The sequence below is a fragment of the Kribbella sp. NBC_01484 genome (genome assembly GCF_036227145.1).
Classification (GTDB): domain Bacteria; phylum Actinomycetota; class Actinomycetes; order Propionibacteriales; family Kribbellaceae; genus Kribbella.
This window is the reverse complement of the sequence record NZ_CP109437.1, coordinates 5998950-6054287: the sequence shown is the minus strand read 5'-3', so window position 1 is coordinate 6054287 and position 55338 is coordinate 5998950. Positions and strand designations below refer to the sequence as shown.

The following is a 55338-nucleotide window of genomic DNA, read 5'->3' as shown; positions in this document are numbered from 1 at the left end:
CGCCATCAGGCCAGTGATGATCTGGTACATGCCGACGAGCGTGATCACCTCGGCCCGCGACCAGCCGTGCATCTCCTGGGTGAAGCCGAACAGCAACAGGATCGGCACGATGCCGAGCCCGAGCTGGACGAGACCCACCAGCAAGGTGGTGACGAAGTGCGCGCGATAGTGCGTCTCGCGAACCACTGCCTGCGCGAGGAACCGCCGCCACAGCCGAAGGTGGCGCAGCTGCTTGTGCAGCCAGTTGCGGTCGAGCGGCGGCCGGTCGTCGACGTACGTGCTCATGCGCCCACCGCCGAGTACGCGCGGATCCCGGCCGCCCAGACGAGGCGCGCGACTGTCGCGAACCCGAGCACGTATGCGAACTGAACGCCCAAGCCCACCAGGAGATCCTGGCCGGACAGGTCGCCGGCGACGATCTCGACCGGGAACGACACCGTGTACCTGAACGGCTGGTTGTCGATGAAGCCGCGCGACCAGTCCGGCATCAGCGCGAGCGGTACGACGGACCCGGACAGCACACTCGCGATGATCAACCGTGCCTGGGCCAGCGCGGACACGTCGTCCATCCAGAACGCGAGCGCCGCGATCAGGATGTCGATCGTGAACACCAGGATCGCCCCGAGCACGATGCTGACCGCGAACAGCGCCCAGCGGTCCGGACCGGCCGGGATGTTCATCGAGTCGCGGAAGATCCACCACAGCACGCCGATCATCGGCACCAGCGCGAACAGCTTCAGGAACTTCTCCGACAAGTTGTTGGCGATGAAGCCCAGCAGCAACGACGCCGGACGCACCATCCAACGGGAGAGTTTGCCGAGCCTGATGTCGTTGGCCAGGAAGCCCGTCATCCACGACGACGTCGCCATCGTGACGAAGCTGAGCAGCACGAAGTACGTCGTCACGTACCGCTCGTCGATCGGAAGTTGCGCCCCGTTCGCGATCGCCGTGCGCCAGATGAGCAGCGAGATGATCGGCACGCAGACGTTGGCCGCCATGAAGATGATCCACGCGCCGCGGTAGATGGACTGCTGGGCGATCTCCGCCGCGGTCATCCGGCGCAGGACCCGGAGGTTTCGCAGGAGCGTGGCCGTCACGCGTCCCCCAGCGTGCTGCGGCGCAGAAAGAGGTCGCGCATGATGTCCTCGACGTCGGCGTCCGCGACATCGAGGTCGACCAGTGGACCGATCCGCGTCAGCTGCTCGAGTACGTCGCCGGCCCGCTCGCGATCCACCTCGAGTTTGATCAGCTGGCCGGAGCTGTCGACCGCGGTCACGCCCTCGAGACCGGCGAGGCGGTCGCCGTCGACGGTCGTCGCGTACGTCGCCTGCACGAGCTTGCGCGGGCGCGCCGTGTGCACGAGTTCGTCGAGGCCCCCGTCGTACTGCAGGCCGCCGTGGTCGATGATCATCACCCGCGAGCAGAGTGCCTCGATGTCGTCCATGTCGTGGCTGGTGACGAGGATCGTGGTGCCGCGGACCTGGTTGACCTCGGCAAGGAACGTCCGCACCCGCGCCTTCGCGACCACGTCGAGGCCGATCGTCGGCTCGTCCAGGAACAGGATCTCCGGCCCGTGCACGAGGGCCGCCATCAGCTCGAGCTTCATCCGCTCGCCGAGGGAGACCTTGCGAACCTGGACGTTCAGCAGGTCCTCGACATCGAGCAGCTCGGCCAGCTCGGCGACGTTGCGGTCGAACTCCTTCGTCGTGAGGCCGTACATGTCCTTGTGCAGCAGGAGACTCTCCATCGCGGGGACGTCCCACCAGAGCATGGTCTTCTGCCCCATCACGAGCGCGATCCGGCGCAGGTAGTCGTGCTTGCGGTCCGACGGGGCGAAGCCGAGGACCTCGAGCTCGCCGGAGGTGACGTACAGGAGGCCGGAGAGCATTTTCAGTGTGGTGGTCTTGCCGGCGCCGTTCGGGCCGAGCAGCCCGACGACCTCGCCGCGATCGATGCTGAACGTGATCTTGTCGACGGCGAGCCGGGTCTCGTACGTCCGCCGGACGAGGCTCTTGATCGCCCCGCCGAGACCGGCCTGCTGCTTGTGGAACGTGTAGGTCTTGGTGAGGGAGGTCGCCGCGATCACCGGTGGCTGCGGCGAGGGGACCTGATGGGATGCGTGCGTCACGGATGAGCACCGCTTTCGAGAGTCGGTTGGTGCGTCGGACCGGGCAACGTCAGCGCAGAGCGCGCGAAGCCCTCTGGTCCTTCCGACATACGGCTGCCAGGAGAAACGCTAAGGTAGGCCGGAAAGCGATGTCCACCGCATTTCGCGGGGTCAGGAGGCGGTGCGGCCGACGACGTACAGGCGCCGGGTCGTCTCCTCCCGGGCGGCGATCGGACCGCGGAGGTACCACTCGACATCGACGAGACCGGCGGACTCGACGACGTCGACCACGAACGCCGGGTCGTGCAGGACGACGTCGAGGTCGACCTCGTGGCCGAACCACTGGTCGACGTGGCGGACCTCGGCTCCGGCGTGCAGGGCGAGGACGAGCAGGCCGCCGGGATCGAGCGGGCGCGCGAGGGCCGCGATCGCGTCGGGGAGTTCGGCGGCCGCCAGGTGGATCAGGGAGTACCAGCCGAGGACGGCCGCCCATCCGGAGCTGGTCGGTGGGCGACCTAGCCGCCGCAGGTCGCCTTCCTGAAAGTTCCGGTCCGGGAAGCGTCGGCGGGCCTCGGCCACCATCGCCGGGGAGAAGTCGACGCCCGTGGCATCGGCGCCATGCTCGGCCAGGTACGCGGTGATGTGTCCGGGGCCTGAGCCGACCTCCACCACCGGGCGTCCGCCGGCGTCGGCGATCACCCGGTTGAGCAGCCAGGTCTCGAACGACAGCCCGGCCAGCTCGTCGGCCAGGCGGTCGGCGTACGTCTCGGCGACGGCGTCGTACGACGAACGCACCCGAGCGTCCCGCGCCTCGGCTCCTTCGGCGATCACCACGTCCCGGTCGACCGTCTCCGCGACGACCGGCTCGGCCTGCCCCGGCACCGGCCCGAGGAGATGGATCCAGCGGCGGTCGTGCTGGCCGGGGCGCAGGTCGAGCTCGCGGACCAAGGGCTCGGGGCGTTCCGCCATCCGGCGCAGGCAGACCTCGACCTCGGAGCGGTCGGCGAACCCGTGGAGTCGCTCGGTGCGGGTACGCAGCTCACCGGGCGTCTGTGCGCCGCGAAGGAGCAACACCGTGAGCAGCGCTCGCTCGTCGGTCTCGAGCCCGAGCCGCTCGTCGAGGATCTGGTGGTACTTCAGCGTCCGCCGGCCGGTGTCGACCCAGACGATCCGCACCAGCTCCCGGTCCCTGAGCGACCGCGCGGTCCGCTCTACCGTCGCCTGGTCGTAGTCGACGACAGGCTCCCGATTACTCGTCTGATTGCAGGCCGTCCGCAGGGCGTTCGCGGTGAGAGGGTACGACGCCGGCACCGTCGTCTGCTTCTCCAGCAGACTCCCGAGCACACGCTGATCTTCGGCCTCGAGAACAGGAAGTTCACTCACGCCCAAGACCCTAAAGCCTCCCCCATCCCATTCCCCCCACCGCAGCCTCCGGCCGCGTGAGTTGGAGGGGTTGGTCAGCCGGGTTGGGGGGTGTCTGCGGCTCGGAGGGTCACCCTCCATTCCACCCACCGCAGCCTCCGGGCTGTTAGCCGGGTTGGGGAGTGTCTGGGGCTGGGAGGGTTATTGGTTCGAAGGCGGTGCCGTTGCAGTGAGGGCAGGGGGCGCCGGCTTGGATGCCGGCGCCGGCGCAGTGGGTGCAGAGGCCGTCGTGCCAGGACTCTCCGGTCAGGGAGTGGTGGGGGCGCGGGTAGTGCGTGTCGGGCAGGTAGCACTCGATGCCGGTGATGGCGTGCACTCGGCCGCACAGGTCTACGCCCATGCCTCGGTCCAGACGGCTGCGTCGTTCGATCACGTTCGGGGTCTCCTGCGTCGCCGGCTGGTCAGCTGGCTTGCATCCAGGGTTGGGTGAGGACGGACTGGGGATCGGTGGTCGCCGTCAGGGCGGGGGTCGTGGAGAGGCGGAGGCTGGCTTCCACCTGGGTGTAGAAGGTGTCCACGGCACGCACCAGGTCGTCGGCCTCGCGAATGCTGACGGCGCGCTCGAGACCCGCCTCGGCGGCGGCACGCTGGGCAGCGCCCGCGGCGAAGAACGTGGCCCACTCGCCGAACTCCGGAGCGACCTCGGCCAGCAGCACCCAGGCGTTCCGCTGGACCCGGCGACGAGGGCCTGAACGGACCGGACGGGCGCGGACGGCGAGGACCGCGGCCGCGACCCGGAGCGCCGCGACGTGGGCGCTCGAGTAGCGGATCAGGTGGTCGCTCGTCTCCACTGCCTCGGCCAGCGCGGCTCGCGCGCGAGACAACTCCCGGCTCGCCGCCCCTGCGGCCGCAGGGGAAACCGGTGAAACAGTCATCGGTCCGTCACCCTCTCCAGTTGCCAGCGGCCGGAGTCCGGGTCGTGCGCGAGATCGAACAGCTCCCGCCGACCGTGCCGGCCGCACCCCGCCTCCACCCGGTACACCGCCCGCCGCGGGCCCCAGTCCGCATCCAGTACGCCGACTGCCGCCGGACTCCCGGACAGTCCGCGAGCCGGCTCCCCGCCGGCCGTATCCGCACCGCTTTTCCCCGTGGCGCTCCCGGCGGCAGCGAATGCGCCATCGCTACCGGCGGGAGCGAGCGCGGCCAGGCAGTCGGCGAGAGAACGGGGACTCGCCGACGCCACCGCGCCGCTCATGTGGTGGCGCGTCGCTGCGCTACCCGCGTGGGTGCGCTCGGCGTGAGCCCAGTGGTCGGCGCGCCCGTCGTACGTCAGGCCGGTGCCGATGATGCCGCGCTCCCACCATGCGGCGGTCTCGGTCCAGTGGGACTGGACGGAGCAGACTCGCCAGAGGCGGCCACGCCAGAGGAACTGGTCCGGGGTCTCGGTGTCGTCCACAACCACCGAGTGCACCTCGACGGCCTCGTCGAACTCCCACATGCTCCATCGCCTCCTGTGAACGAACCGCTGCCCCTGATCGGGCCCTGGGCCCCTGGTCGGAGGCCCGGCGGGCCGGCACGGGGTGGGGGTCGAGGTCCACCCCGGTGCCCGGCCCGCCGGGACCACCGGTTTCCGATGCGGCCGCAACTCCGCACCGGAGCCGTCCAGCTGTCCGGCTCACCCCCGCCCGGCCTCCCGACGAAACCGGGTCAGAGGTAATCGAACATCTGTTCGAACACTGGAAGCGTAGCGTCGTCCGCCGACAATCGTCAACGGCCCGTAAGCCCGGCGCGCCACCGCACGCCCGCTCCGGCCGCCAGACTGGGAGCGAGCCGACGAAGGGGACGACAGTGCGGAAACGGGCAGCAGGAATCACCGCGGCGGCCGTTGCCGTCGTGGCAGCGGCGGTCGCGTTGCCGCTCTTCCAGCCGTGGAAGCTCGTCACCGACAAGGTCGTCGACGAGGCGCTCCCCGGCACTGCTCCGATCTCCACGCACTCATCGTCGACGACGCCACCGACAGTTTCGGCGCGACGGCCGTCGACCAGGCCCGGACCGGTCACACTGCTGACCGGAAAGCTGATCACGCACGAACACGAGACGTCCGGCACAGTCGCCGTACTCGAGCTGCCCGACGGGTCTCGCGTGCTCCGGCTGGAGAACCTCAGCACCTCCGACGGCCCCGACCTCAAGGTTTGGCTCAGTGACGCCACAGTGGCCAAGGGCGGCTGGCACGTGTTCGACGACGGCCGCTATCGCAGCCTGGGCAGCCTGAAGGGCAACCACGGCAACCAGAACTACCCCATCCCCACCGACCTGAGGCTCGAGGACTTCCGCAGCGTCGCGATCTGGTGTGATCGGTTCAACGTGTCGTTCGGTGCCGCAGAGCTCGCATAGAGTTCCGGAGGTGAGCAGTCATCCCAACGTGCAGAAGGTGGCCGACGCCCTGCGGGCGGCCGGCGCCACCGGTGAGATCGTGATCCTCGACGAGGCGGTGCCGACGGCGGCGGCCGCGGCGGCCGAGCTCGGGTGTGAGGTCGGCGCGATCGCCAACAGCCTGATCTTCGACGGCGACGGCACCCCGGTACTGATCCTGACGTCCGGCGCGCACCGGGTCGACACGGCGAAGGTCGCCGCCGAGTTCGGGATCGGCAAGCTACGCCGCGCGACCCCGGAGTTCGTCAAGGAGCACACCGGTCAGTCGATCGGCGGCGTCGCCCCGGTCGGCCACCCCGGCCGGGTCCCGACGTACGTCGACACCGCCCTCGAGCAGTACGACGTGGTCTGGGCAGCCGCCGGGATCCCCCACTCGGTCTTCCCCACCACGTACGCCGAACTCCTCACCCTCACCAACGGCACCCCGATCACCGTCAACTGATCACCTGCGGGATCGTCGTACTCACGAACCGCCGGGTCAGCACCGCCCGGCGGTGCCGCCACCACGGGGCCAGGCGGCGCGATGGGCCGTAGCGTCGGCGAGTGATATCGGAGACCACAGCGGCGGGGGCGTGCAGAGACGGCAGCACGTCGAGGGCGGTGCGCTTGGTGATCAGCTCCCCCGTCGTCAGTGTGACGTGGGCGCGGGCGATCGTCAGCAGGCTGAGGTCGACCCAGATGTCGGCGTACCACGGGGTCCGCTTGCTGGTCACCGGGAACCAGAAGTCCCGCAGATCGCGCCGGATGAAGGCGGCGAGCTCCGCGTCGCTGGTTGCCGGTAGCAACGACGATGGCAGTGGGCCGAACAGCGAGAGGTTGCTCAGGGCAAGTTCCCGGCGGGTCACCGGCGTCACCGGGCGGTCGAAGTAGCGGCCCTGGGCGAACGTGGCGTGCCGGACGGCGGGGTCGGCCAGCTCCGCCGCGACCAGGTAGGAGCAATGCAGCTTGGCGGCCAGTGGTGCGGCACGGATCAGCCGTCGGTGCATGTCCTCGATCGCGGCCGGCGGTGGCGACGCGACGACGGCGACGACATCGAGGTCGCTACGGCCGAGCTGGAAGTCGCCGAGGGCCAGCGAGCCGTGGAGCCAGACAGCCTCGACGGCCGCGACTTCGCGGATCGACGTGACGAAGCCGTCCAGCAGACGCTGGACGGCTTCGTCGATCACAGGACCCAATCTAGACGGCTGGGCGGATGTCCACGTCGGCGGCGCGGACGTAAGCCATCCGGTGCCCGAACCAGATCTGGTAGTACCGGTCCGTGCCGAGCACCTGCACGTGGTCGGTCGGCGGCTGACCCGCGAACGTCACGGCCCGGTAGTAGTCCGTCTCGATGTTCGCATCACCCACCGGGTAGGCCTGGCCGGCGCCGATCGTGTACTGCAGCGGCGTGACCGTCTGGTACGGAATGCCCGCCGGGTACGCCGCCTGCTCCGGGTACGCACGTCCGTACACCGGCACCGAGGCCATGCCATCCTTCGGCTTCACCACGAGACCCGGCTTCGCGAACGCATCCGGAGCTGACGCCGGGCTCTTGAACCATCCCAGCGCCCCGAGGTACCAGACCGCGACCCAGTCGCCCTGCCGTTGCGCCACGACGTACTGCGAGCCGGCGGCGGCCCGTGAGCCCATGTCGGAGACGTCAGTGGTCCCGTCGATGCCGCTCGGGTGCAGACCGATGTCCTTGACCAGCGGAGCGTTGTCGTCCGGCGACTGACGCAGGTAGACGAAGTTCGTGGCCTGCGGCGTGCACGGGGTGCCCGGAGCGTCGCAGTTGCTGACGACCTGGACGTTGCCCTCGAAGCCCGGCTTGATGGTGACGATCGAGCCGGCCTTCACCGGGAACACGGAGTGCCCGTAGATCGGAGCGCCCAGCAGATCGAAGTAGTGCTCCCAGTCCCAGTACGGTCCCGGGTCCCAGTGCATGCCGGCGACCGTCGACGGGACCGTGCCCGGCACCTGGTCGTGGCCGATGATGTGGGCCCGGTCGAGCGGGATGTTGTTCTTCGCGGCCAGGTAGCTCACCAGCTTGGCCGAGTTGCGGTACAGCGCCTCGGTGAACCAGGTCGCACCTTGCGGCGCGAAGCCCTCGTGCTCGATGCCGATGCTGTGCATGTTCACGTACCAGTTGCCGGCGTGCCAGGCGACGTCGTTCGCCTTCACGTGCTGCCACGTGTGGCCGTCGGACGAGCGCATCGTGTACTGCCAGCTCACGTACGTCGGGTCCTGCACCAGGTTGAGCACACCCTGCCAGGTGCCTTCGGTGTCGTGGATGACGATGTAGTCGATCTTGCCGGTCTTCGGCCGGTTCGCCAGGTCATGGTTGCCGTAGTCCCCAGCAGTTCCGAACTCCGAGTACGGGGCCGGCAGCCACTCGCACCCGAGCGACGGCGGGCACTCCACTCCGGAGTTCGCCGGCTTCGTGCCCGCGGGCAGTGTCAGCTTGTTGACCTGTGCCTTGTCCGGCGTGACAGCGACGGCAGGCATCACGACCTGCTGCCCGGTGTTCGTCGTCCGGGCGGCACCGTGGGCCATGATCGAGTAGACGTCGTCGGCGAAGCCGGACGCAGCCACCCGGTCCCCGGTCTCCGCGTACGACGCCACTGCGCCGTACCACTCGGCCGGAGAGGTGTTAGCGCCGACAGGCACACCGAGGGATCGCTGGTACGACGCCAGCAGTGCGGCACCACCGTTGATGTTGGCGGTGGCGTCGGTGCGCAGCGCGGCCGGGTCCAGACCAGTCAGGTCGGAGGCCTTGTAGAGCGTCCGCAACGACGAGGCCTTGGCGACCTTCTGCTTGCCGGACAGGTCCGCGACCACGCTGGGGTCGAGAGCGGTGAGGTGCATCGGGCCGTAGCCACCCGACGTGCTCGGTGCGCCCCGGTGGTCGTCCCACCGCGACTCCGAGTACGACACCGCCAGCAGGACGGACTCCGGTACGCCGTATTTCGCAGCGGCCGCGCTGTACGCCGAGGCCTCGACGGCGGCGGATGCCGGCGGCGGCGCAGCGGCCGCGGGTGGACCTCCGGACGACACGCCGGTCAAGGTGATGGGCAGCGCTACCGCAGCCAGTGCGGCGAGAATCTTCGGACGACGCAGCATGTTGTTCTCCTGAACCCAAGGGCGGGTGCCGGTCACACAGACTGGCAGCCTAGTCACTGTGGGTCGAGGCGAGCCGGATGTCAACGGTTAACCAAAACTCACCTCGAAGGGTTCGATACTGACGAAAACATGCCGCCGGCGAAACGGCGACTGAGGGTTACGGAGCACGACGATGGAAGCGTTGCCGTTGGCGTTCACGACGGGCTGGGCCAGTGGCATCAATGCCTATGCCTGCGTGCTGATTCTCGGCCTGCTCGGCCGGTTCGCCGGTGCCGACGACGTCCCGGAGGCACTGACCAGCAACGCCGTTCTGATCGCAGCGGGTGTTCTCTTCGCGTTCGAGTTCGTCGCCGACAAAATTCCGTACGTCGACTCCGCCTGGGACGCGATCTCGACGGTGATCCGGCCGACCATCGGCGCGATCCTGGCCGCCCTGCTCGCCGGCGAGGCGACCACGCTGCACCAGGCCGTCATCGCAACCACCGGCGGACTGGTCGCCCTGCTCTCGCACTCGGTGAAGTCGAGTCTGCGGCTGGCGATCAACACCTCCCCCGAGCCGGCGACCAACATCGCCGCGTCGTCCGCCGAGGACATCACCGTCGTCGGCGTGGTGTCGCTGGCCGCGTTCCATCCGGAGGCCGCGCTGATCATCGCCGGCATCCTGCTGTTCCTCGGCCTGATGGGGGTGTACTTCGCATTCCGCTTCATCCGGCGCGGGTACCTCCGGTTCAAGGCGTGGCGGGAGAAACGGCGCGAACTGGCGACGGGGAGCAGTGCCGTCTGATGGGGACCGTGATCGTCATCGGGTCCGGTCTGGCCGGTCTCGCCAGTGCAGTCCGGTTGGCCAAGCTCGGCCACCAGGTCACCGTCTGCGAACGGGACGAACACCTCGGCGGGGCGCTGGGCCGGGTCGAAGCGGATGGCTTCACCTGGGACGCCGGAGCAGCCAGTACGACGCTCCCGGCCGCACTCCGGGACCTGTTCCGCAAGAGCGGCCGCCCGATCGAGAGTCTGCTCCAACTGGAGCCGGTGACCGAGCCACGGCGGCACATGTTCGCCGACGGCTCGGTGCTGGACCTGCCGATCAACGACCGCGGCTCGCAGCAGGAGGCCTGGACGGGCCTGGCCGGCGAGCAGGTGGCCGAGCAATGGACCGCACTGGTCGACGGCTATGGCGAGACGTGGCAGATCCTCCGGAAGACCTCGCTCGAGCCACCCCTGCAGGACAAGCTGCCGCTGAAGAGCATCCGGGCCCTCAAACCCTGGCAGTCGCTGGAGAAGGTCGCGCAGCACGAGCTGAGTGACGACAGAGCCCGTGCGGTGCTGCGCCACTTCGCAGCGCAAGGTGGATCGGACGCGAAGCTCACGCCGGGGTACGTCGGCGTCTGGTCGTACCTGGAACGCACCTTCGGCCGCTGGACGATCGAGGGCGGTTTCGGCGCGTTGGCGGACGGACTGGTGCAGCGGGCGAGCGAGCGGAAGATCACCGTGCGCACCAGCGCCGAGGTGGTCGCCGTCATCACGGCCGGCGGCACTGTGTCCGGCGTACGGCTGGCTGATGGGACGGAGCTGCCGGCGGACATCGTGGTCAGCGACATCGACCCGCGTGAGCTCTACGGACAACTGGTCGACGACCCGGCGGCCAAGAAGGTGCGCAAGAGGATCCTGTCGACGCACCAGGCGCAGGCGGCGTACGTCGTCCACCTGGGACTGAAGGATCCGGTGCCGACCCTGCCGTTCGAGACCGTCCTGCACGGTACGCCGACAGTCGTCGTACGGACTGGTGGTCAGGCGCCGGTCGGGCACCAGGCGTGGTCCGTCCTGGTCCACGGCTACCCGACGGACGACGTACTAGACCTGCTGATCGCGCGTGGGCTGCACATCCGGGAGAACGTCGTGTCGCGGCAGACGTCGCCGTCATGGTGGGCCGGTGTGGCCTGGGAGGGGTACAAGACGGCCCGCCGCCGCGCGGCCAACGTGTCTCCGGTCAAGGGGCTGTACTGCGTCGGGGCGGGCGCTCACCCGGGGTCCGGGGTACCGGCGACGACGCTCGGCGCCGCGATTGTGGCCGACGCCATCGGGAAGGCCTGAGACCGGTCTGGGGTTGAGATACCCAGCGCACTAAGATTGACGGTTCCTGTTCCATGTCGGGGTAGGTGCCCGGCAGTAGAGAGGACCTCGGTGGATCAAACCCCCACGTCGGCCGATCACGAGAACGTCGAGCCGGCTGAGCTGGCGGCTGAGCAACAACATGTCGACCGGGTGTACGACCGGGTCGCGGAGGCTGCCCGCTCCGCGTCACGGATCGCGGTCGAAGGGCACCAGCGCGCGCAGGCGCAGAACGTCGGCCGTGTACGCGAGGAGGAGCAGACCGGGCTGTACGAGCGCGACGTACTCGTGTTCGCCGCGGCCCGCCGGATCGCCGAACTGGATGCCGAGCACGAGGGCCTGGTCTTCGGCCGGCTCGACTCCGACCACGGTGACGACCAGCCGGCCGCCGAGACCGCCGCGGACCTCGACAAGCTGTACGTCGGCCGGATCGGTGTCCGGGACGCGGAGTACGAACCGCTGGTGATCGACTGGCGTGCACCAGCGGCCGAGCCGTTCTACCGCGCCACCTCGACGGACCGGCTGAAGGTCGTCCGCCGGCGCGTCCTGCGGAACAAGGGCCCCCGCATCGTCGGGCTCGAGGACGACCTGCTCGCGCCGGAGCGTGCGCCCGAGGACCTGCCCGTGATGGGCGAGGGCGCGCTGATGGCGTCCCTGTCGCGGGCCCGCGGTCACACGATGCGCGACATCGTCGCCACCATCCAGGCCGAGCAGGACAAAGCCATCCGGGCGCCGGCGCGGGGTGTGACCGTCATCGGCGGCGGGCCGGGCACCGGCAAGACGGTGGTCGCTCTGCACCGAGCGGCGTACCTGCTCTACAGCGACCGCAGGCGGTTCGAGCGCGGCGGCGTACTGGTCGTCGGACCGTCCGCTGCCTTCATGGCCTACATCGAGCGTGTCCTGCCGAGCCTCGGTGAGAACACGGTCTCACTACGGGCAGTGGGCGAACTGGTGGACGGCATCAAGGCCACTGCGGTCGACGATGCCGACGTTGCCGCGGTCAAGGGTTCGCTGCGGATGCGTGGCGTACTGGCGCGTGCTGCCCGCGACCGAGTGCCGACGGCCCCGGCCACACTCCGGGTGTTCATCGGCGGTGCCACGGTGGAGCTGGACGCCAACCAGCTCGACAACGTACGGCGGAACGCACTGCGCCGGACGCCACGCAACAAGGCCGCCACTGAGGCTCGTAAGGCTCTTGTGGCTGCGCTCTGGCAGCGGTTCCCGGACGATTTGCGTACCGGGGTCTATGGCGACCGGGAGGCGTTCGGCGACCGAGTGGTCGACACCCCTGCTTTCAGGACGTTCTTCAGCCAGTGGTGGCCCGTGCTGACGCCGGAGGCGGTGCTGCGCTGGCTCGGTGACCCACGGCGCCTGCAGCGCTGGGCCCGGAACGAGCTCACGCCCCGAGAGGTCGACGCACTCGCCCGTGCGATCCGCAGCACGGACGAGTTCACGATTGCCGACGTAGCGCTTCTGGACGAACTGAGCACGCTCCTGGGCCGTGCACCGGTCAACGAGGCCAAGGACGACGAGTTCGACTGGATGGAAGGGCTGAGCGACGGCGTCAACGAGGTGCTGACCACGTCCGAGCGTCGCGCCCGGGCCGCCGCCGCGCGGGAGGCCGACGAGCCGGAGGAGTACGCGCACGTGCTGGTGGACGAGGCACAGGACCTGTCCCCAATGCAGTGGCGGATGGTGACCCGGCGCGGTCCGCAGGCGAGCTGGACGATCGTCGGCGACCCAGCGCAGAGCTCGTGGCCCGATCCGGACGAGGCGCGGGCGGCGATGGACTCGATGCTGTCGCACCTGCAACGGCACTCGTTCCGGCTGTCCACCAACTACCGGAACTCGGCCGAGATCTACGCGTTCGCCGGCGAGGTGATCCGCCGTACGCTCCCTAATGCCGATCTGCCGAACGCGGTCCGCAGCACCGGTGTCGACCCCGAGCACCGGATCGTCGACGACGGCAAGGTCGCCGAGGCCGCGGGTGACGCCGCGGTCGAGCTGCTCCAGCTCGTCGAGGGCACGGTCGGCGTGATCGTGCCGCCGAAGCTGCGGCCCGTCGTCGACCCGGTCCTCGCCGAGCTCGGCGACCCGCGCGTCGTCGCGGTCAGTCCGCTGGAGTCCAAGGGCCTCGAGTACGACGCCGTCGTGGTGGTCGAGCCCGACCGCATCGTCAGCGACACGCTGGGCGGCGTCCGCGCGCTGTACGTCGTCCTGACCCGCGCGACTCAGCGCCTGATCACGGTCAACAGCACAACCAACTGGTTGCCCTGATCGCTTACGTCCGAAGATGTGTGTGCTGTAGACCTCACATCTGCGGACGTAACGATGCGTCTAGCCGCGAGGTACGACGTACGACACGAGGTCGGCCTCGTTCGCGGCGAGGTCGGGCCAGCGGCAGGTGAGGTGCAGGACGGCGAGACCCGTGGTCGGGTACTTCCGGCTGAGCTCGGTGCGCTCCGGGCTGGTGCCGTCCAGGGCGAGCTCGTCGGCAAGCCACGGGATGCCAGGCCCGTGGCCGACCATGATCACCGTGCGGGCCTCGGTCGGAGCCTCCCGGACGACGTCGAGGAGCTCGTCGGCGTCGGCGCTGTAGATGCGGCGGTCGTACCAGACGTCGGTCGCGGTCGCCCCGCTCTCGACGGCGTACTTCCAGGTCTCCCGGGTGCGCTTGGACGGCGAGCACAGGACCAGGTCGGCTTCGATGCCCTGGGCAACCAGATAGCGCCCGGCGGCCTGCGCGTCGGCGCGGCCGCGGTCGGACAGCGGGCGCTCGAAGTCCGGCATCGACTCGGGCGGAACCGACTTGGAGTGCCGGAGCAGGACGAGCGTGCGATCGATCAACAGATCCGACGGGTCAGCCATCGAGTCAGGATACGACGGATGAGCGGAGGTTCAGGAAGACCTGACGGGTCGCGGTGGACCTGTTCAAGGTGATGAAGTGAATGCCTGGAGCTCCCCCGGCCAGCAAGGCCTCGCACAGCTCGGTCGCGATCTCGATGCCGACCTCCCGGACCGCGGCCGGTTCGTCCTCGACCGCGAGCAACCGGTCGGTGACCGCGGTCGGCAGCGCCATCCCGGTCAGCTCCGCCATCCGCTGGATCTGCTTGATGTTGGTGACCGGCATGATGCCCGGCAGCACCGGCATGTCACAGCCCAGCTCAGCAGCCCGGTCGACCAGCCGGAAGTAGTCGTCGGCCCCGAAGAACATCTGCGTGATCGCGTAGTCGGCCCCGGCCCCGGCCTTCGCCGCGAGCACCTGCGCGTCCGCCTCCAGCGATGCCGCCTCCGGATGCTTGTCCGGGAACGCCGCGACACCCACACAGAAATCGCCCAGCGACCGGATCAGCTCGACCAGCTCGACCGCGTGGTTCAGTCCCTCTGGGTGCGCGACCCACGGCTGGTTCGGACCGCCCGGCGGGTCGCCGCGCAGCGCCAGCATGTTGCGCACACCGGCACCCGCGTATGCGCCGATCACCGACCGCAGCTCGTCTCGCGAGTGCGCGACACAGGTCAGATGGCCGAGCGGTGTGAGCGAGGTGTCCTGTGCGACCCGCTCCGTGACCCGGATCGTGCCGTCGCGCGTGGTCCCGCCGGCGCCGTACGTGATCGAGACGAAGGTCGGCCGCAGCTGCTCGATCTCGCGGATCGAGCGCCACAGCACCTCCTCGGCCTCGGGCGTCTTCGGTGGAAAGAATTCGAACGAGAACGAACGACTCCCCGAGGACAGGAGCTCGCGGATCGTCGGCGTACCGCCGGGAAGCGTCGAGGGAAGTCCGTTCGCCATGGCGACAGGTTACCCGCGGTGTCTACCGCCGCGCGTGTACCGACTACGCTCCGAGACGTGTATGGCGATGTGGACATCCCGGCCGAGATCCAGCGGGCGCTGACCGGCTTCCTCGACCTGCAGGAGCAGCGACTGGCCGCGATCGGCCCGGAGCTGACCGAGCAGGTCCAGGCAGCGCGGGACGCGACCAGCGGCGGCAAGCGACTCCGCCCGTCCTTCTGCTACTGGGGTTTCCGGGCCGCCGGTGGTGATCCGGCGCAGCCGATCCTGACGGCCGCGGCCAGCCTGGAGATGCTGCACGTCAGCGCCCTGGTGCACGACGACGTGATGGACTCCTCCGACGTGCGGCGAGGTGCACCGGCTGCGCATCGCCGGTTCGAGGCGTTGCAAAGGACCCGGTCGGAGGCGTCCGGTCGCGGTGGCGATCCGGTCGGCTTCGGGGTCGGCGCGGCGATCCTGCTCGGCGATCTGTGCCTGATCTGGGCCGACGAGCTGCTGCACACGTCAGGCTTCGACGCGGCCGCGCTGGCGCGGGCGGCGCGGTTCTTCGACGCGGTCCGGGTCGAGGTAACCGCCGGGCAGTACCTCGATCTCGTCGCGCAGGCGAGCGGTGAGTCCGACATGGACCTGGCCTTGCGGGTCCTGCGCTACAAGTCGGCGACCTACACGGTCGAGCGCCCGCTGCACGTCGGCGCCGCGCTGGCCGGTGCGGACCAGCGGTTGATCGAGTCGTTGTCGGCGTACGGACTGCCGGTCGGTGAGGCGTTCCAGCTGCGCGATGATCTGCTCGGGGTGTTCGGCGATCCGGCGCTGACCGGGAAGCCGGCCGGCGACGATCTGCGCGAGGGCAAGCGGACCGTGCTGGTCGCGTACGCGGTGGATCACGCGTCGGAGGTGCAACTGGCCGAGTTCGACCGGCTGTTCGGCCGGCCCGACCTGGACGACGACGAGATCCAGCTGCTGCGCGAGATCCTGCAGGACTCCCGGGCCGTGCAGGCCTGCGAGGACCTGATCACCGAACGCACCGAGGACGCCCTCGACGCGCTCGACCGCGCTCCCCTGGCCGACGACACCGCCCGCAAGGCACTTGCCGACCTCGCGATCGCCGCCACGTCCCGCCTGCTCTGACCCGACCGCTGCCGGCCCCTCCGCAGCAACTTGAAGGGAGATCCCCTGAAGTTGCCCCTTCTCCCGCCTTGATATGAGCAGAGAAGGGGATAGTTGAGGGGATATCCGGCTCTTCTGCTCGAGGTGTGGCCGGCCGGCCATGTCCTCGTCGGCGGGCGGACCCGGGTCCGATGACTTGAGACAGCCCTGGTGCGCGGGGGTCAGAAATGCCAGGTCCCCGCGCACCCCGTCTGGTCGAGGCTCTCGGCCGGCGGCGCCCGGCCCCGGTCGTCCAGGCCCGGCCCCGGTCGTCCAGGCCCGACCTCGGACAGGCAGTGGGGACCTCGGACACGGCACAGCCTGTCCGAGGCGCCCAAACGGTGTCCCAGCCCCGGGACCGGTAACAGTCCCACCACCGGCAAGACGAACCCGTCCAGTCACCGCACATGCCCGCCGGTGCCGGCTGATCGGGGTGCGGACGGTCGCAGCCCGGGAGTGCGGACGGAGGCTTGCGGAGTGCGGACGGCGGCTTGCGGGGAGTGCGGACGGAGGCTGAGGGTGTGCAGCTCGACAGGACGTCTCCACCCCGGCCCCTGCCGGGCCGGCGGGGCCAGGCGTGAATACCTCGCCCGACCAGCACCCTGGACCGACACCACCTGTCGAGCTGCACACCGGCCAGCCTGGCTCACCTCGCCCACACATCCAGCAGAAGAGCCGGATATCCCTCAAATGCCGGAGGGGCGGTCGGGGTCGGGTGGAGCCGGCTACGGGGCGGTCGGGGTCGGGTGGAGTCGGCTACGGGGCGGTCATCAGGTTGATCAGCCGGAGGAGCTCGGCGGTCGGCGCCAGGTCGCCGAGGATGATCACCTTCAGTACGGCGCGATCCTCGTCGTACACGGTCTCGACGCGGAGCCGGCCGATCCCGCTCTGATTGAGGGATCCGACCACGTGCGTGCTGATCCGGTCGGCGCCGGCCCGATCGATCGCGTCGATGTGCACGATGCTCGACGCCTCCACGTGCCGCTTCGTCTCGTCCACCTCGAGGGCGGCCGCGGTCGTGCCGGTGAAGGCCTCCAGGTCCTCGCGGGTGATCCGGTACTGCTTCCCGATCCGGACGGCCTTCAACCGGCCGTCGCGCACGTAGTTCCGGATCGTGCGGACGTGCAGCCCGAGCCGGTTGGCCACCTGCTCGACCGAGTACAGCTCCTGAGGCATGTCCATCAGACTACGGCAGGTTCCTTAGAATTCCCTATAAATAGCAAGATAGGGGCCTTTTAGGTACTTTAGACGAATGATCGACGAGCTGAGTGGGGTGCGGGTGTTCGTGAGTGACGTGCGGGTGGGCGACGATCGCGACGCGGTCCAGCTCATCGCGCGGGCGCACTACGAGCACCAGGCCGAGTGGGTGGCTTTCACACCGGAGCAACTGGGTGATGAGTTCTTCGAGCTGCGGACCGGCCGGGCGGGCGCGATCGCGCAGAAGTTCGTGGACTACCGGATGGGCCTGGCCGTGGTCGGCGACATTGCGGGCCGGACCGCGGCCAGCACGTCGCTGGCGGACTGGGTGCGGGAGAGCAACCGCGGGCGGAGCCTGTGGTTCGTGCCGGACCTGGACGCGCTGGCCGCGCGGCTACACGGTGGGCAGTGAGCTCAGCAGCGACGGCGTCTTCGCATCGGCCGGCTGGTGGATGAGGACGCGGAGCTGACCGGAGTTCGTGATGTCCTCGGTGAAGATCTGCAGCGCCACGTCGACGGTGTCGTGGTCGTGGTCGAGCAGGTGCTGCAGACCGGCCCAGAAGACGATCTCCGGCTCGCCGGTGGAGCGGTCGCTGAGTGAGTCGGCGAGGGCGTCCCAGTTCCGGCCGAACCAGCGCGGCAGGTCGAACGCGGTCGCACAGAGGTCGAGGAACCCCGCCTTGTCGTGGATCTCGCCGGTGTCCAGCAGGACGAAGTCCCACCCGGCCGCCACGACATCACGTCGTACCTGCTCCGGCGTGCGATCCGACCGCCAGCGGTAGACCCCGGGGCGCAGCCCGTCGGCCAGCAACGTGCGCAGGTCGGTCATGAGGTTCCTCGGTCGTCCGCGATTCGGCGGAAGGATTTGTAGTGGTCGTCGGAGTAGTAACGCTGACCACCGGTGCCGGTCACGATCCGGCGGGCACCACGGTCCATCTCGCCCGGCGTCGTCACGGTGTACTCGTGGTAGTAGCCGCGGTCGTGCTTCGGCAGGAGCTTCTCGAGGTTGCCGAAGACCACGCCGTCTCGGCTGTACGGATACGGTCCGCCCTGGTCGATCAGCTCGAGCGTGGCCTGCGCCTCCTTCGGCAGGTCTGCGACCGCGACGATCTTCAGGCCGCTCTCCGGGTCGGTGCTGCCCGCCGCCGACGGCTTGGCGGCGGCGCAGCCGAACAGGGACGCCGCCAGGGTGATCACCAGCATCGCGATCACCACGATCGCGACGATCCGCGCGGTCTTCGGGTTGTTGATCACCCGGCGTCCTGCAACCGCCGGCTGAACTCCGCGGCCGCCGCGCCCGGGTCGTCCGCGGCGGTGATCGCGCGGACGACGACCACCCGGGTGGCACCGGACTCGAGGACTTGGTCCAGCCGATCGAGATCGATGCCACCGATCGCGAACCACGGCTTCGCCTGCGGACGGCTGGCGGCGTACGCGACCAGCTCGAGGCCGGCGGCCTGCCGGCCGGGCTTGGTCGGGGTCTCCCAGGTGGGGCCGACACAGAAGTAGTCGGAGCCCTGCTCGGTCACGGCGGCATTCACCTGGCTGAACGTGTGTGTGGAGCGTCCGACGATCGGCTCCGCACCGATGATCGCCCGAGCCGCGTGCACCGGCAGATCCCGCTGGCCCAGATGCAGTACGTCGGCTCCCGCGGCGAAAGCGATGTCCGCCCGGTCGTTGACCGCCAGCAGCTTGCCGTGCCGCTTGCAGGCGTCCGCGAACACCTCCAGGGCCGCCAGCTCGTCCGCAGCCTCCATCTCCTTCTGGCGCAACTGCACGATGTCCACGCCACCGGCCAGTGCGGCATCCAGGAACTGCTCGAGATCGCCCTGCTTCTCACGCGCATCCGTGCACAGGTAGAGACGCGCGTCGGCCAGTCGGTCGCTGTGGTCAGTCACACCCCAAAGCCTGCCATGACGGCCCAGAAGTAGGCTTACGGCATGCCTGTGTTCATGGCCGGGCCTCCGGCGCCGGCGCGGTCATGGGGCTTTGACTCCCGGTCTTCCCTCGTCGCTCCGGTCGCAGCGCTCCCTGCGCTCCTCAGTCCAGACCGGGAGGCCCCATGACCGAGCACACGTCCGATGTGGTGGTGATCGGCGCCGGGCTGATCGGTCTGGCGACTGCCTGGCGGCTGGCCGCAGACGGTATGCAGGTGACGGTATGCGACCCGACGCCGGGCGCCCAGACCTCCGCGGTCGCCGCCGGCATGCTCGCCCCGGTCACCGAGGTGGAGTACGGCGAGGACGACCTGCTGGCCCTCAACCTGGCCGGTGTCAACGCCTGGCCGGCGTTCGCGGCCGAACTGGAGGAGCTGACCGGACTGTCGGCAGGTCTGCACCAGACCGGCACGCTGTCCGTCGCGTACGACGTCGACGACGCAGCCGCATTGCGCCGGCTCGCCGACTACCAGCGGCGGCTCGGGCTCGAGGTCGAGGAGCTGTCCGGTCGCGATGCCCGTCGACGCGAGCCCCTGCTCGCTGCGGGCGTCTCCGGTGGCGTCTGGGTCCCAGGCGACCACTCCGTCGACAACAGGCAAGCAGTCGAGGCACTCCGCCGCGCTATCGACCTCTCCAGCGTTCTGCTCATCCGCCAGCGGGTAGCCCGCGTGATCACCTCCGGTACGACGGCTGTCGGCGTACAGCTGGACAACGGGGACACTGTGCATGCCGGGCACGTGATCGCCGCGACCGGGCCTTGGTCGTCGCAGTTGGAAGGCATTCCGGATGAGCTGCGGCCGCCTGTGCGGCCAGTGAAGGGTGAGGTGCTGCGGTTGCGGGTGCCTGAGGCGTACCGGCCCGCACTGCGGCACACCGTACGCGCGACGGCGCGAGGCTTCTCGGTTTACCTGGTGCCGCGGCCGGGTGGCGAGCTGGTCGTTGGTGCGACCACCTCTGAGCTCGGCTACGACACCCGCGTGCTCGCCGGTGGCGTGTTCGCGTTACTGCGGGACGCCCGGACCGTGTTGCCGATCACCGACGAACTGGAGTTGGTGGAGACGATCGCCGGACTCCGGCCCGCTACACCGGACAACGCACCGATCCTCGGGCCGTCCGGTCTGGATCGGTTGCTGTGGGCAACTGGGCACTACCGCAACGGCGTCCTGCTCACTCCGATCACCGCGCAGATCATCGCCGACACAGTCCGCACCGGAGTCCTGCCAGAGCTCGGGAAACCCTTCTTGGGCAGCCGGTTCGGCCAGTCCGGCCACTGAGGCCTCCCGGTTGCCCTGAGCAACGGGAAGCTTGTGAACCACAACCATGTAGTTCAGCCTTGAATTGTAACCATTGAGTTACAGGCGTAACAAGCACCCCATGCACCCCTGTTGTCACATCAGCATCAGCACTTACGGTCAAGTGACGTTCACACGGGGAGATGGATATGCGAAGCGTCGTACGAATACTGACCGGAATCGCAGTACCGGTGCTGACCGCGGCCGTGATCACCGCCGGCTCACCGGGCTTCGGTGCCTACAAGGTGAAGGACGGCGACACCCTCAGCCACATCGCCAGTCGCTACGGCACCAGCGTCAAAACGCTGGTCGCGCTGAACAACCTGCCCGGCAACGGCAACGCGATCTACGCCGGTGAGGTGCTGAAGATCCCCGGCAAGGGCAGCACGACCGCGGCGCGTCCGGCCAAGCGCTCCCAGCTCGGCCGGGTCACGTATATCGTCAAACCAGGCGACACCATCTCGAAGATCGCCAAGCGCTACAAGTGCTCCCAGGCAAACCTGCTGGCCGCCAACAAACTACGGTCGAGCGACCGCATCTACGCCGGCAAGCCGCTGCAGGTCCCGGTCAAGATCCGGCCGAAGGCCAAAGCGCCGGCGAAGAACAAGAACAACACCTTCGCCGGCCGCACGTACGCCGACCACATCGTCGCGCGCGCCAACCGCAACCGCGCGATCCTGAAGAACCGCAAGCTGCCGACCCGCTCCCAGCTCCGCAGCCTGATCGTCAGCACCTCGAAGCGGTACGGCGTCGACCCGGAGCTCGCGCTGGCGGTGAGCTGGCAGGAGTCCGGCTGGAAGCAGCGGGTGGTCTCCCCCGCCAACGCGGTCGGCGCGATGCAGGTGATCCCGTCGACCGGCAAGTTCGCCTCGAGCATCGTCGGCCGCGAACTGGACCTGCTCAGGCCGCAGGACAACGTCATCGCCGGAGTGGTGCTGCTGGACCGGCTGACCGGCGCCGCGCGGCTCGATATCGCGGTCGCGGGCTACTACCAGGGCCTCGGCGGGGTGAGGAAGAACGGGATGTACCCGGACACGAAGCTGTATGTGAAGAACGTGCTCCGGATCAAGGCCCAGCTCGAACGCGGGTGGGATCCCCTGCGGTGAGCCTGGCGCTGTCACGCTGCGCCGTTATCTACACTCTCTGAGCAGAACGGTTTGGAGAGGCGGCTCACCGCAAGTGACGGACGACGTGGGGACGCAGGTCAGCGACCGCCTTGTCGGGCGGGTGCTCGACGGACGGTACCGCGTCGGCGCGCGCGTCGCCAAGGGCGGCATGGCCACTGTCTACCAGGCTCTCGACATGCGGCTGGACCGGACCGTCGCGCTCAAGGTGATGCACGACGGGCTCGGCGACGACGCCCAGTTCGCCCGCCGGTTCGTGGCCGAGGCCCGGGCCGCCGCCCGCCTCTCGCACCCGAATGTGGTGGCCGTCTTCGACCAGGGTGACGACGACGGGACCCTGTTCCTGGCCATGGAATACGTTCCCGGTCGCACACTGCGGGACGTGATCCGCGACCAGGCGCCACTCTCCCCCGCCCGCGCGCTGGATCTGCTCGCCCCGATCCTGTCCGCGCTCTCGGCCGCCCACGACGCCGGCATCGTGCACCGCGACATCAAGCCCGAGAACGTGCTGATGTCCGACAAGGGCACAGTGAAGGTCGCCGACTTCGGTCTTGCCCGTGCGGTCAGCGCGACCGGCAACACCGCGACCCAAGGCCTCCTGATGGGCACGGTGTCGTATCTGGCGCCGGAGCTCGTCACCGACGGTAGTGCGGACGCCCGCTCGGACGTGTACTCGGCCGGCATCCTGCTGTACGAGATGCTCACGGGCAACAAGCCGCACTCCGGGGACACCCCGATCCAGGTCGCTTACGCGCACGTCCACGCCGACGTGCCCGCGCCGTCCCTGGAGCAGCCGGGCATCCCGCCGTACGTCGATGCACTCGTGCAGCGCGCGACGGCCCGGGACCGGGATCTGCGGCCGGCCGACGCACGGGTGTTCAGTCGTCAGGTGCACCGGGTCCGCAGTGCGCTCGAGGAAGGGGTGCCGGACGACCCGGAGCTCACCGGCGACCTGACCGTGCCGATCCAGCAGATCCGCCAGGACAGCGGGTACGACGACGGTTACACGCGCGGAGTGCCTGAGTCGACCGACCAGAACGTCCTGCGCCACGACACGATCGTCGTACCGGTGGAGAAAGGCCGGCCGACCGGCACTCCGATGCAAGCGCCCCTGCAGCAACGCAGAGGGCGGCGCGGACCGATTGCGCTGATCCTCATCCTGGTCGCCGCCATCGCGATCGGCACCGCGGCCTGGTATTACGGCATCCACCGCTACACCTCCACGCCGGACCTGGTGAACATGGTCCCCGCGGCTGCGGCCACCAAGGCCGAGCAGTCCGGCCTGCGGACCACTGTGGACAACCAGGACTTCTCCGAGGACGTGCGCAGGGGTGAGGTGATGCGGACCGACCCCGCCGCGGGTGACCGGATCCGCAAGAACGGTGAGATCGGTCTCACCGTCTCTAAGGGCCCCGAGCGGTACCGCGTGCCGCAGCTGGTCGGGCTGCAGCTGGATGCCGCTCAGCAGGCGCTCGCCCCGATCAAGCTGAACACCGGGCAGATCAACGAGGTGTACAGCGAGACCGTGCCGAACGGCCGCGTGATCGCGATCAGTCCGAAGTTCAACACCGTCGTGAAGCCGGGCGACGCGATCAACTTCGCGGTCAGCAAAGGCAAGAAGCCGATCAACGTGCCGGACTGGACCGGGAAGAGCTACCGGGACGCGAACAAGGCCCTGCGCAAGCTCGGTTTCCTCGTCGGCCGCACCGAGCAGTACGACGAGAAGGTGCCCGAGGGCAACGTGATCACCCAGACGCCCAACAGCGGCACGCTGTTCGCCAAGGACAAGGTCCAGATGGTGGTGTCGAAGGGCCCGCCGCTGGTGGACGTGCCGAATGTCAAGCGGAAGAGCACCGCCGAGGCGCAGCAGATCCTCACCGGCGCGGGCTTCGTCGTGAAGGTGGAGAAGGCGCCGTTCAACCTCGGCCTGAACATCGTCGCGGCGCAGAACCCCGGCGCCGGTAAGAAGGCCCAGCCCGGCACCACTGTCACCATTACAGTGCTGTAGCTCGTTTTGGTGCTTACCCCGGGCGTCTGATGAGATGTCCGGCGTGAATCACCCGCGGATCGCCGTACTCGCCCTGCTCGCGGTGGCAGCGGCGTGGGGATCCACGTTCTTCCTGACCAAGGATCTGCTCACCAGGATGGACGTCGCCGACTACCTGGCGTTGCGATTCCTGATCGCCTCGGTCGCGCTCGTCCTGGTCCACCCGCCGGCGATCTCCCGGTTGAGCCGCCTCGACCGCGGCCGGGCCATTGCCCTCGGGATCACCTACGGCATCGCGCAGCTGGTCCAGACCGAGGGCCTGCGGCACACCTCGGCCAGCGTGTCCGGCTTCGTCACCGGCATGTACGTCGTCTTCACCCCGCTGCTGGCCGCGGTCATCCTGCGCCACAAGATCGGCCGCTGGGCCTGGGTCGCCGTGATCCTCGCCACGGTCGGCCTCGGCGTCCTGTCGCTGAACGGCTTCAGCATGGGCACCGGCGAGCTGCTCACGCTCGCGTCGGCCGGCCTGTACGCCCTGCACATCATCGGGCTCGGCGCCTGGTCCACACCCCAGAACGCCTTCGGCCTGTCGTCCCTCCAGATGATCGTGATCACCTGCGTCTGTGCCATCGGCGCGCTGCCCGGCGGCTTCACCGTCCCGAGCACCGGCGGCGACTGGGTCAGTGTGATCTACATGGCACTGATCGCAGGCGCGCTCGCACTGATCGTGCAAACCTGGGCGCAGGCACATCTCAACCCGACACGGGCGGCGATCGCGATGACAATGGAACCGGTGTTCGCGTCGGCCTTCGCAGTCCTGTTCGGGTCCGAGAGTGTCACCTGGAGGATGCTGGTCGGTGGCGCCCTGGTGCTGTCGGCGATGTATCTGGTGGAGCTCGCACCGCGGCGCAAGATCGAGGCCGAGGTGCAGCACCTCGCACAATAGGCGGGTCAGGAGGGGCGATGCGGCAGGGGAATGAGGGGCGGGGCTTTGCGGCCGTCGTCATCATCGTGCTGCTCGCGTTCCTGGCCGCGGGGACAGCGAGCAACCTGGTCCGCAATCCGCAACCGCGGCTGGTCGCCGACGGAGTCCCGGGCCGTACGGCGCCCCACACGACCTCGTCGCTGGGCGGTGGCGGCGAACAGTACGGCGATCTGATCCGTCACGCTCTGTCCGACCTCGACGCCCTCACCCTGCCGAGCGGCGCGACTCTCGCGGGCTGGGACGGGCCGTGGCGCTACGTCTGGCCGAGGGACGCGTCGTTCGTCGCCGCGGCCCGCTGCTCGATCGGCCAGTACGACGAAGCCTTCAAGGTGCTGTCCTTTCTGAACGGCGTCCGGCCGCGGACCGGGCGCTGGGAAGCCCGCTACACCGAGACCGGCGGCCTGATCGGCGACGGCCGCGAACCCCAGCTGGACGGCTCCGGATGGGTGCTCTGGGCAACATGGTTCTGCCGGGGCGGTAGCAGGTACTGGGAGCTGGTCCGCGAGTCGGCCGAGCAGATCGTCGCCGAGCTCAACGCGGACGGCCTGCCCGGTCCGTCGGCCGACTACTGGGAACGACCCGAGTCGCAGGTGACCCTGGGCACGGTCGCGCCGCTGCTGGCCGGCCTTCGCTGCGCGGTCCTGATCGCCACCGAGCAGCACCGCCCGGACGAGGCCACCCGGTGGCGCGCCGCGCTCGACAAGTTGTCCAAGGCAACTGATCGGGCCTTCGGGCCGGACTATCCACGCACCCCGGGCCGCGCGACGAGCTTCGTCGAGCCGGGCGTCGACCCCGTCCAGCTCGGCGGTGGCGCCGACGCGATCATCACCGTCCTGGGGCCGCCGTTCGCGCCGGCCCGGGAGGCCGTGTCCACGGCGATCGACCGGGCGCGCGCCGTACTGACGCAGCCCAATGGTGGTGTGACACCTGGTGAGGACTGGCGGGCGGACGGGGTTTCCTGGACACCGCAGACGGCGCTGTTCGCGCTGAGCGCGGCGGCTCGCGGAGACGACACGACAGCCGATGCGTTGCTGACCTGGCTCGACCGGCACCGCACCAGCACCGGCGCCCTGCCGGAGAAGGTCAACCGTGATCTGCAACCGGCCGGCGAGGCTCCGCTCAGTTGGACCGCGGCGCTGGTGGTCCTCGCCGGCACGGCGCTGCAGAACGCGCTACCGACTCCGGGTTAGCAGATCTCCATCACGTCGTGCGTCGGCGCGTCCGGTCGCGCCGTACTGGTTCTGGCCGAGTAGAAGAACGCGGTCGACGCGATGTCGTCCCGCAGCGGGAGGTAGCGGCCGCCCGAGTGCCAGCCCAGGGCCTGGACGTCGGCACGGAGCTTCTCCTTGAAGCGGATCGGGTCAGGCAGGTGGAAGCGGTACATCCCGAACCGCTGCTGGCTCGCGTACTGCCCGTCCGGCCGGATCACCTGCGGCATGCCGAGGTACGGCGTACTGAACTCGGTATAGCCGCCCAGGTGAGGGACGTCGAAGTTCCACGCGCCACCGAAGTAGTCCTCGGTCCCGGTACCGCAGATGGTCGGGAAGTCGTCGTCGCCGTCGAGGTAGAACTTCACCTCGCCCTCACCCCACCAGCCGCTGCTGTTGACGCCCCACGCGAGGTAGGTGCCGACGTAGTGCCCCGGACCCTCGACGCCGTCCAGCAGGGTGTGGACGGTCTCGTCCTGCAGCGGGTTGCTCCGGCGCCACTGCGCGTGCAGGTACGCCGACTTGTCCGGTACGGCGCCCAGCCAGTAGTCGACCTGGAAGTAGACGACGACCTTCTCGTCGTGGGTGTTCTCGAGGGTCAGCGTGGCCCGCTCGGTGAACGGCATCTCCCAGTAGCTGTTGAAGCCGCCGTTCGGGTTCACCGCGACGGGCAGCGAGTTCACCTGGGCGAACTTGCCCCAGCCGGAGCAGAAGAAGTCGCCGACGGGGGTCTCGATCGCTGGCGCCTGGTCGCCGTCCCAGTGCGCCCGCAGCACCAGCCGCCGCCAGTTGTCGACGTGCGTGGTCAGCCAGATGTGGGTGATGCAGCCGGACCCGGCGATGTCGGCCACCGTGGCGGTCTCGCCCGGACCGATCTCGATCGACGGCGAGACCTTCCAGCCCTGACCCAGATCCCGGGCCGCGTGGGCGCCGGTCCCCTCGGTCCGCCGCCCACCCTGGCCCGGCTCGCCGGTCGGGTTCTCCGCACTGATGGAGCGCGACTCGACGTCGGCGAGCGCGCTGATGCCGGACAGATTCCCAAGAGTCATAACCGCGACCTTAAGGCGGCCGTGGGTCGATGAGAAATCGATTGCCCGCCAACTGGAACGGGCTGTGCTTGGCGACACGGGATGGCGACGACCCGGATCGGGCGCCGAACGGGCGGATCCTGCGGAACGAGCCGCCGTCGGTGCTCGAGTACGAATGGGCCGGCGAGATCTTGACCTGGGAGATCACCGGAACGGCGGAGGGAAGCCGGCTCGTGTTCACCTGTCCGAGCCGGACGCCGCCGGACCGGCCGCCGCCGGGTGGGAAGCCGGGCTCGAGGTCGTCGAGGCCCAACTGGAAGGCATGCCGATCACCTGGAACCCACTGGACCGCGCCGAGGACCTCGCCCGCCGGACCTGACCACGCACCAAGGAAAGGAACAGCCGGGGCCAGCCGTGTGCCTAAACCACCGGGCGGCGGAGCCGCGTGCCTGAGGGCAGCCGGGACGTAGTCGCGTGCCTAAGGACAGGACGTATATCTGTGCTGTCCTGCCGTCCTCCGCCTGGGAGCCGGTCGGCGATGGCCGCTCGACCGACTACTTCCTGTCCTTCGGGTACAGCTCAGCAGGCGCGGACCTCGGCGTCGAGGCCGTGGACAAAGGAGACGCACGCGCGCGGGCGGCCCTGGTCGGGCTTGGCGCGGACGATGAGCGGGAACGCGTCCGCGCCACGGACCTGCGGGCTCTTCTCCGTCTTGAGCGAGCCGACGGCACCACCGCGGGCTTCGGCCGCGGCCTTCACGTCGGCGACCGTGACGGCGCTGCGAGCGTCCTTCACGGCCGCGTTCTTCGCGTCGGTCGCGACCGCAAGCGCGAAGTCGATCTCCGGCGGCGTCGCCCAGATTGTCGTCGTGACCGGGAAGACCAGGCCGAACATCAGCAAGCCGATCGCGGTGATGACCAGGCGGAACTGCCGGCTCTGATCGGTGAGCAACAGCGCGGCGCAGCACAGCGCGAGGAACAAGGTGAGCCCGCGCAGAATCCAGTGCCGATCGAGTCTGCTGTCCACCGCCAGCGCCGCACCGAGGGCGATCACCACACAGAGAACCGCGGCGAGAAGGGCACGGACGCGCGGCGACACGGATTGCATGCCGCAGACGATAACGCCCCACCGCAGTACCGGGCTCGTGGAGCGTCTCGTGACGCCGCGCATCTGTCAGAAGGAGGTCGTGAGGTCCTGCGTCCGACCGGTCGCGGAGGCTCGGTACGCGGACTCGATGATGTCGATCACATGGCGCGCGTGCTCGGCGGTGACGATCGAGGGCTTGTCTTCGCGGATCCAGTCGACCAGCTGCATGACGTCCTCATATACATGCTGCTCCTCGATCTCGCGATGCACGCCGGTCACGTGCGGAAGCAGAGCCTGGTTGCCCGTCCCGCGGGGCGAGAGCTCGGAGGGGTTCCGGTTGGGGAAGTCGAACGGCTCGCCGTTGAGCAGCAGTCCGTCGATCGTCCCGGTCGTTCCGTAGTACGCACCGCCGAAGCCGCCCCGCATCAATCCCGCGGCGGTGCCGGTCGCGACGCAGAAGAGGTTGTCGCCGAAGTCGATCAGCACGATGGTGTTGTCGTCGGCGTCCGTCTGGACATCCACTCCCCCGCTGGTGCGCACGGGAACCCGTACGCCGGACATCGCCGTCACTCGCTTGGCCGGACCGAGGATCCCGGTCACGGCGTGCAGCGCGTACACCGTCATGTCGTACATCGGTCCGCCCCCGGGCTTGCGGAAGTACCACGACGGATCGATGTTCGTCAGTACGTCGTTGCCGCCGCGCACGGACTCGTCCTCGTGGTAGGTGCCGAACGCCGCGCCGCAGCTCACCCAGGACAGCGTGCCGATGGCGCCCTCGGCGATCAGCTCGCGGGTCCGGACGTGGTGCGGGCGCAGCATCTCCCCCGGCGAGGCGACGATCCGCAGGTCGTTGGCGGCCGCGAGATCGATGAGTTCGGTCGCCTCGACGACCGTGATCGTCATGGTCTTGTTGAAGTGCACGTGCTTCCCGGCCTGCAACGCGAGCTTGCCCTGCTCGTAGTGCAAACCAATCGGCGAGGCGATCGTGACAGCGTCGACATCCCCACGAGCCAGCAGGTCCTCATACTCCGTAAACCCCTGCTCGACCCCAAACTTCTCAGCCGCCGCATCCGCCCGCCCCGGCACCGGATCGCACACCGCAGCAAGCGTCACCCGCCCCGCGAGATCCGCCTGCCCCAGATGCGGAAGAATCCCCCGCACCGAAATACTCCCCGCCCCGACCACACCCATCCGCACCGTGTCCGCCATGCACCTGATCCTCCCACGCGGCGCCACCCCGGCCCCTCCGTCGCCGCGCCGCCCCACGCTGCCTTCCGCAGGCAGCAGGCGCCTAGCTGGCTACCGGCTGCGTCGCTGCCACGCCGGCGAAGAGGTCGCGGGCGCGGTCAGCAGCCCCCTGGTCGGTCAGCACCTCCCCCGGACGGTTGCCATAGGCAAGTAGCTCGCCACCCCAGTGCATGCCCAGATAATCCGAGATCAGCCGCAGTGTTCCGAGCATCGGTTCGACCTCGGCCGGATCCTTCGCCGTGTGGGCGCAGATCGCCCACAGCGTCTTGCCCCGCATCCGGGCCCGGAAGTCCACTCCCGGCACTCGCATCCAGCCCGACCAGTGGTCGAAGTACTCCTTCACTGCCGCCGACACAGTGAACCAGTACAGCGGCGACGCGATCACCAGGTCGGTCGCATCCAGCGTTGCCTCCAGCAACCGCCGATGATCACCGCAAGGGATCGGATACACACCATCACCGTCGTGCCGGATGTCACGGAACGGCTCGAGGTCAAGGTCGCTCAGCCGCAGCCAGGTCTGGCCGACCTCGGCCGGCAGGTGTTCCGCCGCGGACCGCGCCAACGCCTCGGTATTGCCACCGGGACGCGTCGTCCCCTCCAGAAACAGGAAGCTGCGCTCCACCGGCTCACTCCTAGTCTATGCACATGCAACTGTTGCACAAGCTTACAGAGGGCGTAAGCCATCTGTCACCCCTCGGCCTTGGACACCGCCGCCGGCGAGGGGTTAGCGGAGTCTGGCGGCGGCTGCGCGTAAGCCGTCCAGCAGGGGCGTGGTGGGTCGGCCGATCAGGTGGCGCAACTGGTCGGTCGCCTCCGCCGAGACGCCGGCCGCGACATCCGCATCCAGCTGGACAAGGAAGTCGATGGTCGGTCCGTCGACGCCGCTCGCCCTGAGCACCTCGGCGTGTTCGGCCGGCGAGAGGTCCTGGTACGTCACCGGCGTACCGAGCACGTCCGCGACTGTCGCGGCGAGCTCGGGATAGGTCCATGACGTGTCGCCGGTCAACTCATAGGCCACGTTCTCGTGTCCGGCACTCGAGAGGACGACCGCGGCCGCCTCGGCGTAGTCGACGTGATCGGCGCTGGCCACCTGGCCGTCGCGCACACTGCCGATGATCGCTCCGGTGGTGCGGGCGGGCTCGAGGAACGGCACGTAGTTCTTGTGGTACGAGTTGTTGCGCAGGATCGTGTACGTCAGGCCGGACTCACGGATCATCCGCTCGGTGGCCTTGTGCTCGGCCACGATCGCGGTCTCACTCGTGTCCGCGTGTGGTGCACTGGTGTAGACGATGCGGGACACTCCGGCCTGCTGGGCGGCCAGGATCGCGTTCTCGTGCTGGGCCATCCGCTTGCCGAACTCGTTCCCGGAGATCAGCAACAGGACGTCGACGCCGGCGACGGCGGCATCGACCGCCGCACAGTCGTCGTGGTCGGCGATGCGGGTCTGGACGGACTTCTCCAGCACTACCGGCACCTTGTCCGGGTTCCGCGCGATCGCCACGACGCGTTCGGCCGAGGTCCGGGCGAGCAACTGGTCGACGACCAGCCTTCCGAGCAGTCCGGTGGCACCCGTGACCGCAATGAGATCCGACATGATGCTTTCCCTTCACAGCTTGCTATCGACAACAGTTCGTACTGCGAACCATAATAGTTCGTAGTACGAACTGCAAGTGTCCGGCAGGAAGGGTCCCCGGCATCAGGTCTGCGTCGCGGCACCGCCCGTCTCGTCCAACTCCAGGAAGACAGCGGGAACCTCGTTGTCGAGCACGACGCGGCCCAACAGGCCCGCGAGGGCGTCCCGCTCGCCGGCACTCAGGCCCGCAGGCAGTTTGTCGATGCGCCGGCAGGTCTCCGCGTAGAACTCCTCCGCGACCAGGTGGCCGCGCGACGTCAGGGCGACTCGCACTGCCCGGGTGTCCCGCGGATCGGGCTCGCGCCGTACCAAACCGTTGCGCTCGGTGCGATCCACCAATCCGGTCACGCTCGACTTGGCCAGCCCGAGCATCGTGCCCAGCGCGCTCATGCCGTACGGCTCGGCCATCAGCACACAGAGCAACTGCCCCTGCTGCGGCGTCAATCCACGCTCCCGGCTCGCCTGTGCGTAGACCGCATTCACCAGGAACGCCGAGCGAACCAGCCCGGCGACTACCCCGATCCGACCGTCATCATGCTTAGCCACCCTGCCACGCTAGCACTCGTTTCCCAGCTAATTCGTGGCACGAACTATCCGGCTCCGGTCAGCTCCATGGGTCAAGGGCGAGCTTGCCGGAGGTTTGGCCGGCGCCGAGGCTCCGGAGGATCGCCGGGCCGTCGGCCAAAGGATGAATCCGGGGAGTGCCCGGGCGATACACACCTTGGGCGATGAGAGCGTTGATCTCGTCGAGCAGAGCCCGGTAGAGGGCGGGCGCGGCGGTGGCCAGTACGCCGATATGCAGGCCTTTCACCTGGACCTGATGGGTGAACACCAAGTCGTGCGTGGTCAGGCCGGCGTCCCCGGAGGCAGCCCCGAGTACGACGACTCGCCCGGTGAAGGGCTTGGTGACCGACAGGCTGACCTCGAACGTAGCCCGCCCGACAGACTCGAGGACCAGGTCGACGCCGCCTGTCAGTTGGGTGATCCGCTCAGCAAGGTCGGGCCGTGCGCTGTCCAGGACCTCGTCGGCCCCGAGCAGGCGGACAGCGTGATGCTTCGCCGGCGACGCCGTGGCAATGACGCGCGCACCATAGTGACGGGCGAGGCGTACGGCGGCCTGCCCGACTCCGCCGGCCGCCGCATGGATGAGCACCGTGTCACCTGTCCTGATCTCGCCCAGTGGCCGCAGCGCGGCCAGAGCGGTCGTCCAGTTCAGGACCATGCCGAGAGACTCCGCGTCGCTCCAGCCGGAAGGGACGGGAAGCACTCCTGCGGCCGGCATCACCATGTATGCGGCGAAGGCCCCAGGGCCGACTCCGATGACGTGAGTACCAAGCGGGAGCGCACTTTCGACATCAGGTCCGACGCCGACGATTTCGCCGGCCGCTTCGAGGCCCGCGACGTACGGCGCCTGCGGTCCGCCCGCATAGGTTCCATACGTCTGCATGACGTCCGCGAAGTTGACTCCGGCGGCGCCAACACGAGTCAGGTACTCGCCCGTACCTGGAGTGGGGACGCCCTGGTCGGTGCTGAGGAGCAGATCCTCCGGCCCACGCTGCGACCGCTGAACCAGTGCCGGCATCGTCGTCCGTACGGCGTCTTGCTGGTCATTCATCGTCATGAGCCCGAAGCTACGAGCCTCACACTGATGTCAGGGTCAAGTCGATCGGGCGGTACGGCGGGCTTCGAGCAGGAAGGCATCGAGGGCCGACTGCTGGGAACCCAGGACTGCGATGCGTGCGGCGAGCCGATCGCGATAGCTCTGCACCTCGTCGAGGAACTCCGTCCGCAGCAGCTCCGCGCTCGCGTCGGGTGCGTCCACGAGCCGCGGCAGAACGTCCTTGATCAGTCGCACGGGCAGCCCGGACTCCAGCAGCGAGCGGATGACCTGGACACGCGTAATCGTGGACCGGCAGTAGTCGCGATACCCGTTACTGCACCGACCGGGGACGATCAGCCCTTCCTCTTCATAGAACCGCAACGACCTCGGGCTCACGCCACTGCTCCGGGCGGCTTCACCGATCTTCACAGTCGCATCCAACGTGCCCAGTTCAGGCGACATTCCACCCATTGCCCGACCGCGAACCCTTCGTGATTCCCGCAGCGGATCAGCGATGACGCCGATCCGCCGCGAGGTCGGCAGCGCCAGGATCGAGGGGAGTCCGCGCGAGCTGCGGGCGACGAAGTATTCGTAACAGGAGGTTCAGCCCGATGCAGTTTCAGGCCGACGTCCTCGGCTCCCACGTGGTCGCTCCGGCCGCGGCCGAGATCACCGCCACCGGCGCCGCGTACGCCGCGGGGCTTGCGACCGGGTTCTGGTCGGGGCTGGACGAGCTGCGCGCGAACTACACCATCACGCACGGCTGGGAACCGCACATGAGTGCGGACGAAGGGGCGCGCGGCGTCGCCGGCTGGCGCATCGGCGTGGAGCGGACCCTGGACCTGGCCGGAAAAACAGGCTGAGGAATCGAGTCCGCTCGACCGCGGACGCCGACCAGTCGATCGCGCGTGGGTTGGACCCAGTTGTCAGAACGGGAGTTTGGGTTGGGGTGGGGCGTGGGTGGGGTCTACGCCGTCGAAGAGACTGCTGACGGATTCGCCCTCGTGGATGCGCTTGATGGCCTCGGCGAACAGGCCGGCGACCGAGCTGACCTGGAGTTCGGGGAAGCCGGCCGGGCGCGGCACGGTGTCGGTGCTGATCACCTCGGTGATCGACGGGTGCGATCGCAGCCGCTCGACCGCGGCGCCGGCGAACAGGCCGTGGGTGCAGGCGACGGCCGCCTGGGTGCAGCCGCGGTCCTTCAGGCGGTCCAGCAGCTCGATGATCGAGCCGCCGGTGGCGATCTCGTCGTCGAGAATGATCGCCCGCTTGCCGGCCACGTCGCCGACGATCGCGTCGATCACCACGCGGTCGTCGGCCAGGCGTTGCTTGCTGCCCGCCGCGACCGGGAGGCCGAGCAGCCGGGCGAACAGCGTCGCCGTCTTCGCGTTGCCCAGGTCCGGGCTGACGACGACGGTGTCGGTCAGATCGTGGTCGCGGAAGTGGTCCGCGAGTACGCCGATCGCCGTGAGGTGATCGACCGGGACCGAGAAGAAGCCGTGCACCTGGGGCGCGTGCAGGGCCATGGTCAAGACGCGGTCGACGCCGGCCGTCACCAGCAGGTCGGCGACCAGTCGGCCGCCGATCGAGATCCTCGAGGAGTCCTTCTTGTCCGACCGCGCGTACGCATAGTGCGGCATCACGGCGGTGATCTGCTGGGCCGACGCACCGCGCGCGGCGTCGATCATCAGCAGCAGCTCCATCAGGTGCTCCTGCGTCGGCGGCACCAGCGGTTGCACGATGTACACGTCCCGCTGCCGGCAGTTCTCCTGCAGTTGCACCTGCAGACAGTCGTTGCTGAAACGATGGATTTCCACCGGTGCGAGCGGTACGCCGAGATCGGCACAGATCCGCTCCGCCAAACCAGTATGGGCACTTCCGCTGAACACGACGATCTCTCGCACGGCTCTCCCCGAACGCTGCGACCCCGACATCTGCACCCTATCTCGGGGCTCGGCTGATCAAGACCTCGGTGCTCAATTGACCAGGCGGGCGAGGGTTTCCGCGGCGGCGCGGCAGTCTTCGGTCGATGCGTCGAGGTGGGTTACCACGCGGAGGTGAGTGGGGCCGACGCCGCTGACCAACAGACCTGCGGAGCGGGCGGACTCGACCACTTGAGGCACGGGTGTGCCGGTGGCGGAGAGGTCGGCCACGACGATGTTGGTTTCCACCTGGTCGGGTTTGACCGAGCCGGGGGCGGCGTCGGCCAGGGTTTCCGCGATCAGGCGGGCGTTGGCGTGGTCTTCGGCGAGGCGCTCCACGTTGTGCTCGAGGGCGTAGAGGCCGGCGGCGGCCAGGACGCCCGCCTGTCGCCAGCCGGCGCCCAGGCGCTTGCGCCAGACACGCGCCTCACGGATCAGCTCAGTCGAGCCGACCAGGACGGAGCCGACGGGCGCACCGAGGCCCTTGGAGAGGCAGACGCTCACGGCGGCAGCGCGGGAGGCGTACGCCGAGGCCGGGACACCGGCGGCCACGGACGCGTTCCACAGCCGGGCGCCGTCCAGGTGGAGCGGCAGGCCGCGGGCGTCCAGTTCGTCGGCGAGAGCGTCGTACTGATGCTGGATGGCCCCACCACCGAAGTTGTGGGTGTTCTCGACCGAGACCGCCGAGGTGGTGACGAAGTACGGGCCGAGGTCCGGAGCGATCAGCGCGCGGATCTGCTCGAGGTCGATCTGTCCCGCCGGCGCTGACCACGTCCGCGTGGTGACCCCGCTGACGGCCGCGTGCGCGCCGAGCTCGGCGCGAACGATGTGCGCACTCGCTTCACACAGCACCTCGCCACCGCGAGGCACCAGCGCCCGTACGCCGAGCATGTTCGCGAGCGTCCCGGTCACGGTGAACAGCCCGGCCTCATGCCCGAGCAGCCCGGCGACTGTCTCCTCGAGCCGGTTGATCGTCGGGTCCTCGCCGTACACGTCGTCCCCGACCGGTGCGGACGTCATCGCGGCCAGCATCCCCGCCGACGGGCGGGTGACCGTGTCGGACCGCAGATCGATCATGCCCGCACGCCACGCAGCCGCTCGGCGACCAGGAAGGCCAGCTCCAGCGACTGGTGCCGATTCAGTCGCGGGTCGCAGGCGGTCTCGTACCGATTCACGAGATCCTCCGCGACCAGCTCCTCACCACCGCCGAGACACTCGGTCACGTCGTCCCCGGTGAGCTCCATGTGCACGCCGCCCGGCCAGGTGCCGACCTGCTCGTGGGCGTCGAAGAACCCCTGCACCTCGTCCATGACGTCGTCGAAGTTGCGGGTCTTGTACCCGTTCGGCGTCTCGTACGTGTTCCCGTGCATCGGGTCGCACACCCACGCGATCGGCGAACCGTGGTCCCGGACGGCCTCCAGCAGCGGCGGCAGCGCCGCGCGGATCTTGCCCGCGCCCATCCGGGTGATGAACGTGAGCCGGCCCTCGATCCCCTTCGGGTTCAGCTTGTCGATCAGGGTCCGGATGTACTCCGGCGTCGTGGTCGGCCCGATCTTCACGCCCAGCGGATTCGTCAGCGAGGCCAGGAACTCGACGTGTGCGCCGTCCAGCTGCCGCGTCCGCTCCCCCACCCACAGGAGGTGACCGGAGACGTCGTACGGCTGCTCGGTGCGCGAGTCGATCCGGGTCAGGGCGTGCTCGTACTCGAGGATCAGCGCCTCGTGTGACGCGTAGAAGTCGACCGTCCGGAACTCGTCCGAGGTTGCGCCGCAGGCCCGCATGAAGGCGAGCGCCCGCTCGATCTCGGACGCCAGCTGCTCGTAGCGGCGCCCGACCGGCGACGACTTCACGAAGTCGGTGTTCCACGCGTGCACCTGGTGCAGGTCGGCGTACCCACCGGTGGTGAACGCGCGAGTCAGGTTAAGCGTCGCAGCGGCCGCGTTGTAGACGCCCCGTAGGCGCTGCGGATCCGGGATCCGCGCCTCGGGGGTGAACTCGAGCCCGTTGACGGCATCCCCGCGGTACGTCGGCAGCGTGACACCGTCCCGCGTCTCCAGGCCCGAGCTCCGCGGCTTGGCGTACTGACCCGCGATCCGGCCGACCTTCACGACCGGCACGCTCGCGGCGTACTGGAGTACGACGGACATCTGGAGCAGAACCCGCAATTTGGCCCGGATGTTCTCCGCGGTCACACCTTCGAAGGTCTCCGCGCAGTCGCCGCCCTGGAGGATGAACGCCTCGCCGCGCGAGACCGCCCCGATCTTCGTGGTCAGGTCGTCGCACTCACCCGCGAACACCAGCGGCGGCAGCTTCCGCAGCTCGCCGATCACCTGATCCAGCACCGCCGCGTCCGGCCACTCCGGCTGCTGCAGCGGCTTCAACGCCCGCAACTCGTCCAGACTCGGAACCCCCGGCACTTCCCCCGCCGTCAACGTCGCAAATTGCATGCGCTCAGCCTAAGCCAGCCCCACCACCCCCTCCGTAACCCGTCTCACCACCCCACGACGCGAAGTGGGGAGGATCTCCCTCCCGATCTAGGAGGGAAATACCCCCTGAGCGCCGCAAAGCCCACCAAGGTCCGGCGAGGCTGTCCACAGGGGGCAAGTCATCGTCCAACGGGCCCGGTGTCGCGGGCATGTTGTCGGTGTGGAGGGATTACAACAGGCGGACGACGAGCTGGTGCGGCGGTTCGTCGAGCTGCGCGGTCGGCAGCAGGGTGCTTTCAGCCGCGCCCAAGCGGTCGCGAGCGGGATCGACGACAGCACGCTGGCGCGGCGATGCCGGAATCGGCAGATCCGGCGAATCCATCAAGGCGTCTACGTGGACTTCACCGGCCCCTTGCCGTGGGCGACCAGGGCGTGGGCCGCTTGGCTGGCGTGCGGCCCGGAAGCCGCTTTGACCGGTGAGACCGCGTTGCGATGGCACGGGCTCAGCGGCGACTGGGACGATCGGACGATCCAGCTCGCGGTTCCTCAGAGCCGCAAGCTGGAGCGTCGGTCCGGCATCCGGATCACCCGTCACCAAGACTTCCCTTCGTGGCTCCAGGACGGGCGCGAGCCGAGCGTGGTTCGACTGGAGGTGGCGGTGCTGACCGCGGCTGCCGGTCGTGTCGCTCCGGATCGACGGGTGGCGCTTGTTCTCGACGTCTGCCGGCAACGGCGTACGACTCCGGACCGTTTGCTCGCCGAGTTGGCCCGCCTCCCGCGACTCCGTGGGCGGGCAACGCTGCTGCAGGTCCTCTCGGACGCCGCGTCCGGTGTGCAGTCGTTCCTCGAGCAGACCTACCTGATCCGCGTCGAGCGTGCCCACGGTCTGCCAGCTGCCAACCGGCAAGTCCGCGCGACCTACGGCAAGCAGGTCAACTACCGCGACGTCGAGTACGTTCCGTACGACGTGATCGCCGAGGTCGACGGTCGCATGGGTCATGCTGACGCCATGTCGACCTGGCGGGACATGCGCCGGGACAACACCGCGATGCTCCAAGGCAAGATCACGCTCCGCTTCGGGTACCAGCTGGTTTCCGACCCCTGTGCCGCCGCCGGCCAGATCGCCGCGGCGCTCACCCTCCGCGGCTGGCCCGGCGTCCTCACCCCGTGCTCGCCGATCTGCTCCGCTCGTGGAGGCTTTTGAGCACCTCGGTGGAGGGTTTCTGGCGCTATTCGGTGAAAACCCTCCTACGACTGGGAAGCCCGGAGGTCAGGTGAGGGAGCCGGGGTCGGCGGGGACGTCGACGGCGTGTTCGCGGAGGACTGACAGGGGGATGGTGTCCAGGGAGCGGGCGTGGGACGACGCCAGTACGACGGGGGCCGCGGCGCCGGCGTGGTATGCCTGCAGCCAGCGGACCGCGACCACGCACCAGCGATCACCCGGCTTCAGACCCGGGAAGCCGAACTCCGGGCGCGGGGTGACCAGGTCGTTTCCGACCGACGTCTGATGGGCGAGGAACTCCGCCGTCATCACGGCGCAGACCGTGTGACTCCCGAGATCCTCCGGGCCACTCGTGCAGCAGCCGTCCCGGTAGAAGCCGGTGACCGGCTCGGTCCCACACTCCTCCAGCGGTTCGCCGAGGACGTTCAGGTCGCTGTCCATGGCGACATCCTGACCCGGACGGGCGGCAAAAGACCGTCAGCTGGCCTTGGTGTCGCGGAGGCGAACGTGCTCGTCGATCGATTCGCCGGCCTTGATCAGTTCCTTGGCCTTGTCGGCGTACATGTCGACGTACTCCTGGCCGGACAGCTCCATCAGCGCGTACATGATCTCGTCGGTGACCGAGCGGAGCACGAACCGGTCCCGCTCCATGCCCTCGTAGCGGGAGAAGTCCAGCGGCTTGCCGATCGCCACGCCCGGGCGGACCAGCCGGGGAATCCGGCGGCCGGGCTCACGGATCAGCCACTGCGGCCAGATCGTGCCCGGCGGCTGCAGCTTCTCGGTGTCGATCATCGCGACCGGGATCACCGGCACACCGGCCACGATCGCCATCCGGGCGACGCCGGTCTTGCCCTTGTAGAGCCGGCCGTCGGGCGAGCGGGTGCCCTCGGGGTAGATCCCGAACAGCTCGCCCTTCTTCAGGATGTCCAGGCCGGTGTTCAGCGCGGCCAGCGAGGCCCGCCCGCCGGAGCGGTCGATCGGGATCTGGCCGACCGACCGGAAGAAGGTCGCGACCAGCTTCCCCTTCAGCCCGGGCGCGGTGAAGTACTCCGACTTGGCCGGGAAGACGATCTGCCGGGGGACGGCGACCGGGAGGAAGATCGAGTCGCAGAACGCCAGGTGGTTGGAGACCAGCAACGCCGGACCCTCGGACGGGATGTTCTCCAGTCCGGTCACCTTGGGGCGGAAGAGCAGCTTCACCAACGGTGCGACCAGGAACCGCCTGAGGAACAGGTACAGCATCGCCTTCACCTCCGTCACTCGTCCGTCACGTCACACTCGGCCCAGTACCCAGTGTCCGCCCGCGGCGACAGTTGCGACAGCGCCGGCGCCCACCGTCGGTGCAGGACATTACGTTCCAGCTTCCCCCACAGGCAATGTCACCGCCAGGAATCCGGGTGTTGCTCACCGTGTTGTCACCTGGATGCAGACTGGACGCAGCCCAGATGCGACCATGGGCTGGCGCACAGATCCAGCCGTGACCCCGGCCGTGATCTGGCCGCCTGTGAGGACCCTGACCGGCGAGGAGTCGACGTGCCAGTGCAAGGCCACGCGGAGGAATACCGCAGTCCCGGGACCGGGGAGAACGCCGCCATCGGAGTCCTGCTCAGTCACGGATTCACCGGGTCACCGAAGTCGATGCGTCCGTTCGCCGAACACCTGGCCGCCGAGGGGTACGGCGTCGCCGTGCCACGCCTGCCCGGTCACGGGACCACCTGGCAGGAGATGAACAAGACCGGCTGGCCGGACTGGTACGCCGTCCTGGACAACGAGCTGGAGCGGTTGCGCAAGGAGCACGACCAGGTGTTCCTGGCCGGACTGTCGATGGGCGGCTGCCTGGTCCTGCGGCTGGCCGAGGAGCACAGCGCGGACATTTCCGGTCTGGTCCTGATCAACCCGTCGGTGCGGACCGACGACAAGCGATTGGTGCTGCTGCCGGTGCTGTCCCGGCTGGTGCCGTCGTTCCCGGGCATCTCGAACGACATCAAGAAGCCGGGTGCCGACGAGGGCGCGTACGACCGGATGCCGTTGCGCGCCCTGCACTCGCTGTCCCAGCTCTGGCAGCTCACCCGGGACGATCTCGCGAAGGTGACGCAGCCGGTGCTGCTGTTCCGCAGTACTGTCGATCATGTGGTGGAACCGAGCTCGGGGCGGACGGTGCTGTCCTCGATCTCGTCCCGCGACGTGACCGAGACCCTGCTCGAGGACAGCTATCACGTGGCAACTCTGGACAACGACGCTCCGCGGATCTTCGCCGATTCCGCGGCCTTCATCCACCGGTTGAGCGGTCGCAGCGATGCGTGACAACGGACTGACGGCGGCGCAGTACAGCTCACTCGGCGGCATCGACCCACTCGTCGCCGAGCCGGTGCTGGCCGCCCTGGCCGACGCCGGCATCGCCGCGTACTGCGGATCTCCCGGCGAGGCCCGGACCACGGAGACGTCCGAGGTCGACGCCCGTACGCCGGACTCCGCCGACGAGCCGCGGGCCGAGGCGGAGGCGACCGACAAGCCCGAAGCCCCGGCCAAGGCCGAGGAACCGGCGGCGGTGCCGGCCGGGTTCGAGGAGATCTTCGTCGACGCCGACGCGGTGGACCGGGCCCGGCCGGTGATCGAGCGGAGCACCGAGGACGCCGAGTGGGCGTCGCTGGTCGAGCAGTTCAGCGCACCGTCCGCACCCGGGCACGACAGCGGCGACACCGCGGTGCCGCGGTGGCCGGCCAGTGAGGACGTCGACGAGAAGTACGAGCCGCTGATCGACGTACCGGCGAGTCTGACCTTCGAGGACAAGGCCGCGGACGAGGACGAGGAGCCGGCGAAGAAGGCCGACGACCCGCACGACCACTTCGTCCCGCCGGAGCCGCCGCGCGGTCCGCGGCTGGACTGGATCAGCCGGCTCGCCTGGCTCGGCCTGATCGGCGGCCCGTTGCTGCTGATCGCGGCCGCGGTGCTCGAATTCGGCACCGGCCGGATCACGACCCTCGCAGTGGTCGGTTTCGTCGGCGGCTTCCTCACCCTGGTCATCCGGATGAAGGATCGGTTACCACCAGATGACACTCCCGATGACGGGGCCGTGGTCTGAGTTAGAGTGCGGATCGTCGGACAATCCGACGAATGCCGAGGGAGGTACCCGTGCAGGTCACCGAGACCGTCGAGATCACCGGCCACCTGATGGACACCGGGCTGCTGTCCCGAGTCCTCGACGACATCCGCGGGTACGGCGGTGAATACACGCTGGACAAGTTCGACCTCGGCTACGACAAGGACGACCCGTCCACGGTCCGGATGACGGTCGGCGCCGAGGACGAGGAAGCCCTCCAGCGGCTGCTGATGCGGATCCAGACCAAGGGCGCGAACCTGGTCAACCCGGGCGAGCCCGAGATCACCGAGGTCACCCAGGACGGCGTCTTCCCGGACGGCTTCTACTCGACCACCAACCTGCCGACCAGCGTCCGGCTGCACGGCCACTGGGTCCAGGTGCGGAACCCGGAGATGGACTGCGGCCTGCTGGTCGAGGGGGATGACGTCCGCACCATCCCGATGTCGGAGGTGCTGGGCGGCATGCGAATCATCACCAGCGCCCAGGGCGTCCGGGTCACGCCCCCGCTCGCCGAGACCCCCGAGGGCGGATTCGGCTTCATGGAGTCGGACGTCTCCAGCGAGAAGCCCCAGCGGGTCCTGGTCCGCCAGGTCGCGGACGGGATGCGCGAGGCGAAGGCGAACGGCGAGAAGGTGCTCTGGGTCGGCGGCCCAGGCATCGTCCACACCGGCGCGGCACCGGCCATGGTCGCGCTGGTGGAGGCCGGTTTCGTCGACGTCCTCTTCGCCGGGAACGCACTCGCCACGCACGACATCGAGTCGTCGCTCTACGGCACGTCGCTGGGCGTCGACCTGGACCGGGGCCGCGGGGTCGAGCACGGTCACGAGCACCACATCCGGGCGATCAACACGATCCGCAAGGCGGGTTCGATCGCGGCCGCGGTCGACCAGGGGGTGCTCACCTCGGGCGTGATGCACGCGCTGGTGAAGACGGGCAAGAAGTTCGTCCTGGTCGGATCCGTGCGCGACGACGGCCCACTGCCCGACGTGTACACCGACGTGCTCGAGGGCCAGCGCGCGATGCGCGCCGAGCTGCCCGGCGTCGGCTACTGCCTGATGGCCGCGACGATGCTGCATTCCGTTGCCACTGGCAACATCTTGCCGGCGTCCATCCCGCTGACCTGTGTGGACATCAACCCGGCCACGGTGACCAAGCTGGCCGACCGTGGTTCGTCGCACGCCCACGGCATCGTCACCGACGTCGGCCTCTTCGTCGAACACCTGGCCCGCGAACTGTCCCCGACGTACGCCGAGGTCAAGTAGACTGCCTGGCGATGTCACAGAGCTTCGAGGCCTTCCTGATCCGGTTCGAGGAGGCCAACACGGCCTTCGTCAATGGCGATGCCTCGTTGTGGCTGCCGTTGGTGTCGCGGAGCGAGCAGAGCTCGATCTTCGGTGGGTTCGGGGGCCAGGAGGTCGGCTGGTCGCAGATCGGGCCGCGGTACGCGTGGGCCGCCTCGCAGTTCCGGCCGAGTGGCGCGAAGGTCGAGTTCGAGTACCTCGAGAAGCACGTCGGCTCCGATACCGCCTACACCGTCGCGATCGAACGCTGCACCGTCCGGCATCTGAGCCAGCCCGAGGCGGTCCCGCACGTGCTGCGGGCCACGATGGTCTTCCGCGCCGAGGACGGCGAGTGGAAGATCGCCCACCGGCACGCCGATCCGCTCAGCCCTACCGCATCGCCGTCGGGACCCTGACCGGGTGGTGTTGGATGTGGGCATGACCGAGCTCGTGCAGCTGGATGTGACCGACGGCGTGGCCACGATCACGCTGGACTCCCCGCACAACAAGAACGCGCTCTCCCAGCAGCTCACCGGCGAGCTCCTGGAGCGGCTGGACAGCGCCGGGACCGACGAACTGGTCCGGGTGATCGTGATCCGCTCGGCGCTGGACGTGTTCTGCTCCGGCGCCGATCTGTCCGAGGCGACCACGGTCGGCATGGGTGTCGGCGCGCAGCGGATGGTCGACGTACAGCGCGCGATCGTCGCCAACCCCAAGCCGGTGGTGGCGCGGGTTGCCGGGCCGGTGCGCGCGGGCGGGATCGGGATCGTCGCGGCGGCCGACATCAGCATCGCCGGCGAGAGCGCCACGTTCGCGTTGACCGAGGTCCGGCTGGGGCTGGCCGCGGCGACGATCTCGCTCACCGTGCTCCCCCGGCTGACCGACCGCGCGGCGTCGTACACCTTCCTCACCGGCAACGGCTTCGACGGGATCGAGGCGGCGGGCCTCGGTCTCGTCACCCGCGCGGTGCCCGACGGGGAGCTGGACGTCACGGTCGACGCGGTCGTGCAGTCGCTCCTGAAGGGCGCCCCGCAGGGCCTCCGGGAGAGCAAGAAGCTGCTCAACCGCGAGCTCGTCGCCGACATCGATGCCCGCGGCAAGGACCTCGCCGGGCTGTCCGCCGACCTGTTCGGCTCCCCCGCGGCCCAGGAAGCGATGCTCGCCTTCCTGAACCGCAAGCGAGGCTAGCCGCTACTTCGGCACCTTGTCGTAGGCGGTCTGCTGGATCTCCAGGTAGCGCTTCAGGCCGAGACCGTCGAGACCCCTCACATAGGCGTCCCAGTCCTTGTTCAGGTCCTTCGAGCCGGTGATGAACTGCAGCGAGTTCTGCTGCACGTAGTTCTCGATGTTGGTCTGCAGCGTCGCGACCTCGTTGCCGAGCGACGGGTCGATCCACACCTTCCAGTCCGGGTACGCCTGCGCCTCGTCCTCCTTGCCGGAGTACAGCTTGGTCGCCTCGAAGAGCCGGCGCTCGTAGCCTGCCTCGCCGGCGCCATCGACTATTGCCAGCTCGACGCGGCTCGGCTGGGCAGCGTGAACGAGGTCCTGGCCGTGTACCTGCTGGGCCGCGTGGTTCGACGTACAGGGGATCCGGCAGCTGATCATGGAGGGCAGGCTCCGGCCCGGCGACCGGCGCAGTAATTCGTTTGCCGGTGCAGGAGGCCACTGGTGGACTGGCTGGCATGCCGGAGATCACCGAGGGGCAGCGGGCGCAGTTTCGGGAGCAGGGGTACGTCGTTGTCCCGGCGGTGCTGACCGACGACGAGGTCGCGGTGGGACGGCAGGTCGTCGCGCGAATGCTGGAGTGCGAGCCGCCTACGGGAGTCGGGGCGCACTTTCTGTGGCCGCGGTTCGACGGTGGGCATCCGTTGCTCGAGCTGTATCGGTCGGCCGGGATCGCGGAGCTGGCCGGGCAGTTCCTGCGGGCGGATCTCGACGTACAGGAGCCGGACTTCGCGCAGGTCGCGACGACGATTCCGCCGTGGCCGCATCGGCCGGGTGGGCCGCACGTCGACGGGATCACGCCCTGTCTCGACGACGGCACGCCGGGGACGTTCAGCATGCTCGCCGGACTGTGGCTGACCGGCCATGACGAGCCCGACCGCGGCAACCTCTATATCTGGCCCGGCACGCATCTCCGGCTCGGCGCCTACCTCGCCGAGCACGGCGCTGACGCCCTCACTCGCCTCGACGAGATGAACCCCGGGCCCTATCCGAAGATCCCCCTCGGCGACCCCATCCAGGCCACGGGCCCGGCCGGCAGCGTCCTCTTCGCCCACTACCTGCTGGCACACAACATCGGCGGCCACTCCGGCGCGGCAGACGACGTACGCCGCGAAACCCTCTACTACCGCCTCCAGGCCACCAACCACCGCGCCAACTGGCGTGACGCCGTCACCAACCCCCTCCTGGAGTTCCGCTCCTGAGCTCGGCTTTGTGCACGAGATCCGTACGGCGGAAGCGGTCGACTGCGGATCCGGTGCACAAAGTGGCGCGCCCGAGCCGCCGGGCGGGTGGGTCGCGGCGGCTAGGCGGTGAGCTCGATGAGTTGCGGGAGGTGGTCGGAGGCGGCGGCCAGGTCTTCGCGGGTGGCCGGGGTGGGCAGGATGCGGCCGCTCAGGGCTGGTGAGAGGTGGGCGCCGTCGATGCGTTTGTGGGGGTTGGTGGAGCTGAAGGTGGGGCCGGCGTCGGCGCCGAGATCGGTGAGGCCTTCCTCGGCGAGGCGTTTCCAGACCGGGCCGTCGGGTTCCTCGTTGAGGTCGCCGGCCAGCAGGTAGGGCAGGTTGAAGGAGCGGCAGCCCTTCAGGACCTGTTCGAGTTCGTGCCGGCGGCCGCGGATGTGCAGGCCGAGGTGGCAGACGACCAGGGCGAGCCGGGTCGAGCCGAGCGAGACGTGACCACCGACGGCGCCGCCGGGCAGTTGGGTGGCGATGAAGTTCAGCCGCCGGCGGACGAACGGCCGCCAGATCCGCCAGTGCAGCGGTTCGGTCAGATCGGTGCCGTCGGCAACCAGGATCGCGTTGCGGGCCGAGCCGACGACGTACCGCATCCCGACGCTCGCCGCCATCGCCCGCCGCTTCCGCTGGGTCCCCCACCAGGTCGGCGCCTCCTGCACCAGCATGACGTCCGGCGCGCACGCCCTCACCACCCGCGCGAGCGCCGTACGGTCGTCACCCCACCGATGCACGTTGTACGACAGCACCCGCAGCACCGCCGTACCACCGACGGGACCCAGCTTCGAGCCGTCGTCGGTGGGCTCGTGACTCATGCCTCGGGGTCGCCGTTCAGGTCGGCGTGGTGCAGGTCGGCGTCGGCGGCCGCGGCGCGCATTCCGGTACGACGGCCGGCCGACTTGCGAGCGGCTCGTTCGAGGCGGGTGGAGCGGCTGCGGGCGGCGGCTGTCTTCGCGGTGACGGCGGTCGTCTTGACGCGGACCCGGCGCAGCCAGGTCGCCTCTTCCCGGGCCAGGTCGGCCGCGCCGACGAGGCCGGCCTCCGGTCCGAGGACGGCGCGCACGATCCGCGCCTCCGGGCGGAACCCACGACCGGTCAGCGTCCGCTTGAACGCGTCCCGCGCCGGCGCCAGCAGCAACTCACCCGCGTCCGACACGCCGCCACCGATCACGAAGGTGCCGGGGTCGAGCGCGGCGGCCAGGTTGGCGAGCCCGATGCCGAGCCAGCGGCCGACGTCCTCGAGCAGCTCCACCGCGACCGGGTCGCCGTCCTTGGCCAGCTCGGTCACCATCGGGCCGTTGATCTTGCGCGGATCGCCACCGGCCGCGCGGAGCAGGTTGTGCGCCACCGGTGAGCCGGACCGCGCCAGCTCGCGCGCCTCCCGGGTCAGCGCGTTGCCGGACGCGTACTGCTCCCAGCAGCCGCGGTTGCCGCACTCGCAGCGATGACCACCCGGCACGACCTGCATGTGCCCGAACTCACCGGCGATGCCGAACTTCCCGCGCTGCAACGAGCCGTCGTTCAGGATCGCGCCACCGATACCGGTCCCGAGCGTCACGCAGACCAGGTGGCTCTCGCCCTGACCGCCACCGAACCGCCACTCCGACCAAGCGGCCGCGTTGGCGTCGTTCTCGACCACGACCGGGAGGCCGAGCCGGCGTTCGACCGCGTCCCGCAGCGGCTCGTGCCGCCAGGCGAGGTGCGGTGCGAACAGCACCGACGACCGCGTCCCGTCGACGAATCCGGCCGCGCCGATGCCGACGGCGATCACGTCGTGCCGGGACTCCAGATCGTGGACGATCTCCGCGATCGCGTCCTCGGTCTCCTTCGGGTCCGTCGTCGGCGTGTCCCGCCGTACCCGGTCCAGGATGTTGGCCTCGGGGTCGACCACGCCGGCGGCGACCTTGGTCCCGCCGATGTCGATCCCGATCGTCAAAGCCTGCGTCAGAGCCACTGCACGACCCTCCTCGCCGTACCCCCAGCCCCCGCCGGACTACCTCCAGTATCCCGTGTCCCGGTCATGACCGGGTTTTCTCCGGAACGGGGGCCGGGTGGCGGGCCAGGTCGGCGGCGCCGATCAGGCCCGCGTCGTTGCCCAGCTCGGCCACGCTGAACGTCGGGTGCGGACGGTTCGCCTTGGCCGGGAGGACCTTCTCGAAGGCCGTCTCGGCAGACGTCAGCAGCAGCTCCTTCGCCGCGCTCACGCCACCGCCGACGACGATCAGCGTTGGGTCGAACAGGGTCGCGAGACTCGCCAGCCCCTCGCCCAGCCACCGTCCGAGCTCCTCCAGCAGCTCCACCGCGCACGGATCGCCCGCGGCCGCCGCCTTGGTGATCATCGGCCCGGTCAGCTCGGCCGGGTCGGAGATCCCGCACACGCTCAGCATCTGCATCGCGCTCAGCGAACCCGACTCCGCCTGCGCCCGGCCCTCTCGCACCAGCGCCCGCCCGGACGCGTACTGCTCCAGGCAGCCCCGCGCCCCACAACCACACCGATGCCCACCGGGTACGACGCGCATGTGCCCGAGCTCGGCCGCGACACCATGGGCGCCGCGCAGCAGCTCGCCGTCGTGCACGACCCCACCGCCGATCCCGGTGCCGACCGTGATGCAGACCATGTCCTGGACGTTCTTCGCGGCGCCGAAGGCGAACTCGCCCCAGGCCGCGGCGTTCGCGTCGTTCTCGACCACCACGGGGATCTTCAGCATGTCCGCGACCCGGGCGCCGAGCGGCTCGTTCCGCCAGGCCAGGTTCGGCGCGAACAGCACGGTCGACCGGTCCGACGAGACGAACCCGGCGGCGCCGATCCCGACCGCCTCCACGTCGTGCCCGGCGATCAGTTCGGCGGCCGCGTCGCAGATCGCCGCGGCGGTGCCGTCGACCGAGTCCGCCGGGGTGTCGCGATTCGCGCGGGCACCGATCACTCCGTCCGGTCCGACCAGGCCGGCCGCGATCTTCGTTCCGCCGACATCGATGCCGATCGTCAGTCCCATGGTTCGGGGTCCTCACTCACGTCGATCCGGTCCACCCGGGACCGGACCGGCTCCTCCTGAGCGGTACGCGACGCTGCGTCCGCCTGCGTCTGCCGGCCAGCCTCTGCGGCCGCCTCCAGCAACGATCGCACCGACCCGAGCACGTGCGCGGCCGCCGACGACAGCTGCTCGATCGTCTCCGGGCTGGTATTCCGGACCTTGCGAATCAGCTGGCACACCGGACACCACTGACACTCGGGGCCGGCGTGGTGCTCGTGCGTTTCCTGCTCGTCGTCCGCGGGTGCGGGCTCGGCGCGCGTCGTACCACCGGGACCGGCGGCGGCCTGTTGGAGTACGGCGAACAGCTTGGCCGCCTCCTCCGCGACGGATCCGATCGGCTCCTTACTACTCACCGGCCCTCCCCGATCGCGGCCTCGTGGGCGAGCCGCGCGTGGAACTCTGCCGTCAAACCCTGCGCCAACTCCTGCGCAGACTCGAGCGGACCGCTCCCACTCGGCAGCTCAGTAGTCACCGGTCGCGCCGTCTCGCGCGGCGCGAACCGCACCTGCAGGCGACCGTCGTCCAGCCGCGCGCCCGCGACCACTCCGCGGGCCAGTGCCGCCGGCAACGGAAGCACCCGCCGGTACGACCCGACGGTGATGATCAGCTCGTCACCGTGGCGCGCCAACTCCAGCTCGTTCGCGGAGGCCAGCGGCAACGGCATCGTCAGCGTGTAGGTCCGGCCGTCGGTGTCGATGTGCCGATCCACCCACAGCGACGTCTCATCCGTCGCACGGGCGAACGGGTCGTCCCCGCCGTACATCTCCACTGCGAACGCGGCCAACTCCTCCACGCCGACCGGCTCACAGGCCCGGTACGGCGACTCCCAGATCGGCAGCGGCCGGAACGAGTCCGCCACGTCCTCGAGGATGCCGCGCTGCGCCGCGACCCACTGCCGCCGCCAGTTGTCGGCGCCTGCGGCCGGGAAGACCCGGTTCGCGACCACGCCGTCCACGCGGTAGCCGTACAGCGACAGGGTCGTCAGCGATCGCCGCGCCTCGGCCACCACGACGGCCTCAGGCGTCAGCACCAGCCGCACCGACGCGTCCGGTCCGGCCAGGAGCGTGCGGATGTCCGACAGGTCGCTCTGCAGCCGCCGCAGCGCGTCGAAGACGGTGTCGTCCGGCATCGGGATCCCCGACGCACGACTGAGGAACGGCCGGAAGGTCCGCATCACCTTGCGCTCGGCGTTGAAGATGCGGTCCATGTACCAGTTGAGTGCCTCCGGCAACGCGAGCAGCCGGAGCGTCTCCGCGGTCGGCGCGCAGTCCACCACGATCACGTCCCAGCGCCCGGACCGGACGTGGTCACGCACCTCGAGCAGCGCGAGCACCTCCTCGGCGCCCGGCAGCACAGTCAGTTCCTCGGCCTCGATCGGGTCCACCCCGACCATGTGCAGCACCGACCGCAGGTACGCCTGGATGTCACCCCAGGACCGCTCGAAGCGGCGCTGCGCGTCGATCTGCTGGACGAACAGCAGGTCGTCGATCTCGGTCGGCTCGAGACCGACCTCGGAGTCGAACGCGTCCGACAGCGAATGCGCGGCGTCGGTCGACAGCACCAGCGTGCGCAGCCCACGCAACGCGGCGAGCGTGGCCGTGCCCGCGGCGGAGGTCGTCTTGCCGACGCCGCCCTTACCCGTGTACAGCAGAACCCGAGTCACTCTGGATCAGGACTCGACGCGCTTCTTGAGGCCCTTGAGGGCCGTGTCGATGATGACCTTCTCGGCCTTGCGCTTCAGCATGCCGATCATCGGGATCGCCACGTCGACAGCCAGCCGGTACGTCACCTCGGTACCCTCCGCTCCCAGGTCGCGCAACACATACGCGCCGTCCATCCCCTTCACCATCTTGGCCCGCACCAGCGTCCAGGTCACCTCGTTGCGGGACCAGACATAGTCCAGCGTGTACTCGTCCGAGATCGCGCCGGCGTCGACCTTGAACCTGACCTGCTTCGGCCGGCCCGCCTCGTCGGTGGACAGCACCTCGGTCTCCCGCATCGAGTCGGCCCATTCCGGGTACGCCTCGAAGTCCGCGATCACCGCCATGATCTCTTTGGGAGTCGCGTTCACCACGATGGTCGAGGTGGTCTGTTCCGCCATTGATACACCTCTTAACTGCCGCTGGTGGTGCGTGAACTGTCGGGACGAGTCGTGCCGGGACCGCCGGTGTCGGCGTCCTCCCCGGAGACTATCGCGGGATCGTATCCGGGACGGCGCTCGCCCGCGGCGCGGCCCGCTTCGGCCTCGTCCTTGAACCGCCACAGGTGCTCCCGGTACGACGCGACGTACCGCTCCTTCAACCTGGCGAGCGCCTGACCGCGGACCGGTTTCGCCGGATCGACGCGCAGGTACCAGTGCACGACGACCCCGTCGCGAACCGGCTCCAGCCACCACTCCGCCGTACCGATGGCGGCACCGGTGACGGCCCAGCGGACGCCCTCCGGGCCGCGCCGCTCGGAAGGGTTCAGGGTGAGGTCCGGCCACCACTCGCGCCAGAGGGTGTCCGAACCGAGCCGCTCGGCGACGTAGGCTGGATCAGCAACGACCAAGTCGTCGCAACTGATGTCGAGCGTGGACATGGCTAGAACCTAGTTCCTGGGTCACATAAACCTGGCTACTTGTGGGTAGGTGACTGTACCGTGCGCCGGACGTCGACAATTCGTGACCGACTGAGGAGACGCGGATGCGTGAGTACACCGTTCCTGCTGTGACCGAGCCACTCACCGGGAGCCTGAGCGACCCGGTGTGGGCGAACGCGTCCTCTCATCCCGACACCGCGATCTTCAGCCGGCGGGCCGAAGGCGGCTGGCTGGACGTGTCCGCGGCCGAGTTCGCCCGGCAGGTGACCGGCGTCGCCAAGGGCCTGATCGCGGCCGGCGTGAAGCACGGCGAGCGGGTCGCCCTGCTCAGCGCCACCCGCTACGAGTGGACCCTGATCGACTACGCGATCTGGAGCATCGGCGCGGTCACGGTGCCGATCTACGAGACCTCGTCGGCGTCGCAGATCCAGTGGATCCTGACCGACTCCGAGGCGGTCGTGGCGATCGCCGAGAACGCTGCCCACGGCGCGGTGGTCGAGTCCGCCCGCGCCGAGGCGCCGTCCCTGCAGGAGATCTGGCAGATCGAGGCGGGCGCGGTCGAGGAGCTGACCGTCCTCGGGCAGGAGATCTCCGACGCCGAGTTCGACAAGCGCCGGACCGCGGTCACGGCGGACGATCTCGCGACGCTCATCTACACCTCCGGTACGACGGGACGCCCGAAGGGCTGCAAGATCAGCCACTCGAACTTCCTCGCCGAGCTCGGCCAGGCGGTGAAGGTGCTGGACGACCTGTTCGACGTCAACGGCGCGAGCACGCTGCTGTTCCTGCCGCTGGCGCACGTGTTCGCCCGGATCATCCAGGTCGGCTGCGTGATGATGCGGGTCAAGGTCGGCCACAGCTCGGACGTGAAGAACCTGGTCGCTGATCTCGGCGCGTTCAAGCCGACCTTCATCCTGAGCGTCCCGCGGGTGTTCGAGAAGGTGTTCAACTCCGCCAGCCAGAAGGCACACGCCGACGGCAAGGGCAAGATCTTCGACGCCGCCGCGGACACCGCGATCGCGTATTCGCAGGCGCTGGACAAGGGCGGCGCGTCGTTCGTGCTGAAGGCCAAGCACGCACTGTTCGACCGGCTCGTCTACTCCAAGCTCCGCACTGTGCTCGGCGGCAACGTCGCGTACGCCGTCTCCGGCGGCGCGCCACTCGGTGACCGGCTCGGCCACTTCTTCCGCGGCATCGGCGTACCGGTGCTGGAGGGCTACGGCCTGACCGAGACCACCGCCGCGGTGTCGGTGAACCTGCCCGCCGACATCCGCGTCGGCACCGTGGGCCGGCCGCTTCCTGGTGTCACGGTCGGCGTCGCGGAGGACGGCGAGCTGCTGTTCAAGGGCGGCCAGGTGATGCAGGGCTACTGGAAGAACGACGAGGCCACGGCGGCCGCGATCGACGCGGACGGCTGGTTCCACACCGGGGACCTGGGCGAGTTCGACGTCGACGGGTTCATCAAGATCACCGGCCGGAAGAAGGAGATCCTGGTCACCGCCGGCGGCAAGAACGTCGCGCCGGCCGTGCTCGAGGACCAGATCCGCCTGCACCCGCTGGTCAGTCAGTGCATGGTGGTCGGCGACGCCAAGCCGTTCATCGCCGCGCTGATCACGATCGACCCGGAGAACGTCGTCCCCTGGGCCACCGAGCGCGGCAAGCCCACCGACGTCGACTCGCTGACCGACGACGCGGACCTGATCGCCGAGATCCAGAAGGCCGTCACCGAGGCCAACGGGTCGGTCTCCCACGCCGAGGAGATCAAGAAGTTCTCCATCCTCCCGACCGACTGGACCCAGGAGTCCGGCGAGCTGTCGCTGAAGCTCTCGCTGCGCCGCCATATCGTGATGAAGAACCACGAGGCCGACGTCGAGGCCCTGTACGCCAAGTAGGCCGGGGGTTTGCCGGCGGGTACCGGGGACGACATGAAGTCTCGACACGATGCAGGCCACCGTCGTGGCACGGCACCACGGGTCGTCGGATCCATAGCTCCGCCGACGGAGATCAGCGGCCCCTTCGTCTTCAGCTGGAGCGCGGTCGGAGAGTGCGCGGTCGTCCGCGTCGCCGGTCAGGTCGACGTCGCCACCGCACCGGCGTTCCGGACCGAGCTCGGGCACGTGATCACCACCAAGCTGTCCAAGCTTGTCGTCGACCTGCGGCGCGTCACGGCGATGGAGGCGGCCGGCCTCCACGTCCTCGTCGACGCCCACGATCTGGCCGTCCAGCACGGCGGCTGGCTGCGCGCGTCCGGAGCCGGGCAGTGGCTGGCCGACCTGATCCGGGCCGCGGGACTCGACCGGCCGCTCGACCACTACCCGACCCTCGCGGACGCGCTGCCCGCGCACCGCCCAGTCCCACTGACTTAGGTACGGCGAGGACGTCGTACTGCGGGATCAGCCGATCGGGTGACGACCGGTCGAGCCTGATGGGCGATTCGGGCGGGGTGGTCTCTCCGCGAGAGTCGTCGTATGACCTTGGAGAGTGTGCGGACGGCCCGAGGGCCTGTTGTCGAAGTCAGTGAGCTGCGGAAGTCCTATGGCGGCCGGAGTGTCGTCGACGGTGTGTCGTTCGCCGTCGAGGAGGGCGAGATCTTCGGGATCCTCGGCCCGAACGGCGCCGGCAAGACCACCACGGTCGAGTGCGTCGAGGGACTGCGCGTCCCCGACGGCGGCCGGGTCCGGGTCGCCGGTCTCGACCCGATCGCCGACCACGCGGCCGTCACCCAGGTCCTCGGCGCCCAGCTCCAGGAGAGCGAGCTGCAGGCCAAGCTCACCGTCCGCGAGGCGCTCGAGCTGTACGCCGCCCTGTACCCGAACCCGGCCGACTGGCGCCCACTCGCCGAACGCCTCGGCCTCGTCGCCCAGCTGAACACCCGGTTCGCTGTCCTCAGCGGCGGCCAGAAGCAGCGCCTGTTCATCGCCCTCGCCCTGATCGGCAACCCCCGCGTGGTCGTCCTCGACGAACTGACGACCGGGCTCGACCCGCGCGCCCGCCGCGACACCTGGGAGGTCGTCGAGGACGTCCGCGCGCGGGGCGTCACCGTCCTCCTGGTCACGCACTTCATGGAGGAGGCGCAGCGGCTGTGTGACCGGATCGCCCTGATCGACAAGGGCCGGATCACCGCGCTCGACACCCCGCGCGGACTGATCAGCCGTACGGCGGGGTCCACCATCATCTCGTTCACCCCGTCGGCAGCGCTCGACGACGAGGAGCTGGCCGCGCTGCCGGCGCTCGCGTCCGTCGAGCACAAGGAGGGCCGGATCACGCTGGCCGGGTCCGACGACACCGTCACCGCGGTGCTCTCGCTCCTCGCCCGGCACCGCATCACGGCCCACCAGCTCCGCGTCACCGACGCCACGCTGGACGACGCCTTCCTCGACCTCACCGGAGCCACCTCATGACAGTGCTTTTGGCCGCGCCTCCGGCACGGCGGGTCATGGGGCTTTTCCTCCCGCCCTTCCCTCGTCGCTCCAGTCGCGGTGCATATCGCCACGCCTCCGGCGCGGCAGGTCATGGGGCTGGTACTCCCGCTCTTCCCTCGTCGCTCCAGTCGCTTCGCTCCCTCCGCTCCTCAGTCCAGATCGGGAGGCCCCATGACCGGGCTCCCTCCGCTCCTCAGTCCAGGCCGGGAGGCCCCATGACCACGACAGCACCGACGCGTACCAACCGACGCCGCGCCGTTCTCCGGGCGGAGTCCCGGCTCTTCCGGCGCGAGCCCGGCAACCTCTTCTGGATCCTGGGATTCCCGCCGCTGCTGCTGGTGATCCTGGGCAGCATCCCGTCGTTCCGGAAGGCCGACCCAGGCCTCGGCGGCCTCCGGCTGATCGACGTGTACGTCCCCATCCTCGTCCTGGTCGCGCTGATCGTGACCGGCCTGCAGGCGATGCCACCCGTCATCACCGGCTATCGCGAGCGCGGCATCCTGCGCCGGATGTCGGCGACTCCGGTCCGCCCGTCCGCGCTGTTGTCGGCGCAGATGGGTCTGAACGGCGCAGCGGCTCTGGTGTCGGCGCTGGCCTGCATGGCGATCGGCCGGCTCGCGTTCGACGTACGGCTGCCGCAGCAGGCGTTCGGCTACGCGCTCGCGCTGCTGCTCACGGCCGCCGCTGCCTTGGCCCTGGGGGCGCTGGTGTCGGCGCTGGCCCGGACGGCGCGGATCGCGACGGCGATCGGCACCGCGGTGTTCTTCCCGAGCTTGTTCTGCGCGGGTATGTGGCTGCCCGTGCGAGCGATGCCGCACCTCCTTGCCCACATCGTCGTACTCACTCCCTTCGGCGCCGCGGCCCGCGCCCTCGACCAGGCGTCGACCGGCCACTGGCCGGCCTGGTCCCACCTCGGGGTCCTCGCCGCGTGGGCTGTCCTTCTGTCGGCCGCGGCTACTCGCTGGTTCCGGTGGGAGTAGGAGACTGAGCAGGTGACGACTGCGGACACGGACCTCGACCGGCGGCGGGATCTGTACCTCAAGGGGATGCCGTACGGGCTGCTCGGCGTCGCCACGCTCCTGTCGGCCGCCACGGCCGGGCTGATCATGCCGACCGCGGCGATCCGGATCGCGGCCGCGGGGCTGGTCGTGGCTGCGCTCGTGTTCCAGTTGTGGTGGAGCTGGATCTCCCGCACCCGCCCAGGACCGAACTGGATCTCGGCGACGTACTACACCGTCCGCTGGGCGATCGGCTTCGCCCTGACCGTGCTGAATCCGTTCTTCGCGTTCTATGCCGTCGCCGGGTACTTCGACACCGACGAACTGATCCCCGCACAGCGCTGGAAGCGGCTCGCCCTGTTCGCCTGCTCCATCCCGGTGGCGGGGGCCCAGACCAGCGGCATCCCGGTCGAGGACTCGACGAAGTGGATCGTGTTCGCCGGCCTGCTGCTGGCCAACAACGTCCTGCTGACCGTCGTCCGGCACTTCGCCGACCAGGAGGAGGAACGGTCCCGGGCCCGGGCGGCCACCA

61 protein-coding genes (2 of these 61 running past the window's edge) are annotated in these 55338 nt (G+C 69.3%); 26 read left to right on the top strand and 35 right to left on the bottom strand.

The annotated features are described in order from the left end of the window. The 6 genes from OG555_RS29565 to OG555_RS29540 form a co-directional block, all read right to left on the bottom strand. Positions 1–285: the 5' portion of an ABC transporter permease gene (locus OG555_RS29565; protein WP_329475827.1), read on the bottom strand. The gene continues 558 nt to the left of window position 1, outside the view; only the first 285 of its 843 coding nucleotides appear in the window; the start codon lies at positions 283–285; its stop codon lies beyond the left edge, outside the window. Beyond that, positions 282–1097 (bottom strand): ABC transporter permease, encoded by an 816-nt coding sequence (locus tag OG555_RS29560; protein WP_329475826.1) that lies wholly within the window; start codon positions 1095–1097, stop codon positions 282–284. Before OG555_RS29560 ends, OG555_RS29565 begins: the two co-directional genes overlap by 4 nt. Continuing rightward, a complete protein-coding gene (locus tag OG555_RS29555) occupies positions 1094–2128 on the bottom strand; it encodes an ABC transporter ATP-binding protein (protein ID WP_329475825.1) in 1035 nt (344 codons plus the stop codon). The genes OG555_RS29560 and OG555_RS29555 overlap by 4 nt, the downstream gene beginning before the upstream one ends. Before the next feature lie 150 nt (positions 2129–2278). Next, positions 2279–3490 carry a DUF480 domain-containing protein gene (locus OG555_RS29550; RefSeq protein ID WP_329475824.1) on the bottom strand — a complete coding sequence of 404 codons (1212 nt, stop codon included), beginning with the start codon at positions 3488–3490 and terminating at the stop codon, positions 2279–2281. Positions 3491–3930: 440 nt separating this feature from the next. Beyond that, the gene (locus OG555_RS29545; RefSeq protein WP_329475823.1) at positions 3931–4404 is read right to left on the bottom strand and encodes an SAV_6107 family HEPN domain-containing protein; all 474 of its coding nucleotides are present in this window, start codon (positions 4402–4404) and stop codon (positions 3931–3933) included. Continuing rightward, complete coding sequence (locus tag OG555_RS29540; RefSeq protein ID WP_329475822.1) at positions 4401–4967, bottom strand: DUF6504 family protein; 567 nt, start codon at positions 4965–4967, stop codon at positions 4401–4403. Before OG555_RS29540 ends, OG555_RS29545 begins: the two co-directional genes overlap by 4 nt. Positions 4968–5317: 350 nt before the next feature. Between OG555_RS29540 and OG555_RS29535 the strand changes: the two genes are divergently transcribed. Then, a complete protein-coding gene (locus OG555_RS29535; protein WP_329475821.1) occupies positions 5318–5863 on the top strand; it encodes a DM13 domain-containing protein in 546 nt (181 codons plus the stop codon). Positions 5864–5873: 10 nt separating this feature from the next. Then, positions 5874–6344 carry a YbaK/EbsC family protein gene (locus OG555_RS29530; RefSeq protein ID WP_329475820.1) on the top strand — a complete coding sequence of 157 codons (471 nt, stop codon included), beginning with the start codon at positions 5874–5876 and terminating at the stop codon, positions 6342–6344. Here the strand turns inward: OG555_RS29530 and OG555_RS29525 are convergent. Together OG555_RS29525 and OG555_RS29520 are read right to left on the bottom strand one after the other, a co-directional pair. Continuing rightward, a complete protein-coding gene (locus OG555_RS29525) occupies positions 6337–7068 on the bottom strand; it encodes a nucleotidyltransferase domain-containing protein (protein ID WP_329475819.1) in 732 nt (243 codons plus the stop codon). The two genes, OG555_RS29530 and OG555_RS29525, sit on opposite strands and share 8 nt — an antisense overlap. A 10-nt stretch (positions 7069–7078) precedes the next feature. Then, positions 7079–9001: an N-acetylmuramoyl-L-alanine amidase gene (locus tag OG555_RS29520; RefSeq protein ID WP_329475818.1), complete on the bottom strand. Its 1923-nt coding sequence runs from the start codon at positions 8999–9001 to the stop codon at positions 7079–7081. 172 nt (positions 9002–9173) lie between these two features. Between OG555_RS29520 and OG555_RS29515 the strand changes: the two genes are divergently transcribed. From OG555_RS29515 to OG555_RS29505, 3 genes are all read left to right on the top strand, one after another. Further along, complete coding sequence (locus tag OG555_RS29515; RefSeq protein ID WP_329475817.1) at positions 9174–9785, top strand: DUF4126 domain-containing protein; 612 nt, start codon at positions 9174–9176, stop codon at positions 9783–9785. Continuing rightward, the gene (locus tag OG555_RS29510) at positions 9785–11092 is read left to right on the top strand and encodes a phytoene desaturase family protein (RefSeq protein ID WP_329475816.1); all 1308 of its coding nucleotides are present in this window, start codon (positions 9785–9787) and stop codon (positions 11090–11092) included. Before OG555_RS29515 ends, OG555_RS29510 begins: the two co-directional genes overlap by 1 nt. Before the next feature lie 90 nt (positions 11093–11182). Continuing rightward, positions 11183–13387 carry a HelD family protein gene (locus tag OG555_RS29505; RefSeq protein ID WP_329475815.1) on the top strand — a complete coding sequence of 735 codons (2205 nt, stop codon included), beginning with the start codon at positions 11183–11185 and terminating at the stop codon, positions 13385–13387. Positions 13388–13447: 60 nt separating this feature from the next. Here OG555_RS29505 and OG555_RS29500 read toward each other — a convergent pair whose 3' ends face one another. Together OG555_RS29500 and metF are read right to left on the bottom strand one after the other, a co-directional pair. Next, positions 13448–13978 carry a SixA phosphatase family protein gene (locus OG555_RS29500; RefSeq protein ID WP_329475814.1) on the bottom strand — a complete coding sequence of 177 codons (531 nt, stop codon included), beginning with the start codon at positions 13976–13978 and terminating at the stop codon, positions 13448–13450. A 4-nt stretch (positions 13979–13982) separates the two neighbouring features. Then, entirely contained in the window at positions 13983–14900 is a 918-nt protein-coding gene (metF, locus tag OG555_RS29495; protein WP_329475813.1) for a methylenetetrahydrofolate reductase [NAD(P)H], read from the bottom strand. 57 nt (positions 14901–14957) lie between these two features. Between metF and OG555_RS29490 the strand changes: the two genes are divergently transcribed. Beyond that, positions 14958–16028, top strand: a complete 1071-nt coding sequence (locus OG555_RS29490; RefSeq protein ID WP_329475812.1) for a polyprenyl synthetase family protein — start codon at positions 14958–14960, stop codon at positions 16026–16028. A gap of 774 nt (positions 16029–16802) precedes the next feature. Here the strand turns inward: OG555_RS29490 and OG555_RS29485 are convergent. Continuing rightward, complete coding sequence (locus OG555_RS29485) at positions 16803–17222, bottom strand: helix-turn-helix domain-containing protein (protein ID WP_329475811.1); 420 nt, start codon at positions 17220–17222, stop codon at positions 16803–16805. A gap of 76 nt (positions 17223–17298) precedes the next feature. Between OG555_RS29485 and OG555_RS29480 the strand changes: the two genes are divergently transcribed. Next, positions 17299–17655, top strand: a complete 357-nt coding sequence (locus OG555_RS29480; protein ID WP_329475810.1) for a DUF4180 domain-containing protein — start codon at positions 17299–17301, stop codon at positions 17653–17655. On the opposite strand, the gene OG555_RS29475 is transcribed toward OG555_RS29480, so the two are convergent. From OG555_RS29475 to thiE, 3 genes are read right to left on the bottom strand one after another with little or no spacing between them, the layout of a single operon-like run. Beyond that, positions 17638–18072: a barstar family protein gene (locus tag OG555_RS29475; RefSeq protein WP_329475809.1), complete on the bottom strand. Its 435-nt coding sequence runs from the start codon at positions 18070–18072 to the stop codon at positions 17638–17640. The genes OG555_RS29480 and OG555_RS29475 overlap by 18 nt on opposite strands. Continuing rightward, positions 18069–18497 (bottom strand): ribonuclease, encoded by a 429-nt coding sequence (locus OG555_RS29470; RefSeq protein ID WP_329475808.1) that lies wholly within the window; start codon positions 18495–18497, stop codon positions 18069–18071. Before OG555_RS29470 ends, OG555_RS29475 begins: the two co-directional genes overlap by 4 nt. Then, positions 18494–19141, bottom strand: a complete 648-nt coding sequence (gene thiE / locus OG555_RS29465) for a thiamine phosphate synthase (RefSeq protein WP_329475807.1) — start codon at positions 19139–19141, stop codon at positions 18494–18496. The genes OG555_RS29470 and thiE overlap by 4 nt, the downstream gene beginning before the upstream one ends. A 164-nt stretch (positions 19142–19305) precedes the next feature. Here thiE and thiO point away from each other — a divergent pair, with 164 nt between their 5' ends. The 5 genes from thiO (at position 19306) to OG555_RS29440 (ending at position 25758) form a co-directional block, all read left to right on the top strand. Then, positions 19306–20454 (top strand): glycine oxidase ThiO, encoded by a 1149-nt coding sequence (thiO, locus tag OG555_RS29460; protein ID WP_329475806.1) that lies wholly within the window; start codon positions 19306–19308, stop codon positions 20452–20454. 167 nt (positions 20455–20621) lie between these two features. Beyond that, positions 20622–21578 carry a lytic transglycosylase domain-containing protein gene (locus OG555_RS29455; RefSeq protein WP_329475805.1) on the top strand — a complete coding sequence of 319 codons (957 nt, stop codon included), beginning with the start codon at positions 20622–20624 and terminating at the stop codon, positions 21576–21578. 73 nt (positions 21579–21651) lie between these two features. Beyond that, on the top strand, positions 21652–23604 hold the full coding sequence (gene pknB / locus OG555_RS29450; protein WP_329475804.1) for a Stk1 family PASTA domain-containing Ser/Thr kinase: 1953 nt from the start codon (positions 21652–21654) through the stop codon (positions 23602–23604). Between the two features lie 43 nt (positions 23605–23647). Beyond that, positions 23648–24529 carry a DMT family transporter gene (locus tag OG555_RS29445; protein ID WP_329475803.1) on the top strand — a complete coding sequence of 294 codons (882 nt, stop codon included), beginning with the start codon at positions 23648–23650 and terminating at the stop codon, positions 24527–24529. A gap of 17 nt (positions 24530–24546) precedes the next feature. Continuing rightward, positions 24547–25758: a glucoamylase gene (locus OG555_RS29440; protein ID WP_329475802.1), complete on the top strand. Its 1212-nt coding sequence runs from the start codon at positions 24547–24549 to the stop codon at positions 25756–25758. On the opposite strand, the gene OG555_RS29435 is transcribed toward OG555_RS29440, so the two are convergent. Beyond that, positions 25755–26825, bottom strand: a complete 1071-nt coding sequence (locus OG555_RS29435) for a glycoside hydrolase family 172 protein (protein WP_329475801.1) — start codon at positions 26823–26825, stop codon at positions 25755–25757. The genes OG555_RS29440 and OG555_RS29435 overlap by 4 nt on opposite strands. A 154-nt stretch (positions 26826–26979) precedes the next feature. On the opposite strand from OG555_RS29435, the gene OG555_RS29430 reads away from it, so the two are divergent. Beyond that, positions 26980–27183: a hypothetical protein gene (locus tag OG555_RS29430; protein WP_329475800.1), complete on the top strand. Its 204-nt coding sequence runs from the start codon at positions 26980–26982 to the stop codon at positions 27181–27183. Between the two features lie 200 nt (positions 27184–27383). Here OG555_RS29430 and OG555_RS29425 read toward each other — a convergent pair whose 3' ends face one another. The 7 genes from OG555_RS29425 to OG555_RS29395 all read right to left on the bottom strand — a co-directional run bounded on the left by OG555_RS29425 (position 27384) and on the right by OG555_RS29395 (position 32800). Beyond that, complete coding sequence (locus OG555_RS29425) at positions 27384–27911, bottom strand: hypothetical protein (protein WP_329475799.1); 528 nt, start codon at positions 27909–27911, stop codon at positions 27384–27386. Between the two features lie 66 nt (positions 27912–27977). After that, positions 27978–29099, bottom strand: coding sequence for a Gfo/Idh/MocA family protein (locus OG555_RS29420; RefSeq protein WP_329475798.1), 1122 nt, complete (start codon positions 29097–29099; stop codon positions 27978–27980). 82 nt (positions 29100–29181) lie between these two features. Then, the gene (locus OG555_RS29415; protein WP_329475797.1) at positions 29182–29760 is read right to left on the bottom strand and encodes a flavodoxin family protein; all 579 of its coding nucleotides are present in this window, start codon (positions 29758–29760) and stop codon (positions 29182–29184) included. Positions 29761–29862: 102 nt separating this feature from the next. Continuing rightward, complete coding sequence (locus OG555_RS29410) at positions 29863–30732, bottom strand: SDR family oxidoreductase (RefSeq protein ID WP_329475796.1); 870 nt, start codon at positions 30730–30732, stop codon at positions 29863–29865. A 102-nt stretch (positions 30733–30834) separates the two neighbouring features. Beyond that, positions 30835–31317, bottom strand: coding sequence for a MarR family winged helix-turn-helix transcriptional regulator (locus OG555_RS29405; RefSeq protein WP_329475795.1), 483 nt, complete (start codon positions 31315–31317; stop codon positions 30835–30837). 58 nt (positions 31318–31375) lie between these two features. After that, on the bottom strand, positions 31376–32392 hold the full coding sequence (locus OG555_RS29400) for a zinc-binding dehydrogenase (RefSeq protein WP_329475794.1): 1017 nt from the start codon (positions 32390–32392) through the stop codon (positions 31376–31378). A 36-nt stretch (positions 32393–32428) separates the two neighbouring features. Next, the gene (locus OG555_RS29395; RefSeq protein WP_329475793.1) at positions 32429–32800 is read right to left on the bottom strand and encodes a MerR family transcriptional regulator; all 372 of its coding nucleotides are present in this window, start codon (positions 32798–32800) and stop codon (positions 32429–32431) included. Positions 32801–32982: 182 nt separating this feature from the next. Here OG555_RS29395 and OG555_RS29390 point away from each other — a divergent pair, with 182 nt between their 5' ends. Then, the gene (locus tag OG555_RS29390) at positions 32983–33234 is read left to right on the top strand and encodes a hypothetical protein (protein WP_329475792.1); all 252 of its coding nucleotides are present in this window, start codon (positions 32983–32985) and stop codon (positions 33232–33234) included. Between the two features lie 63 nt (positions 33235–33297). Here the strand turns inward: OG555_RS29390 and OG555_RS29385 are convergent, their stop codons facing one another. The 3 genes from OG555_RS29385 to OG555_RS29375 all read right to left on the bottom strand — a co-directional run bounded on the left by OG555_RS29385 (position 33298) and on the right by OG555_RS29375 (position 36740). Then, positions 33298–34275 carry a ribose-phosphate diphosphokinase gene (locus tag OG555_RS29385; protein WP_329475791.1) on the bottom strand — a complete coding sequence of 326 codons (978 nt, stop codon included), beginning with the start codon at positions 34273–34275 and terminating at the stop codon, positions 33298–33300. 72 nt (positions 34276–34347) lie between these two features. Then, positions 34348–35370 carry a threonine aldolase family protein gene (locus tag OG555_RS29380; RefSeq protein ID WP_329475789.1) on the bottom strand — a complete coding sequence of 341 codons (1023 nt, stop codon included), beginning with the start codon at positions 35368–35370 and terminating at the stop codon, positions 34348–34350. Continuing rightward, on the bottom strand, positions 35367–36740 hold the full coding sequence (locus tag OG555_RS29375; protein WP_329475788.1) for a class II 3-deoxy-7-phosphoheptulonate synthase: 1374 nt from the start codon (positions 36738–36740) through the stop codon (positions 35367–35369). The genes OG555_RS29380 and OG555_RS29375 overlap by 4 nt, the downstream gene beginning before the upstream one ends. A gap of 199 nt (positions 36741–36939) precedes the next feature. Here OG555_RS29375 and OG555_RS29370 point away from each other — a divergent pair, with 199 nt between their 5' ends. Next, complete coding sequence (locus tag OG555_RS29370) at positions 36940–37923, top strand: type IV toxin-antitoxin system AbiEi family antitoxin domain-containing protein (protein WP_329475787.1); 984 nt, start codon at positions 36940–36942, stop codon at positions 37921–37923. 66 nt (positions 37924–37989) lie between these two features. Here OG555_RS29370 and OG555_RS29365 read toward each other — a convergent pair whose 3' ends face one another. Together OG555_RS29365 and OG555_RS29360 are read right to left on the bottom strand one after the other, a co-directional pair. After that, on the bottom strand, positions 37990–38382 hold the full coding sequence (locus OG555_RS29365) for a DUF2237 family protein (RefSeq protein WP_329475786.1): 393 nt from the start codon (positions 38380–38382) through the stop codon (positions 37990–37992). Between the two features lie 36 nt (positions 38383–38418). Next, entirely contained in the window at positions 38419–39201 is a 783-nt protein-coding gene (locus tag OG555_RS29360) for a lysophospholipid acyltransferase family protein (RefSeq protein WP_329475785.1), read from the bottom strand. Between the two features lie 273 nt (positions 39202–39474). Between OG555_RS29360 and OG555_RS29355 the strand changes: the two genes are divergently transcribed. From OG555_RS29355 to OG555_RS29335, 5 genes are read left to right on the top strand one after another with little or no spacing between them, the layout of a single operon-like run. Further along, complete coding sequence (locus OG555_RS29355; protein WP_329475784.1) at positions 39475–40245, top strand: alpha/beta hydrolase; 771 nt, start codon at positions 39475–39477, stop codon at positions 40243–40245. Further along, on the top strand, positions 40238–41023 hold the full coding sequence (locus tag OG555_RS29350) for a hypothetical protein (protein ID WP_329475783.1): 786 nt from the start codon (positions 40238–40240) through the stop codon (positions 41021–41023). Before OG555_RS29355 ends, OG555_RS29350 begins: the two co-directional genes overlap by 8 nt. Before the next feature lie 32 nt (positions 41024–41055). Next, positions 41056–42303, top strand: a complete 1248-nt coding sequence (locus OG555_RS29345; RefSeq protein ID WP_329475782.1) for an ornithine cyclodeaminase — start codon at positions 41056–41058, stop codon at positions 42301–42303. An 11-nt stretch (positions 42304–42314) separates the two neighbouring features. Further along, on the top strand, positions 42315–42737 hold the full coding sequence (locus tag OG555_RS29340; protein WP_329475781.1) for a YybH family protein: 423 nt from the start codon (positions 42315–42317) through the stop codon (positions 42735–42737). Between the two features lie 22 nt (positions 42738–42759). Continuing rightward, positions 42760–43509, top strand: a complete 750-nt coding sequence (locus OG555_RS29335) for an enoyl-CoA hydratase-related protein (protein ID WP_329475780.1) — start codon at positions 42760–42762, stop codon at positions 43507–43509. A 3-nt stretch (positions 43510–43512) separates the two neighbouring features. Here the strand turns inward: OG555_RS29335 and OG555_RS29330 are convergent, their stop codons facing one another. Then, positions 43513–43926, bottom strand: a complete 414-nt coding sequence (locus tag OG555_RS29330) for a hypothetical protein (RefSeq protein ID WP_329475779.1) — start codon at positions 43924–43926, stop codon at positions 43513–43515. A 77-nt stretch (positions 43927–44003) separates the two neighbouring features. Here OG555_RS29330 and OG555_RS29325 point away from each other — a divergent pair, with 77 nt between their 5' ends. Beyond that, entirely contained in the window at positions 44004–44747 is a 744-nt protein-coding gene (locus OG555_RS29325) for a phytanoyl-CoA dioxygenase family protein (protein ID WP_329475778.1), read from the top strand. 101 nt (positions 44748–44848) lie between these two features. On the opposite strand, the gene OG555_RS29320 is transcribed toward OG555_RS29325, so the two are convergent. The 7 genes from OG555_RS29320 to OG555_RS29290 form a co-directional block, all read right to left on the bottom strand. Beyond that, positions 44849–45589: an endonuclease/exonuclease/phosphatase family protein gene (locus OG555_RS29320; RefSeq protein WP_329475777.1), complete on the bottom strand. Its 741-nt coding sequence runs from the start codon at positions 45587–45589 to the stop codon at positions 44849–44851. Further along, on the bottom strand, positions 45586–46728 hold the full coding sequence (locus OG555_RS29315) for an ROK family glucokinase (RefSeq protein WP_329475776.1): 1143 nt from the start codon (positions 46726–46728) through the stop codon (positions 45586–45588). The genes OG555_RS29320 and OG555_RS29315 overlap by 4 nt, the downstream gene beginning before the upstream one ends. Before the next feature lie 64 nt (positions 46729–46792). Continuing rightward, positions 46793–47767 carry an ROK family glucokinase gene (locus OG555_RS29310; protein ID WP_329475775.1) on the bottom strand — a complete coding sequence of 325 codons (975 nt, stop codon included), beginning with the start codon at positions 47765–47767 and terminating at the stop codon, positions 46793–46795. After that, positions 47758–48159 (bottom strand): hypothetical protein, encoded by a 402-nt coding sequence (locus OG555_RS29305; protein ID WP_329475774.1) that lies wholly within the window; start codon positions 48157–48159, stop codon positions 47758–47760. The genes OG555_RS29310 and OG555_RS29305 overlap by 10 nt, the downstream gene beginning before the upstream one ends. Beyond that, entirely contained in the window at positions 48156–49469 is a 1314-nt protein-coding gene (locus OG555_RS29300; RefSeq protein WP_329475773.1) for an ArsA family ATPase, read from the bottom strand. The genes OG555_RS29305 and OG555_RS29300 overlap by 4 nt, the downstream gene beginning before the upstream one ends. Positions 49470–49475: 6 nt before the next feature. Continuing rightward, complete coding sequence (locus tag OG555_RS29295; RefSeq protein ID WP_329475772.1) at positions 49476–49907, bottom strand: SRPBCC family protein; 432 nt, start codon at positions 49905–49907, stop codon at positions 49476–49478. Positions 49908–49918: 11 nt separating this feature from the next. Further along, complete coding sequence (locus OG555_RS29290; protein WP_329475771.1) at positions 49919–50386, bottom strand: hypothetical protein; 468 nt, start codon at positions 50384–50386, stop codon at positions 49919–49921. Between the two features lie 104 nt (positions 50387–50490). On the opposite strand from OG555_RS29290, the gene OG555_RS29285 reads away from it, so the two are divergent. From OG555_RS29285 to OG555_RS29265, 5 genes are all read left to right on the top strand, one after another. Then, entirely contained in the window at positions 50491–52278 is a 1788-nt protein-coding gene (locus tag OG555_RS29285; protein ID WP_329475770.1) for an AMP-dependent synthetase/ligase, read from the top strand. A gap of 33 nt (positions 52279–52311) precedes the next feature. Next, a complete protein-coding gene (locus tag OG555_RS29280; RefSeq protein ID WP_329475769.1) occupies positions 52312–52752 on the top strand; it encodes an STAS domain-containing protein in 441 nt (146 codons plus the stop codon). Between the two features lie 102 nt (positions 52753–52854). Beyond that, positions 52855–53787, top strand: coding sequence for an ABC transporter ATP-binding protein (locus OG555_RS29275; protein ID WP_329475768.1), 933 nt, complete (start codon positions 52855–52857; stop codon positions 53785–53787). Between the two features lie 236 nt (positions 53788–54023). Continuing rightward, entirely contained in the window at positions 54024–54788 is a 765-nt protein-coding gene (locus tag OG555_RS29270; RefSeq protein WP_329475767.1) for an ABC transporter permease, read from the top strand. Between the two features lie 12 nt (positions 54789–54800). Further along, positions 54801–55338: the start of a sensor histidine kinase gene (locus tag OG555_RS29265; RefSeq protein ID WP_329475766.1), read on the top strand. The gene runs 698 nt beyond the window's last position; the window shows 538 of its 1236 coding nt (coding positions 1–538); its start codon is at positions 54801–54803; its stop codon lies off the right edge, out of view.

What these genes read in the sequence shown, in the direction of transcription:
- OG555_RS29455 (WP_329475805.1), top strand. Translation starts at nt 20,622, where the DNA reads ATGCGAAGCGTCGTACGAATACTGACCGGAATCGCAGTACCGGTGCTG.
- OG555_RS29410 (WP_329475796.1), bottom strand. Translation starts at nt 30,732, where the DNA reads ATGTCGGATCTCATTGCGGTCACGGGTGCCACCGGACTGCTCGGAAGG.
- OG555_RS29275 (WP_329475768.1), top strand. Translation starts at nt 52,855, where the DNA reads ATGACCTTGGAGAGTGTGCGGACGGCCCGAGGGCCTGTTGTCGAAGTC.
- OG555_RS29545 (WP_329475823.1), bottom strand. Translation starts at nt 4,404, where the DNA reads ATGACTGTTTCACCGGTTTCCCCTGCGGCCGCAGGGGCGGCGAGCCGG.
- OG555_RS29500 (WP_329475814.1), bottom strand. Translation starts at nt 13,978, where the DNA reads ATGGCTGACCCGTCGGATCTGTTGATCGATCGCACGCTCGTCCTGCTC.
- OG555_RS29380 (WP_329475789.1), bottom strand. Translation starts at nt 35,370, where the DNA reads ATGATCGATCTGCGGTCCGACACGGTCACCCGCCCGTCGGCGGGGATG.
- OG555_RS29280 (WP_329475769.1), top strand. Translation starts at nt 52,312, where the DNA reads ATGAAGTCTCGACACGATGCAGGCCACCGTCGTGGCACGGCACCACGG.
- OG555_RS29425 (WP_329475799.1), bottom strand. Translation starts at nt 27,911, where the DNA reads ATGCAATCCGTGTCGCCGCGCGTCCGTGCCCTTCTCGCCGCGGTTCTC.
- OG555_RS29345 (WP_329475782.1), top strand. Translation starts at nt 41,056, where the DNA reads ATGCCGAGGGAGGTACCCGTGCAGGTCACCGAGACCGTCGAGATCACC.
- OG555_RS29440 (WP_329475802.1), top strand. Translation starts at nt 24,547, where the DNA reads ATGCGGCAGGGGAATGAGGGGCGGGGCTTTGCGGCCGTCGTCATCATC.
- OG555_RS29290 (WP_329475771.1), bottom strand. Translation starts at nt 50,386, where the DNA reads ATGTCCACGCTCGACATCAGTTGCGACGACTTGGTCGTTGCTGATCCA.
- OG555_RS29420 (WP_329475798.1), bottom strand. Translation starts at nt 29,099, where the DNA reads ATGGCGGACACGGTGCGGATGGGTGTGGTCGGGGCGGGGAGTATTTCG.
- OG555_RS29295 (WP_329475772.1), bottom strand. Translation starts at nt 49,907, where the DNA reads ATGGCGGAACAGACCACCTCGACCATCGTGGTGAACGCGACTCCCAAA.
- OG555_RS29485 (WP_329475811.1), bottom strand. Translation starts at nt 17,222, where the DNA reads ATGCCTCAGGAGCTGTACTCGGTCGAGCAGGTGGCCAACCGGCTCGGG.
- OG555_RS29400 (WP_329475794.1), bottom strand. Translation starts at nt 32,392, where the DNA reads ATGACGATGAATGACCAGCAAGACGCCGTACGGACGACGATGCCGGCA.
- OG555_RS29340 (WP_329475781.1), top strand. Translation starts at nt 42,315, where the DNA reads ATGTCACAGAGCTTCGAGGCCTTCCTGATCCGGTTCGAGGAGGCCAAC.
- OG555_RS29390 (WP_329475792.1), top strand. Translation starts at nt 32,983, where the DNA reads ATGCAGTTTCAGGCCGACGTCCTCGGCTCCCACGTGGTCGCTCCGGCC.
- OG555_RS29270 (WP_329475767.1), top strand. Translation starts at nt 54,024, where the DNA reads ATGACCACGACAGCACCGACGCGTACCAACCGACGCCGCGCCGTTCTC.
- OG555_RS29480 (WP_329475810.1), top strand. Translation starts at nt 17,299, where the DNA reads ATGATCGACGAGCTGAGTGGGGTGCGGGTGTTCGTGAGTGACGTGCGG.
- thiO (WP_329475806.1), top strand. Translation starts at nt 19,306, where the DNA reads ATGACCGAGCACACGTCCGATGTGGTGGTGATCGGCGCCGGGCTGATC.
- OG555_RS29540 (WP_329475822.1), bottom strand. Translation starts at nt 4,967, where the DNA reads ATGTGGGAGTTCGACGAGGCCGTCGAGGTGCACTCGGTGGTTGTGGAC.
- OG555_RS29365 (WP_329475786.1), bottom strand. Translation starts at nt 38,382, where the DNA reads ATGGACAGCGACCTGAACGTCCTCGGCGAACCGCTGGAGGAGTGTGGG.
- OG555_RS29325 (WP_329475778.1), top strand. Translation starts at nt 44,004, where the DNA reads ATGCCGGAGATCACCGAGGGGCAGCGGGCGCAGTTTCGGGAGCAGGGG.
- OG555_RS29510 (WP_329475816.1), top strand. Translation starts at nt 9,785, where the DNA reads ATGGGGACCGTGATCGTCATCGGGTCCGGTCTGGCCGGTCTCGCCAGT.
- OG555_RS29285 (WP_329475770.1), top strand. Translation starts at nt 50,491, where the DNA reads ATGCGTGAGTACACCGTTCCTGCTGTGACCGAGCCACTCACCGGGAGC.
- OG555_RS29430 (WP_329475800.1), top strand. Translation starts at nt 26,980, where the DNA reads ATGGGCCGGCGAGATCTTGACCTGGGAGATCACCGGAACGGCGGAGGG.
- OG555_RS29350 (WP_329475783.1), top strand. Translation starts at nt 40,238, where the DNA reads ATGCGTGACAACGGACTGACGGCGGCGCAGTACAGCTCACTCGGCGGC.
- OG555_RS29435 (WP_329475801.1), bottom strand. Translation starts at nt 26,825, where the DNA reads ATGACTCTTGGGAATCTGTCCGGCATCAGCGCGCTCGCCGACGTCGAG.
- OG555_RS29310 (WP_329475775.1), bottom strand. Translation starts at nt 47,767, where the DNA reads ATGGGACTGACGATCGGCATCGATGTCGGCGGAACGAAGATCGCGGCC.
- OG555_RS29320 (WP_329475777.1), bottom strand. Translation starts at nt 45,589, where the DNA reads ATGAGTCACGAGCCCACCGACGACGGCTCGAAGCTGGGTCCCGTCGGT.
- OG555_RS29330 (WP_329475779.1), bottom strand. Translation starts at nt 43,926, where the DNA reads ATGATCAGCTGCCGGATCCCCTGTACGTCGAACCACGCGGCCCAGCAG.
- OG555_RS29520 (WP_329475818.1), bottom strand. Translation starts at nt 9,001, where the DNA reads ATGCTGCGTCGTCCGAAGATTCTCGCCGCACTGGCTGCGGTAGCGCTG.
- metF (WP_329475813.1), bottom strand. Translation starts at nt 14,900, where the DNA reads ATGGCGAACGGACTTCCCTCGACGCTTCCCGGCGGTACGCCGACGATC.
- OG555_RS29475 (WP_329475809.1), bottom strand. Translation starts at nt 18,072, where the DNA reads ATGACCGACCTGCGCACGTTGCTGGCCGACGGGCTGCGCCCCGGGGTC.
- OG555_RS29375 (WP_329475788.1), bottom strand. Translation starts at nt 36,740, where the DNA reads ATGCAATTTGCGACGTTGACGGCGGGGGAAGTGCCGGGGGTTCCGAGT.
- OG555_RS29335 (WP_329475780.1), top strand. Translation starts at nt 42,760, where the DNA reads ATGACCGAGCTCGTGCAGCTGGATGTGACCGACGGCGTGGCCACGATC.
- OG555_RS29515 (WP_329475817.1), top strand. Translation starts at nt 9,174, where the DNA reads ATGGAAGCGTTGCCGTTGGCGTTCACGACGGGCTGGGCCAGTGGCATC.